This window comes from Collinsella aerofaciens (assembly GCF_015556945.1).
Lineage (GTDB): Bacteria > Actinomycetota > Coriobacteriia > Coriobacteriales > Coriobacteriaceae > Collinsella > Collinsella aerofaciens_AO.
Window position 1 is genome coordinate 1 of the sequence record NZ_JADNNH010000014.1, and the last position, 57,671, is coordinate 57,671.

45 protein-coding genes and 2 tRNA genes are annotated in these 57,671 nt (G+C 61.0%); 39 read left to right on the forward strand and 8 right to left on the reverse strand.

Features of this window, described 5'->3' with window-relative positions; genetic code table 11:
* From I2F59_RS09900 to I2F59_RS05390, 16 genes are all read left to right on the forward strand, one after another.
* Window positions 1–183, forward strand: a 183-nt coding sequence (locus I2F59_RS09900) for a hypothetical protein (protein WP_229065355.1), incomplete at its 5' end; no start/stop codon positions are given.
* A gap of 69 nt (window positions 184–252) precedes the next feature.
* Window positions 253–3,060, forward strand: coding sequence for a preprotein translocase subunit SecA (gene secA / locus I2F59_RS05320; protein ID WP_195503489.1), 2,808 nt, complete (start codon window positions 253–255; stop codon window positions 3,058–3,060).
* Window positions 3,060–4,208: a peptide chain release factor 2 gene (gene prfB, locus I2F59_RS05325; RefSeq protein ID WP_195503490.1), complete on the forward strand. Its 1,149-nt coding sequence runs from the start codon at window positions 3,060–3,062 to the stop codon at window positions 4,206–4,208. The genes secA and prfB overlap by 1 nt, the downstream gene beginning before the upstream one ends.
* A 167-nt stretch (window positions 4,209–4,375) precedes the next feature.
* Entirely contained in the window at window positions 4,376–5,266 is an 891-nt protein-coding gene (locus I2F59_RS05330) for a YitT family protein (protein ID WP_006235307.1), read from the forward strand.
* A 207-nt stretch (window positions 5,267–5,473) separates the two neighbouring features.
* Complete coding sequence (locus I2F59_RS05335; protein ID WP_117769458.1) at window positions 5,474–6,304, forward strand: transketolase; 831 nt, start codon at window positions 5,474–5,476, stop codon at window positions 6,302–6,304.
* Window position 6,305: 1 nt separating this feature from the next.
* Window positions 6,306–7,247: a transketolase family protein gene (locus I2F59_RS05340; RefSeq protein WP_148332032.1), complete on the forward strand. Its 942-nt coding sequence runs from the start codon at window positions 6,306–6,308 to the stop codon at window positions 7,245–7,247.
* Window positions 7,248–7,772: 525 nt separating this feature from the next.
* Complete coding sequence (gene ftsE / locus I2F59_RS05345; protein ID WP_148332033.1) at window positions 7,773–8,993, forward strand: cell division ATP-binding protein FtsE; 1,221 nt, start codon at window positions 7,773–7,775, stop codon at window positions 8,991–8,993.
* The gene (gene ftsX / locus I2F59_RS05350) at window positions 8,980–9,900 is read left to right on the forward strand and encodes a permease-like cell division protein FtsX (RefSeq protein WP_117769462.1); all 921 of its coding nucleotides are present in this window, start codon (window positions 8,980–8,982) and stop codon (window positions 9,898–9,900) included. Before ftsE ends, ftsX begins: the two co-directional genes overlap by 14 nt.
* A gap of 135 nt (window positions 9,901–10,035) precedes the next feature.
* Window positions 10,036–12,171: a ribonuclease R family protein gene (locus I2F59_RS05355; RefSeq protein WP_148332034.1), complete on the forward strand. Its 2,136-nt coding sequence runs from the start codon at window positions 10,036–10,038 to the stop codon at window positions 12,169–12,171.
* Between the two features lie 176 nt (window positions 12,172–12,347).
* Window positions 12,348–12,953: a recombinase family protein gene (locus tag I2F59_RS05360; RefSeq protein ID WP_055310347.1), complete on the forward strand. Its 606-nt coding sequence runs from the start codon at window positions 12,348–12,350 to the stop codon at window positions 12,951–12,953.
* 104 nt (window positions 12,954–13,057) lie between these two features.
* Window positions 13,058–13,639: a VanZ family protein gene (locus I2F59_RS05365; RefSeq protein ID WP_195503491.1), complete on the forward strand. Its 582-nt coding sequence runs from the start codon at window positions 13,058–13,060 to the stop codon at window positions 13,637–13,639.
* A gap of 204 nt (window positions 13,640–13,843) precedes the next feature.
* A complete protein-coding gene (locus I2F59_RS05370; RefSeq protein ID WP_055310345.1) occupies window positions 13,844–14,695 on the forward strand; it encodes a MurR/RpiR family transcriptional regulator in 852 nt (283 codons plus the stop codon).
* A 10-nt stretch (window positions 14,696–14,705) separates the two neighbouring features.
* Entirely contained in the window at window positions 14,706–15,629 is a 924-nt protein-coding gene (gene murQ, locus I2F59_RS05375) for an N-acetylmuramic acid 6-phosphate etherase (protein WP_195503492.1), read from the forward strand.
* Window positions 15,630–15,686: 57 nt separating this feature from the next.
* The gene (locus I2F59_RS05380; RefSeq protein WP_035137407.1) at window positions 15,687–17,117 is read left to right on the forward strand and encodes a PTS transporter subunit EIIC; all 1,431 of its coding nucleotides are present in this window, start codon (window positions 15,687–15,689) and stop codon (window positions 17,115–17,117) included.
* Between the two features lie 117 nt (window positions 17,118–17,234).
* Window positions 17,235–18,287, forward strand: coding sequence for a MupG family TIM beta-alpha barrel fold protein (locus I2F59_RS10045; RefSeq protein WP_148332037.1), 1,053 nt, complete (start codon window positions 17,235–17,237; stop codon window positions 18,285–18,287).
* A 92-nt stretch (window positions 18,288–18,379) separates the two neighbouring features.
* Window positions 18,380–18,739, forward strand: coding sequence for an arsenate reductase family protein (locus I2F59_RS05390; protein ID WP_148332038.1), 360 nt, complete (start codon window positions 18,380–18,382; stop codon window positions 18,737–18,739).
* Window positions 18,740–18,935: 196 nt separating this feature from the next.
* Here I2F59_RS05390 and I2F59_RS05395 read toward each other — a convergent pair whose 3' ends face one another.
* A complete protein-coding gene (locus I2F59_RS05395; RefSeq protein ID WP_195503493.1) occupies window positions 18,936–19,346 on the reverse strand; it encodes a hypothetical protein in 411 nt (136 codons plus the stop codon).
* A gap of 265 nt (window positions 19,347–19,611) precedes the next feature.
* Between I2F59_RS05395 and I2F59_RS05400 the strand changes: the two genes are divergently transcribed.
* The 6 genes from I2F59_RS05400 (at window position 19,612) to I2F59_RS05425 (ending at window position 22,138) form a co-directional block, all read left to right on the forward strand.
* Window positions 19,612–19,685 (forward strand) — tRNA-Gln (locus I2F59_RS05400).
* Between the two features lie 17 nt (window positions 19,686–19,702).
* Window positions 19,703–19,779: transfer RNA gene (locus I2F59_RS05405), tRNA-Glu, on the forward strand.
* Between the two features lie 95 nt (window positions 19,780–19,874).
* On the forward strand, window positions 19,875–20,792 hold the full coding sequence (locus tag I2F59_RS05410; protein WP_195503494.1) for a tetratricopeptide repeat protein: 918 nt from the start codon (window positions 19,875–19,877) through the stop codon (window positions 20,790–20,792).
* A complete protein-coding gene (gene smpB / locus I2F59_RS05415; RefSeq protein ID WP_006235325.1) occupies window positions 20,782–21,252 on the forward strand; it encodes an SsrA-binding protein SmpB in 471 nt (156 codons plus the stop codon). The genes I2F59_RS05410 and smpB overlap by 11 nt, the downstream gene beginning before the upstream one ends.
* 149 nt (window positions 21,253–21,401) lie before the next feature.
* Entirely contained in the window at window positions 21,402–21,905 is a 504-nt protein-coding gene (locus tag I2F59_RS05420; protein ID WP_195361102.1) for a flavin reductase family protein, read from the forward strand.
* A gap of 89 nt (window positions 21,906–21,994) precedes the next feature.
* Entirely contained in the window at window positions 21,995–22,138 is a 144-nt protein-coding gene (locus I2F59_RS05425; RefSeq protein ID WP_006235327.1) for a rubredoxin-like domain-containing protein, read from the forward strand.
* A gap of 152 nt (window positions 22,139–22,290) precedes the next feature.
* On the opposite strand, the gene I2F59_RS05430 is transcribed toward I2F59_RS05425, so the two are convergent.
* A complete protein-coding gene (locus I2F59_RS05430) occupies window positions 22,291–23,547 on the reverse strand; it encodes an Nramp family divalent metal transporter (RefSeq protein WP_195503495.1) in 1,257 nt (418 codons plus the stop codon).
* Between the two features lie 521 nt (window positions 23,548–24,068).
* On the opposite strand from I2F59_RS05430, the gene gltB reads away from it, so the two are divergent.
* The 6 genes from gltB to I2F59_RS05460 all read left to right on the forward strand — a co-directional run bounded on the left by gltB (window position 24,069) and on the right by I2F59_RS05460 (window position 34,416).
* Window positions 24,069–28,766 carry a glutamate synthase large subunit gene (gltB, locus tag I2F59_RS05435; protein WP_195503496.1) on the forward strand — a complete coding sequence of 1,566 codons (4,698 nt, stop codon included), beginning with the start codon at window positions 24,069–24,071 and terminating at the stop codon, window positions 28,764–28,766.
* Window positions 28,767–28,771: 5 nt separating this feature from the next.
* Window positions 28,772–30,253, forward strand: coding sequence for a glutamate synthase subunit beta (locus I2F59_RS05440; RefSeq protein WP_195503497.1), 1,482 nt, complete (start codon window positions 28,772–28,774; stop codon window positions 30,251–30,253).
* A gap of 353 nt (window positions 30,254–30,606) precedes the next feature.
* Window positions 30,607–31,314: a hypothetical protein gene (locus I2F59_RS05445; protein WP_195503498.1), complete on the forward strand. Its 708-nt coding sequence runs from the start codon at window positions 30,607–30,609 to the stop codon at window positions 31,312–31,314.
* A gap of 359 nt (window positions 31,315–31,673) precedes the next feature.
* Window positions 31,674–32,138: a hypothetical protein gene (locus I2F59_RS05450; protein WP_195503499.1), complete on the forward strand. Its 465-nt coding sequence runs from the start codon at window positions 31,674–31,676 to the stop codon at window positions 32,136–32,138.
* Window positions 32,139–32,189: 51 nt separating this feature from the next.
* Window positions 32,190–32,750 (forward strand): hypothetical protein, encoded by a 561-nt coding sequence (locus I2F59_RS05455; protein ID WP_195503500.1) that lies wholly within the window; start codon window positions 32,190–32,192, stop codon window positions 32,748–32,750.
* 295 nt (window positions 32,751–33,045) lie between these two features.
* Entirely contained in the window at window positions 33,046–34,416 is a 1,371-nt protein-coding gene (locus I2F59_RS05460) for an amidohydrolase family protein (RefSeq protein ID WP_229065356.1), read from the forward strand.
* A 152-nt stretch (window positions 34,417–34,568) separates the two neighbouring features.
* Here I2F59_RS05460 and I2F59_RS05465 read toward each other — a convergent pair whose 3' ends face one another.
* From I2F59_RS05465 to I2F59_RS05490, 6 genes are all read right to left on the reverse strand, one after another.
* Window positions 34,569–35,042 carry a hypothetical protein gene (locus tag I2F59_RS05465; RefSeq protein WP_195503502.1) on the reverse strand — a complete coding sequence of 158 codons (474 nt, stop codon included), beginning with the start codon at window positions 35,040–35,042 and terminating at the stop codon, window positions 34,569–34,571.
* A gap of 112 nt (window positions 35,043–35,154) precedes the next feature.
* The gene (locus I2F59_RS05470; protein WP_229065357.1) at window positions 35,155–35,424 is read right to left on the reverse strand and encodes a metal-sensing transcriptional repressor; all 270 of its coding nucleotides are present in this window, start codon (window positions 35,422–35,424) and stop codon (window positions 35,155–35,157) included.
* Window positions 35,425–35,611: 187 nt separating this feature from the next.
* On the reverse strand, window positions 35,612–35,833 hold the full coding sequence (locus tag I2F59_RS05475; RefSeq protein ID WP_195503504.1) for a heavy-metal-associated domain-containing protein: 222 nt from the start codon (window positions 35,831–35,833) through the stop codon (window positions 35,612–35,614).
* A gap of 147 nt (window positions 35,834–35,980) precedes the next feature.
* Window positions 35,981–38,320, reverse strand: coding sequence for a heavy metal translocating P-type ATPase (locus I2F59_RS05480; RefSeq protein ID WP_195503505.1), 2,340 nt, complete (start codon window positions 38,318–38,320; stop codon window positions 35,981–35,983).
* Window positions 38,321–38,657: 337 nt separating this feature from the next.
* The gene (locus I2F59_RS05485) at window positions 38,658–40,742 is read right to left on the reverse strand and encodes a protein kinase domain-containing protein (protein ID WP_195503506.1); all 2,085 of its coding nucleotides are present in this window, start codon (window positions 40,740–40,742) and stop codon (window positions 38,658–38,660) included.
* A gap of 109 nt (window positions 40,743–40,851) precedes the next feature.
* Window positions 40,852–41,877, reverse strand: coding sequence for an FHA domain-containing protein (locus tag I2F59_RS05490; RefSeq protein WP_195503507.1), 1,026 nt, complete (start codon window positions 41,875–41,877; stop codon window positions 40,852–40,854).
* A 588-nt stretch (window positions 41,878–42,465) separates the two neighbouring features.
* Here I2F59_RS05490 and I2F59_RS05495 point away from each other — a divergent pair.
* The 11 genes from I2F59_RS05495 (at window position 42,466) to I2F59_RS05545 (ending at window position 57,659) form a co-directional block, all read left to right on the forward strand.
* On the forward strand, window positions 42,466–44,676 hold the full coding sequence (locus tag I2F59_RS05495; protein WP_195503508.1) for a DEAD/DEAH box helicase: 2,211 nt from the start codon (window positions 42,466–42,468) through the stop codon (window positions 44,674–44,676).
* A 621-nt stretch (window positions 44,677–45,297) separates the two neighbouring features.
* Window positions 45,298–46,059 carry an EFR1 family ferrodoxin gene (locus I2F59_RS05500; RefSeq protein ID WP_195503509.1) on the forward strand — a complete coding sequence of 254 codons (762 nt, stop codon included), beginning with the start codon at window positions 45,298–45,300 and terminating at the stop codon, window positions 46,057–46,059.
* A 343-nt stretch (window positions 46,060–46,402) separates the two neighbouring features.
* A complete protein-coding gene (locus I2F59_RS05505; RefSeq protein ID WP_022094316.1) occupies window positions 46,403–46,915 on the forward strand; it encodes a PTS sugar transporter subunit IIA in 513 nt (170 codons plus the stop codon).
* An 18-nt stretch (window positions 46,916–46,933) separates the two neighbouring features.
* Complete coding sequence (locus I2F59_RS10050) at window positions 46,934–47,788, forward strand: PRD domain-containing protein (RefSeq protein WP_271755783.1); 855 nt, start codon at window positions 46,934–46,936, stop codon at window positions 47,786–47,788.
* Between the two features lie 99 nt (window positions 47,789–47,887).
* A complete protein-coding gene (locus I2F59_RS05515; RefSeq protein ID WP_117769497.1) occupies window positions 47,888–49,504 on the forward strand; it encodes a PTS transporter subunit EIIC in 1,617 nt (538 codons plus the stop codon).
* 3 nt (window positions 49,505–49,507) lie between these two features.
* Entirely contained in the window at window positions 49,508–50,890 is a 1,383-nt protein-coding gene (locus tag I2F59_RS05520) for a 6-phospho-alpha-glucosidase (protein ID WP_117769499.1), read from the forward strand.
* Between the two features lie 256 nt (window positions 50,891–51,146).
* Complete coding sequence (locus I2F59_RS05525; RefSeq protein WP_195503510.1) at window positions 51,147–52,979, forward strand: NAD(P)-binding protein; 1,833 nt, start codon at window positions 51,147–51,149, stop codon at window positions 52,977–52,979.
* Window positions 52,973–54,784, forward strand: a complete 1,812-nt coding sequence (locus I2F59_RS05530) for a [FeFe] hydrogenase, group A (RefSeq protein WP_229065358.1) — start codon at window positions 52,973–52,975, stop codon at window positions 54,782–54,784. Before I2F59_RS05525 ends, I2F59_RS05530 begins: the two co-directional genes overlap by 7 nt.
* 2 nt (window positions 54,785–54,786) lie before the next feature.
* Window positions 54,787–55,842 (forward strand): ABC transporter substrate-binding protein, encoded by a 1,056-nt coding sequence (locus I2F59_RS05535; RefSeq protein ID WP_195503511.1) that lies wholly within the window; start codon window positions 54,787–54,789, stop codon window positions 55,840–55,842.
* A gap of 3 nt (window positions 55,843–55,845) precedes the next feature.
* Window positions 55,846–57,222, forward strand: coding sequence for an ATP-binding cassette domain-containing protein (locus I2F59_RS05540; protein ID WP_195503512.1), 1,377 nt, complete (start codon window positions 55,846–55,848; stop codon window positions 57,220–57,222).
* Between the two features lie 215 nt (window positions 57,223–57,437).
* Window positions 57,438–57,659 (forward strand): type II toxin-antitoxin system RelB/DinJ family antitoxin, encoded by a 222-nt coding sequence (locus I2F59_RS05545; protein WP_161144799.1) that lies wholly within the window; start codon window positions 57,438–57,440, stop codon window positions 57,657–57,659.
* Window positions 57,660–57,671 lie beyond the last annotated feature (12 nt).

Below are 57,671 nucleotides of genomic sequence, written 5' to 3' on the forward strand. Positions count from 1 at the left end.
CAACCTGTCCCCATTGCACCAGATTGGTGCGAAGGGGACAGGTTGGTTTGCACCAAATGGCAGAGAGACAGCGTTTTCCCAGATAAAAGCTGCCAAAATAAACCAGTCCCTTTTTGGCAGGTTGGTCGTAGTTATTACGTGGCGGTTGAGGTCGACCGCATAGGCGGTGCCTTGTTTGGCTAAAGTACAATTATCTGTGTTTAACTCGCCCAAGGTTTCACGCCGCGGGCGATGGCCAAAAAGGAAAACCACATGGGATTCATGTCAAAGCTGCTGTCCTTTGGATCCGATAAGGACCTGAAGCGCTACTACAAGATCGTCGACGAGATCAACGGTCTTGAGCCCCAGTTTGAGAAGATGACCGAGGAGGAGCTCCGCGCCCAGACCGATAAGTTCCGCGAGCGATACGCCAACGGCGAGTCGCTCGACGATATGCTCCCCGAGGCTTTTGCCACCGTGCGCGAGGCTTCAAAGCGCATCACGGGCATGCGTCACTTTGATGTACAGCTTATCGGCGCCATGGCGCTTCACGAGGGCCACATTGCCGAGATGAAGACCGGCGAGGGCAAGACGCTCGTCTCTACGCTGGCCGGCTATCTCAATGCCATCTCCGGCAAGGGCGTGCACGTCGTTACCGTCAATGACTACCTGGCCAAGCGCGACTCCGAGTGGATGGGTCGTATCTATAAGTATTTGGGCATGACCGTCGGTCTGCTGCAAAACAACATGCCGCTCGAGCTTAAGCGCCCGGCCTATCAGGCCGATGTCACCTATGGTACCAACTCCGAGTTTGGCTTTGACTACCTGCGCGACAACATGGTCACCCGCCCCGAGCAGCGTGTTCAGCGCGGTCACAACTACGCCATCGTCGACGAGGTCGACTCCATCCTGATCGATGAGGCCAGAACGCCGCTCATCATCTCGGGCGCCGGCACCAAATCGGCCAGCACCTACAAGGATTTTGCGCGTGCCGTGCGCGGCCTGGAGCGCGGCGAGGACGTGTCGCATGACATGCTCACCGCCACCGAGGACGTGGAGCCCACGGGCGACTACGTCATGGATGAGGCCAAGCACACCATTGCCGCCACCGAGCGCGGCCTTAAGAAAATCGAGCGCCGCTTAGGGATCGAGGATATCTACGCCGACCTTTCGGGCCAGCTGGTCAACCATCTGCAGCAGGCGCTGAAGGCCCAGTACATGTTCCATCGCGACAAGCAGTACGTGGTCACCAACGGCGAGGTCAAGATCGTAGACGAGTTCACCGGCCGCATTATGGAAGGCCGCCGCTATTCCGAGGGCCTGCACCAGGCCATCGAGGCAAAAGAGGGCGTGCTCGTGCGCGAGGAGAACCAGACGCTGGCGACCATCACCCTGCAGAACTACTTCCGTCTGTATGACAAGCTCTCCGGTATGACCGGCACGGCACTCACCGAGGACGCTGAGTTCCGCGAGATCTACAAGCTGCCCGTCGAGGTCATCCCCTCCAACAAGCCCGTGCAGCGTGTTGACCACGAGGACCTGGTCTACCGCACCATTCAGGCTAAATACAACGCCGTTGCCGACGACGTTGAGCGTCGTCACGCCAAGGGCCAGCCGGTCCTGGTGGGCACCGTCTCCATCGAGAGCTCCGAGAAGCTGTCTGCCGCCCTCACCAAGCGCGGCATCGCGCACGAGGTCCTCAACGCCAAGCACCACGAGCGCGAGGCCCATATCGTGGCCCAGGCCGGACGCTACGGCGCCGTGACCATTGCTACCAACATGGCCGGCCGTGGTACCGACATCCTGCTGGGCGGCAACCCCGACGAGCTGGTGCGCGAGCGCCTGGAGTACGAGGGCCTGACCATGGAGGATGTCACGCCCGAGCAGCTCGAGCAGTTTAACGCCGAGGCCAAGGAGACCTGCAAGGCCGAGCGCGAGCGCGTGCTTGCCGCCGGCGGCCTGACCGTTATCGGCACCGAGCGCCATGAATCTCGCCGTATCGACAACCAGCTGCGCGGCCGTTCCGGCCGTCAGGGCGATCCGGGCGAGACCCAGTTCTACCTGTCACTCGAGGACGATCTGATGCGCCTGTTTGGCGGCGACAAGATGGACCGCGTCTCCAAGATGATGGTCACGGCCGATATGGGCGACGACATGCCGATCCAGCACAAGATCATCTCCAAGGCCGTCGAGAGCGCGCAGCACAAGGTCGAGAGCATCAACTTCTCCATGCGCAAGAGCGTCCTTGAGTACGATGACGTTATGAACAAGCAGCGCCAGGTCATCTACGCCGAGCGCAACAAGATCCTGGACGGCAAGGACCTGACCGACCACATCACCGAGGTCATGCACGATACCGTGTACCGCTGTGTTCAGGAGTTCTGCACCAAGGACAGCCACGAGGGCGAGCGCGATCTTGAGGGCCTGCGTAAGTGGGTCGTGGAGCTGACCGGGCATATCGATACGCCCAAGTTCCCCGACGAGGACTTTGAGGCCCTGGCTGCCGATGTCCTGGCCTACGTCGAGAAGTGCTACAACATGAAGGCCGAGCGCCTGGGCGAGGACCTGATGCGCGAGCTCAATACCCAGGTCATGCTGCGCGTCATCGATACGCGTTGGATGAACTACCTGCAGGAAATGGACTACCTCAAGACCGGTATCGGCCTGCGCGGCTTTGGCCAGCGCGACCCGCTGGTTGAGTACAAGACCGAGGCCTACGGCGCGTTCCAGATGCTCGTCGATACCATGTACGAGGATTACCTGCGCACTGTTCTGCGCATTGAGCTCAAAGCTGCCCCGCAGGCTGTGGAGCACAAGGAGGACCCCGCCCTTAAGGGCGCGCACTTCTCTGGTCCCGCCGAGGTCGATGGCGACAACAGCGATTCGGTACTGCGCAAGCAGGCTCAGGTGCAGGCCCGCACCGCCGTCCAGGGTGGTCCGGCTGCCGTTAACAACGGTGGCAAGGTGACGACCTACCGCAAGTCCGAGAGCGATGACCCCTATGTCAACGTGGGCCGCAACGACCCGTGCCCTTGCGGTAGCGGTAAGAAGTTTAAGTATTGCCACGGCAGGAATCGTTAATGGCCGAGACTCTAGAGGTAACTCCCGCCGAGTTGGACGCGTTTGCGGACCGACTCGGCGAGGTCGAGTCGTATCTCCATTTGGACGAGAAGCGCACCTGCGTAACGGAGCTCGAGGCCAAAAGCGTCGCCCCGGGCTTTTGGGACGATGCCGATGCAGCTCGCGCCACGATGGAGGAGATTGCGCGCGCCAAGGAGGACATCGCCGCCGTGGATACCGCGCGCGGAGAGCTTTCCGATGCTCGCGCCGCGTTGGAGCTTGCCGAGGAAATGGGCGATGACCCCGATGCCGCTGCGCTGCGTGAGGAGGCTGCCGCCACGGCGGAGCGCCTATCCCGCGCCATCGACGAGCTTGAGCTTGCGAGCTGGTTTACCGGGGAGTTCGACCATGGCGACGCGATTGTGACCATCAAGCCCGGACAGGGTGGCTTGGAGGCCCAGGACTGGACCTTCATGCTCTTTAAGATGTACATGAAGTACTGCCAGCGCCGCGGTTGGAAGGTCACCATCAACGATTGCCCCGCGGCCGAGGTCATCGGCATCGATCGCGCGACCTTTACCGTCGAAGGCAAGGATGCCTTTGGCATGCTTCGCGCCGAGGCCGGAGTTCACCGCCTGGTGCGCATTAGCCCCACCGACGACAAGAAGCGCCGCCAGACCACGTTTGCCGGCGTCGAGGTCATTCCGGTGCTACCCGACGATATCGATATCGAGATTAATCCCGATGACATTCGCGTCGACGTATACCACGCAAGCGGCCCGGGCGGTCAGGGCGTCAACACCACCGACTCCGCCGTGCGCGTGACGCATTTCCCCAGCGGTATCGTGGTCACGTGTCAAAACGAGCGCAGCCAGATTCAAAACAAGGCCGCGTGCATGCAGATCCTCAAGGCGCGTCTGTACGAGATTGAGCTCGAAAAGCGCGCCGAGGCCCTGGATGAGATTCGCGGACCCAAGACCACAATTGGTTTTGGCAACCAGATCCGCAGCTACGTGCTCTACCCGTACCAGATGGTTAAGGACCTGCGCACGGGCGTGGAGACCAGCAACGTCGAGGCCGTTCTTGACGACGGCGATCTGGATCCGTTTGTGATTGGCTATCACCGTTGGGCTACCGGCAACGCTGACGCGGAGACCCCGTCCGCATAGACCGCTCGGTTTATGCGGAAATGGATTAAAGCCCTCCGAGCAGGGTGGTTTTGTATCCAGAACAAACCCTGCGCAGGGGTGGTTTTTGTTCGGCGAATCGGTAGAATCGAATACAGCAAGAAGTTCAAAGCGCATCCGTTTGGGTGCGCTTTTTTGAGGGAGGCAGCATGGCATATCGTCTGGACATCAAGCGCATTCTTTCGATGAACTTCTTTCACGACCTGCCCCAGATCATGTTGGGGTGTGCCTTGGCCGCCATCGCGACCGACTTGTTTTTGATTCCCAACGGTCTTGCCGCCGGTGGCGTTACGGGCCTTGCGACTATTATCCAGGCTGTCGGCGCGGCGCGAGGCGTGTCGCTTCCCGTCGGTATCCAGACCATCGTGATGAACGCCTTGCTGTTGTTGGTCGTTATGCGCGAGGGTGGCATGTTCTACGTGGTGCAGACCGCGACGGGCTTTGTGCTGCTGGGCTTCTTTACCGATCTGTTCGCCCCGTTTGTAGCACCTCTGGCGGATGCGGACCTGATGCTCCCTGCCATGTGGGGCGGCATTATTACGGGCATCGGTTACGGCATGGTGTTGCGCGCCGGCGCCAACACCGGCGGCTCGGACACGATTGGCCAAATCATCTCGCGTAACACCTCGCTGCCGGTGGGCTCGACCGTCATGGCGATCGATGTTGCCGTATGCGCGCTGTCGGCTCCGGTCTTTTCAATCGAAAACGCACTATATGCAGGCCTTTCGATGGTCATTAGCGGCTACGTGATCGATGCCGTGGTCGATGGTGGCAACAAACGCCGTATGGTACTCATCATCTCGGACAAGTTCCCTGATATCGCTGCCGATATCATGTATGGCCTGGGTCGTGGTTGTACCAAGTTTAAGGCGACTGGCATGTATTCGGGTGCCGAGAAGCCGGTGATTATGGTCATCGTGAGCCGTCGAGAGCTCAATACCCTCAAGACGATCGTGCGCGAGCGCGATCCTCACGCCATTGTGACGGTCGCTGACGTTACGGAAGCCTTCGGCGAGGGATTCAAGGACATTAGCGCGTAGGGTCGACTGCGTTCCATCCAAAAGACGTTCACATTGATAAACCGTTTCATCAGCGGTTCTGCCTGCTCAATTGTTCAAATAATGATAAATACTCTGGTAAAGCTTCCAGTTTCCAGCATAATGAATGACGTACGTGCATTGCGGCTGTGTTGGGATTACCTTCGGTGCCGTGCGCATCTTGTCTTAAGAGGATGAAAGGAAGGCACAATGAGCGACGAAGAGCTCAAAAAGGTTGCCAACGAGGTAAGGAAGGGCATCGTCACCGGCGTGCACGCTGCCAAGTCCGGCCATCCGGGCGGTTCGCTCGGCGCCGCCGACATCATGACCTATCTGTACTTTGAGGAAATGAACGTCGACCCAGCTAATCCCCGCAAGGCCGATCGCGACCGCTTTGTGCTCTCCAAGGGCCATTGCGCTCCGGGCCTGTACGCCGTGCTCGCCGAGCGTGGGTTCTTCCCCAAGGAGGACCTCGAGACGCTGCGCCATATCGGCAGCCACCTGCAGGGTCACCCCAACATGAACGACACCCCGGGCGTCGACATGTCCACCGGCTCGCTCGGCCAGGGCATCTCCACCGCTGTGGGCATGGCCGTTGCCGCCAAGCACTGGGGCGATACTTACCGCACGTACGCCCTGCTGGGCGATGGCGAGAGCGAGGAGGGCCAGGTCTGGGAGGCCGCCATGTTTGCCGGCAACCAGCAGCTCGACAACCTCTGCGTGATCGTCGACCACAACGGCCTGCAGATCGACGGCCCCGTCGAGGAGGTCAACGACCCCATGCCGCTGGCAGACAAGTTCCGCGCCTTCAAGTTCCATGTGGTGGAGCTCGCCGACGGCAACGACTTTGACCAGATCCGCGCCGCCTTTGCCGAGGCCCGCGCCACCAAGGGTCAGCCTACCGCCATTATCGCCGAGACCACAAAGGGCAAGGGCGTCTCCTTTATGGAGAACCAGGTGGGTTGGCACGGTAAGGCCCCCAACGATGAACAGTTTGAGCAGGCCATGGCAGAGCTCACGGCCGCCGGAGAGGAGCTCTAGGATGGCAGATGTCAAGAAAATCGCCACGCGCGTAAGCTACGGCGAGGCCCTCGTCGAGCTCGCCAACGAGCACGATGACTTTGTGGTCCTCGACGCCGACCTGGCCGCCGCCACGCAGACCGGCAAGTTTAAGGCTGCCTGCCCCGACCGCTTCTTCGATGTGGGCATTGCCGAGAGCAACCTGATGGGTGTTGCCGCCGGTATCGCAACCACCGGTCGCGTTGCCTTCGCGAGCACCTTTGCCATGTTTGCCGCCGGCCGCGCTTTTGAGCAGGTCCGTAATTCCATCGGTTATCCGCACCTCAACGTCAAGATTGGCGCCACGCACGCCGGTATCTCGGTGGGCGAGGACGGTGCCACGCACCAGTGCTGCGAGGATATCGCCCTTATGCGCGTCATTCCCGGCATGACCGTCATCGTTCCCGCCGATGACGTCGAGGCTCGCGCCGTGACGCGCGCCGCCTACGAGTGCGACGGCCCCGTCTACATGCGCTTTGCCCGTCTGGCCTCGCCGGTCATCAACGACCCCGAGACCTACAAGTTCGAGTTGGGCCGCGGCATCGTCATGCGCGAGGGCGCCGACGTTACCATCATTGCCTGCGGTCTGATGGTCGGCGAGGCCCTTGAGGCCGCCGGGCAGCTCGCTGCCGAGGGCATCGACGCCGAGGTCATCAACATGCACACCATCAAGCCCATCGACGCCGATCTGGTCGTCAAGAGCGCTACCAAGACCGGCCACGTCGTGACCGTCGAGGAGCACTCCGTGATCGGTGGCCTGGGCAGTGCCGTTGCCGACGTCCTGTGCGAGCAGTGCCCGACGCCGCTCAAGAAGATCGGCGTCAACGACACGTTCGGCGAGTCCGGCCCGGGCGCCGAGCTCCTGCACAAGTACGGCCTGGACGCCGCCAATATCGTGGCGACCACCAAGGAGTTCTTGGCATAAGGCAAGGTGGATCTCAAGGACTGCTTCGCCAGAACTATAAAACTGCTTCGCCAGTACTATGGAAACCCGGCAGGGGCGCTCTCTTGGAGGGCGCCCCTGTTTCAGTTGCGGTGAAATAAGGACTATTTTGCCAGCCTAAAGGCTCAACAGTCCCTATTTCACCGCAACTTATGAAGACGCCCCTCAAGCACGGTCCCATCAGGGAAAAGGACATATATCGACAAAGCGCAATTCAGACCCTTCCAGCTTTGTATATGCAGCACCCCAAGATAAACGCAGCGACCCCTTAGTTATCGCAGGCCGGGCACAGGGTTACTCTCCAAATCTTTCCGCAGGACGGAGGAGCCCCCGCCGCGCGAAGCGCGCAGCGGGGGCTCCGACATGTCCGAGGACGATTTGGAGAGTAACCCTGTGTCCGGCCGACGGGATCCCTAAGCACGCCATGCTTCTTATGTGCAGCAAAGCTAATGCTGCTAAAATACAAAGCGCTCATGTAGTTTAAACGCACGACGATAAGGAGCACCAGTGGGTAACCACTTCCGTACCTCCGGTGCGGGCGATGATGCCCCCAAGACGCAGGCAGGCGTCCAGGGCAGTCGTTTCGCCACTCCGGATTCAGAGGGCCAGCCTGTTGCTCAGGCCCCCGCTCAGCCGGCAGATCAGGCACAGCCGGCATCCGATCCCTTTGCCTACAATCCAACCAGCGATGTCGCGCTTTCCGGCGCGGCGGGTTTTGAGCCCGTTCAGGCCGTGACCGCTCGCGTGGAGCAGCCTCAGGCTGGCGCCGCCACGCCGCAGCCTACCATGGCCGCTATTCCCGACCCCATGGCCCCTGCGACGCCGGCTCCTCAGCCTGCGCAGTCCGGTCTCTTTGCCGCTATTCCCGACCCCACGCAGCCTGCTGCCCCGGTGGTCGAGAGCGATCAGGCCGCCGAGGTCGCAAGCCTCGATAACGCGCTCAACAACCCCGATTTTACGTCGGTGTTTGCGCCCATCGATCCGCAGGCCAGCCGCAAGAAGATGGCCAAGCAGGCCGGTGTCGAGCCCGTCATCCTTATGGAGCATGTCACCAAGATCTATCCGGCACAGCCCAACAAGCCTGCACTCGACGACATCAACATCGAGATCTATCCGGGCGAGTTCGTCTTCCTGGTCGGTCACTCCGGCTCGGGTAAGACCACGCTGCTGTCGACGCTCAACCGCGACGTCAAGCCGACGAGCGGCCGCATCCTGGTTGCCGGTCAGGACCTCATGAAGATCAAGAACCGCAAGGTTCCGTTCCTGCGCCGCCAGATTGGCGCCGTGTTCCAGGACTTTAAGCTTCTGCCGCAAAAGACCGCCTACGAAAACGTGGCGTTTGCCCTGCAGTGCATCGGCAAGCCCAAGGGCGTCATTCGCAGCCAGGTGCCCGAGGTGCTGCGCCTGGTCGGTCTGGCCGATCAGATGGACTCGCTGCCCGACCAGCTTTCCGGTGGCGAGCAGCAGCGCGTTGCCGTCGCCCGTGCTATGGTCAACCGTCCGCCGCTGCTGATCTGCGACGAGCCCACGGGCAACCTCGACCCGGCGATCTCGCTGGGCATCATGAAACTGCTTGAGCGTATTAACCGCACCGGCACCACCGTGATCGTCGCCACGCACGACCGCGAGATGGTCGATAGCATGCACCGTCGCGTGATCGCCCTCGAGGGCGGCCACGTCATCCGCGACCAGGAGAGGGGAGGTTACGGCAACTATGGCACCAACTAACGTGGGCTACTCCTTCAAAGAGGCAATCAGCCACTTCTTCCGTAACTGGACTACCTCGCTCGGCGCCGTCATCACGATCTTCCTTTCGCTGTTTATCATCGGCCTGTTCATCATGGGCTCTGCGATGCTGAACTCCGTGATCGGCACCGTCGAGGATCAGGTTGTCATCAACGCGTTCATTAGCGATGACGCCGATCAGGCTGATGTTCAGGCTTTTGAGGCCGAGCTTAAGACGTGGAATAACGTCAAGTCCGTGACCTATAAGGACAAGGACGACGCGCTGGCCGAGTATACGAGCAAGATGTCGGGCAACGCCGACGCCACCATGAGCGCGCTCGATGGCCAGAACCCGCTGCCGGCTTCCTTCGCTATTGAGATGGACGATCCGTCCAAGGTCGAGAGCACGGCAAAGAAGCTCAAGAAGGATGCCGATTTCCAGAAGATCGCGGATGACGGCGACGTCAACGCGAGCGTGCTGTACGGCCAGGAGGAAGTGAGCCGCCTGTTCCAGGTGACCAACTACATCCGCATCGCCGCCGTGGTGCTCGTTGGCCTGCTGACTTTTATCGCGTTCATCTTTATCAACAACACGATTCGCCTGTCCATTACGGCGCGTCGTCGTGAGATTGCGATTATGCGTCTGGTCGGCGCCAGCAACGGCTTCATTCGTGGCCCGTTTATCACCGAGGGCGTACTGCAGGCCATTTTGGGCTCGCTGCTTTCCATCGGCGTTCTGGAGCTGCTGCGCAATCTGATGATTCCGCGTTTGCAGGAGAGCATCGGCTGGATGTCGTTTGCCCTGCCGATGCAGTACTACCTGGTGACCTATGCTGCGCTGATTCTGGTCGGCGTGATTATCGGCCTCTTTGGTTCTGCCATCGCCATGCGTCGCTACCTGCGCGTGTAGGCATGCCTGGAATTCATCCCTTCCAACGGGTCGTCTCTTATGGGGCGGCCCGTTTTTTGATCCCTAGGGGACGGCAGGAAAGCGAATCATTTGGGTAGACTCTTTGGAGTTCGCAATCGATAGTTAGGAGGCGCCATGGGGCGCAATAACAAGCATAAGCGTGGAGCTCGCAATAAGCGCGGGCCGGTGCGCAGCGAACGCCGTCCGAGCCTGACCGGGCGCGTGCAGCTCCATGAGCACAGTGCCTATGTCATAACCGAGAATGGCGACTACAAGGTCATGGGTCGCGGCAAGCGTGAGATCATGGACGGCGATACCGTTGCCGTGAGCATTAAGAATAGCCCGCATGGCGAGCGTCGCGCCGTGATCGAGGGCGTAGTTGAGCGCGCAGCCATAAGCGTGGTGGGTACGTACCAGACCGCCGGTCCGCTCGGTGTGATCGAGCCGCTCGATTCGCGCTTGAAGGCCGACTTCTTCATTTTGCCCGAGGATACCTCGGCGGATCGTCTGAGTGTCCACCCGGGTGATGCCGTTGTCGCGCGCATTTTGACCTACCCGACGCGCCTGGAATCGGGCACTGTGACGATCGAACGCCGCATTGGCGGAGATGACGCGCCCGATTTGGGCGTTCAATATGTGATGGCGCGTTACGGCTATACCGATAGCTATCCCGAGGCCGCGCTGGACGAGGCCGAGGGGCTTTCGCTCGATGTGTCCGCGGCGCTTAAGGACCCGCTCCGCCGCGATCTGCGCGACCGCTTTGTCATCACGATCGACCCGGTCGACGCGCGCGACTTTGACGATGCCATTTCGTTGGAGCGCACGCCCGAGGGTGGCTACAAGCTGGGTGTGCATATCGCCGACGTTTCACACTATGTGGCTTGGGACGGGCATATCGATCTTGAGGCTCGCCATCGTACGACATCGGTGTATCTGGCCGATCGCGTGCTTCCCATGCTGCCCGAACGCCTGTCCTGTGACCTGTGCTCGCTTCGCCCTGACGAGGACCGTCTTGCGTTTACCGTCGATATCGAGCTCGATGCGCAGGGTCGCGTGCGGCATTACGATCCGTATTCCAGCGTGATTCGCTCGCGTGTGCGTATGGACTATGACGGCGCCGAGGCGCTGCTGGTGCGTGCCGGCGCGGTTGAGTATTCGGTGCTGGAGGGTGCAGCCGAGGATGTTGCGGCTGCCGAGACCTCGCGCGAGGAAGCGCTTGAGCGCGGTCTTGCGTGCGAGGAGGCCGCCCGCGGCTACAACATCGACCTCGGCGATTTCCTTGTCGCCGCTAACGAACTCGCCGAACTTCGCCGTCGTATTCGTCGCGCCCGCGGCTCAGTCGATTTTGACACAGCCGAGATTCGCGCTCTATTGGATGAGGACGGAGTGCCCGTGCAGATTGTGGCGCGTGAGCGTTCGTGTGCCACGTCGCTTATCGAGGAAGCCATGCTGCTCGCCAACGAGTGCGTTGCAGAGTGGCTGGCAGACCGTGATATCGAGGCCTGCTATCGTGTGCATGAGGATCCGAGCCCCGATAGCCTGCACGGTGCTGCCGTTGCGCTGGCGCAGCTAGGCATCATCGACGATCGCCGTGCTGCCGGTATTGCCCTGGGGAGCCCCGATGAGCTGCAGGCTGCAGTTGATGCTGCCGCCGGTACGGCCAACGCACCGCTCGTCAACACGCTGCTTCTGCGCAGCATGCAGCGCGCGCTGTACAAGCCGCGCAACGAGGGCCACTTTGCGCTCGCCGCGCCGTGCTACTGTCACTTTACGAGTCCCATCCGTCGCTACCCCGATCTGGTGGTGCACCGCGTGCTCAAACTGCAGTTGGCCTATGAGCAGCTCGGCGGCAAGGACGCCTTGGTCCGTACGCCGCGGCTGATCGGTAAGGGGCGCGAGTCGCTGCCGCGCATTCTGCCGCAGATCTGCCGCGCATGTAGCGATGCCGAGCGCGCGGCAGATGCCGCCAGCCATGCGACGCAAAAGATCAAGATTGCCCAGTACTATGAGGACCGTCTGGGCGAGCGCTATGCCGGAACCGTCTCGTGGGTTAGCAGCATGGGCCTTTTTGTGCGCTTGGACCTAACGCAGGTCGAAGGCTTGGTTTCGATCAAGAGTCTGGGCAACGAGTGGTTCGAGTTCGACGAGGACGCGCTCACGCTCACAGGTGCCGACACGGGCACCCGTTACGAGCTGGGGCAGCGCGTGATTATCGAGGTCTCGCGCGTCAATACCACGCGTGGGCACTTGGACTTTAAGCTTATCCATTAGCCAAATCCCGACTCATGGTGGGGGAGCGGAGGGCGGCCTTTCGGGACCGCCCTTCGCATTTGAATCGTGGCTACCTTGCCGTCTGCTCGGCCGCCCGCTTACCTGCTATTTGAGAGGTAAAACCTACCAAAATAAACCTGTCCCTTTTGGCAGGTTTACAAGAAAGCGGGGATGAGATGGCGACGGTGTACGGTTATGCGCGGGTGAGTTCGCGCGATCAGAATCTTAATCGGCAGCTGGATGCGCTGGGCGCCTATGGCGTGGGCTCGGCGAATATTTATGCCGACCATGCGAGCGGCAAGGACTTCGATCGACCGCGTTATCGCGAGCTGCTGCACGTCCTGGGAGACGGGGACGTGCTGGTGGTGCTTTCTATCGACCGACTTGGCCGTAATTACTCCGAGATTCTTGAGGAATGGCGACGCATTACCAAGGAGCTCGGGGTTGCCATTGTGGTATTGGACATGCCATTGCTTGACACGCGCGCTAGGGCCAGCGGCGCGCCGGATGTGACCAACACCCTGATTGCCGATATTGTGCTGCAACTGCTGAGCTACGTGGCGCAGGTGGAGCGCGAGAATATCCATCGGCGCCAGGCGGAGGGAATTGCAGCGGCGCGGGCGCGAGGGGTTCGTTTCGGTCGACCTCGCAAGCCGTGCCCTCCTCAGTTTGAGCTGGTGCGCGATAGCTATGAGGCAGGCGATATTACCCGCAGCCAGGCAGCAAAGTGCCTGGGCGTGTGCGTGGGGACGTTCGATCGCTGGATGCGCGAGGCGGGGTAGGGGTTTGCGTCGCTTTGTCGCTTCCTGTTGCGATTCAAATTTTGATACGGTGACGATGCCATTTGGGGCTACACTCGCTGATATTCAAAAAAGGAGGTTGGCCCTTGGCGCGCGTAAAACAAATAATCGGATGGACCGCAATTGTTCTGTTCGTTGCAACGCTGGCGGGCATCTGGGTGCTGACGGAGCAAAATGCGGTGGAGACGTCGTTGCTGAGCGAGTCCACCGCGCGTGTGGTGGAGGGTCAGGCTACGGGCGTTCAGGCTGCTGATGCCACAGGTGAAGCCCAGACAGAGAACGGAATGACCGGGGGCGCCGATTCGGCTGCCTCGAATGTCCGGTCTGGCCGACTTGCTTCCATTCGCATGTGGGTGGGCACAAACGTCCGTCGCGTTGCCCATACCGTAGAGTTTTTCTTCGTCGGATTATTCGCCTCCGTGGTCGTGGTTTGCCTTTCCAGGCATCCGTGGAGCGTATGCTCCCGTTGCGTGCCCGCATTGCTCTTTTGCGCCGCCTGCTCCGTTGGCGATCAGGTGCATAAGATCTTTGTTCCCGGCAGGCATTTCGACGTTATCGATTTAGGATTCGATGCTGCGGGCTATGTCACCGCCATGCTGTTGGTATTGCTGGCAGCGGCGTTGGTGCGCCATGCGACTCGGCCGATCGGCGCCCATGCGAGGCGCTAGCCGGTAACAAACCCGTTTCTGATAATGCAACCTCGTTGAATTATTTTGTGTCGCGCGTATTTCCGAGCGGTCGGATTTGAGGGGCGAGCGGTAGAACGCTCGCCCTTTGTGCGCCACGATGCGGCACAATGTACCGCAACAGCTGTTTGTATCCGGTACGAATCGTTCGTTGGTCTTTAATTCTTCTCAACGGAGGTGTTTGAGATGGCAAACGGATTGCTTTTGCGGCTTCGCGAGCGTGAGCTCAGCGCGAGCCCGGCGGAACGCAATGTCATCGCATATGTAAGCGCTCATCCGCACGAGGTGGTCGGGCTGTCCGTCCGCGGTCTTGCCGATGTCACGTTCTCCTCGCCCTCGAGCATTTTGCGCTTTTGCAAGCGTTTGGGTTTTGCGGGCTACAAGGAGTTCCAGCGCGAACTGATTGCCGAGCTGGCGCTCTTAGGCGACAAGAAAGACGTAGCCCTCGAGGACATCTCCATGGATGACAGCGTCGAACGTATCGTGGGGAAGGTGATGAAAAGCAACGTGCGCACGATCGAGGCGACGGCGCGAACGCTCGATTACACCGTCTTGGAGCGATGCGCGGCCCGTCTTAAGCGGGCACGCGCGGTCAATCTGTTCGGTATCGGTGCCTCTCGTTTGGTCGCACACGATCTGGCGCAAAAGCTCATGCGTGTCGACAAAGAGTGCCATCTGTACGACGACTGGCATGATCAGCTCTTGTGTGCCAAGAACATGCATGAGGGCGATATGGCAATCGCCTTTAGCTACTCGGGCTTGACGCAAGAGGTGCTGGACTGCACCGCCGAGGCTCAACGTCACAACTGTCCCGTTGTGGCCGTTACCAAAGTAGATGGATCATCCAAGCTTGCCACCATGGCCGATGCCGTGCTCGGCGTCGCCGCGAGTGAACCCTTGGTCCGCAGCGGTGCCATGGCTTCGCGTATGGCCCAGCTTATGGTTGTCGATGCCCTGTACGCTGCTTACGTTGCCAGCGACTACGAACGGGCGACGCATGTCATAAAGCAAAACTACATCGAGAAACAGGAAAGATGAGGTGAATGAAATGCTCGATTTAACAAAATTCACGACCGAACAGCGTAATCAAAGGTCAATGGACCTCGATACGATGACATCGCTGCAAATCGTCACGACGATGAACGATGAGGATCTTCGTGCCGTCCAGTCGGTCACGAAAGTGTTGCCCCAGGTTGCCACGGCAATCGACTGGGCTGCTGAGACACTCGAGCGCGGCGGGCGCGTCTTTTACATGGGCGCAGGCACCAGCGGTCGTCTGGGCGTACTCGACGCTTCGGAGTGTCCGCCCACGTTTGGCGTGTCACCCGATCTGATTGTCGGGCTCATTGCCGGAGGCGAGACGGCGTTTATCAAGGCTGTCGAAGGTGCCGAAGACAGCGAGGAGCTTGGCGCGAACGACCTGCGAGAGCGTGGACTCTCGGACAAGGATCTTGTCGTTGGCCTGGCGGCAAGCGGTCGTACTCCTTATGTGGTGGGCGGCCTTGTGTACGCCAAGGCAACTGGGTGCAAGACCATTGCAATTGCCTGCAACCAAGGGTCGAAGATCGGGGAGAGCGCAGATCTTGCCATTGAGCCCGTGCCCGGTCCCGAGGTGCTGACCGGCTCAACGAGGCTCAAGGCGGGAACGGTTCAAAAGCTCATTCTCAACATGATTTCGACCGGTGCCATGGTCAAGATCGGCAAGGTATACCAAAACCTGATGGTCGATGTGCAGCAGACGAACGAGAAGTTGGTGGTGCGCGGCCAGAACATCGTGATGGAGGCGACCGGCTGCACGCGCGAGCGCGCCGTTCAGGCGCTTGCAGATGCCGGCGGCCACGTAAAAACCGCTATTGTCTCGGTACTGCTGGACTGCGATGCCGAGCAGGCTACGGTAGCTCTTGAGCGGGCGCGAGGCCATGTCCGTGCTGCGGTGAGTGGCCATGAGAAGAGCAATGCCGATGTCCAATAGGTGCACGGCGTGAGCTGATATGACATCTAGACGAGATACCCAATACAAGGAGGAGTTATGACGAACAAAGAGCTGGCTCAAAAGCTGCTGGACCTTTTGGGCGGTAAAGACAACGTGCTCGCAAACGCGGCGTGCATGACGCGCCTGCGCGTGACCGTCAAAGACACGGGCAACGTCGACACGGAGGGTATTAAGGCGCTCGACGGCGTGATGGGCCTGGTCGAGGACGACACGATGCAGATCGTGCTGGGTCCGGGCAAGGTGAATAAGGTGCTCGAGGAGTTCTCCAAGCTCACCGGCCTTGCGAAAGGCGTTGCCGACGAGAGCGTGGTTGACGCTGCGGCCACAAACAAGGCCGCGCAGAAAGCCAAGTACGAGTCCAAGCCGGTTCAGGCCTTCCTCAAGAAGATTTCCAATGTCTTCGTCGCCCTGCTTCCCGGCATCATTGCGGCTGGCCTCATCAACGGTATCTGCAACGTCATTAACGTCTCGACGGCAGGCGCGCTTGCAGGCGAGTGGTGGTACCAGGGCATTCGTTCCATGGGCTGGGCCCTGTTTGCCTATCTGCCCATCTTGGTGGGCTATAACGCGGCACGTGAGTTTGGTGGCTCCGCTGCGCTGGGCGGCATCGCCGGCATGATGTGTATCGCCAACAGTGCCATGCCCCTGCTTGCGCCTGGCGCGGCTGATCCTGCCACTGCCATTCTGCTGCCGCTCACCAATGCGCAGTACAACCCCGCGGCGGGTGGCATGATCGCGGCTCTCATCGCTGGTGCATTTTTTGCCTGGATGGAGCGTCAGATTCGCAAGGTTATGCCCAACGCACTCGACACGTTCTTGTCCCCGCTGCTGGTGCTCATCATCGGCGCCTTTGCTCTGATGCTCGTCATCCAGCCGGTTGGCGCATGGCTGACGACTGCCATCTTTAGCGTTTTGACCTTTATCTTCGAGAAACTGGGCGTCCTGGGCGGCTATATCCTGTCGGCAGGCTTCTTGCCGCTGGTGTCCGTCGGCCTGCATCAGGCACTCACGCCGATCCACGCTATGCTCAACGATCCCGACGGCGCTACCAAGGGTATCAATTACCTGCTTCCCATCCTTATGATGGCTGGCGGCGGCCAGGTCGGTGCCGGTTTGGCGCTGTACTTTAAGACCAAGAACGCCAAGCTCAAGAAGTACGTCGCAGAGTCCATTCCCGTTGGAATCCTGGGTGTGGGCGAGCCTCTGATGTATGCTGTTACGCTGCCGCTCGTTCGTCCGTTTGTGACGGCCTGCCTGGGTGCCGGATTTGGCGGCGCGCTCGCGGCGCTGCTTCACATCGGCACGGTTTCTCAGGGCGTTTCCGGTCTGTTTGGCCTACTGATCGTTGTTCCTGGCCAGCAGCTCGGCTACGTTGCCGCTATGCTGCTTGCCTATGCCGCCGGCTTTGTCCTGACGTGGTTCTTTGGCGTCGACGAGCAGAAGATCAACGAGTTCTTTGGCGAGTAGTTTGATATCGCGAGCCGTGTTGCTCGGGGCTCGCGGTGCGCGGCAGATTTCTTGATGCTATGGTTGTGCCGGCGGGGCTAACTGCTCCGCCGGCCTTTTTTAAAGGAGCGTTGAAGCGTGAAGACGGGTATTTCGATTTATCTTTCCAGCCCTCTGCAGGATATTGAGCGGACGATTGAGCGCGGTGCCGCGGCGGGTGCGCGCTATGCGTTCACCTCGCTGCATATTCCCGAGGATGGGGGAGCGGCGTATGCAGATAAAGTCCGTCATGTTCTGTCGCTGCTTTCCGCCCACGGCATTGCGCTCATTGCCGATGTGGGGCCTCGCACGTGCGATTTGCTCGGGCTTGAGCGCATCGAGGACCTGCGCGATTTGGGGTTGGAATACCTTCGTTTGGACTATGGTTTTAGCGCCCAGCGGGTCGCGGAGCTGTCCGGTGTATTTCGCATTGTGGTCAATGCATCGACGGTGAGTTCTGATGAAATCGCATCGTGGCGTGAAGCCGGCGCCGATGTGACTCGTTTTGCCGCCTGCCACAATTTTTACCCCAAGCCTTATACCGGTTTAGCTCTTGAAGATGTTGCTCGGACGAATCTTCGTCTTGCGGCGCTTGGATTCGAAATCATGGCTTTTGTGCCGGGTGATGCTAACGTTCGCGGGCCGGTATTCGAGGGACTGCCGACGGTCGAGGCGCAGCGCGGTCGCGCGTCAAAGGTTGCTCTCAATATGCTTGAGCTTGCACATGGCGCCGATTGCGACATTGTGTTGGTCGGCGACCCCGATCTTTCCGATGCGGGCTGGGCGCAGTTTGCTCAAGTTTCCGCCGGATACGTGGACCTGCAATGCGAGCTTGAGCCCGGTTATGCCTATGTGCGCGGGCAGATTCATCACGATCGGCCCGACTCGAGTGTCCTCATCTTTAGGTCTCAGGAGTCACGTACGAAGCTTAAGCCGGATTCCGTGCCGACGGATGCCGGAGCCGGCCTGCCGCGAAAGGCGGGGTCGATCGCTGTGAGCAATAGCGGATATGGGCGCTACGAAGGCGAGCTTGAGATTGCGCGGGTCGATCTTCCCGGTGACGAGCGCATGAACGTTGCGGGCCATATCACGCCCGAGGCAATGGAACTGCTGCCGTTTATCAAGCGCGGATTCGGGGTACGGTTCGTTTAACGTGTGACCCGCGGGCTACAATTGGCCCATCATACGAAGGCGCCTCGTGTGGCGTGTGCCTGCGTTGGCCGATCTATATTCGGAGGATTCCCATGACTGTACTGTTTGTTGGATATCCCAAGTGCTCGACCTGTAAGAAGGCCAAGGCATGGCTGGACGAACATGGGGTAGAGTATATCGATCGCGATATCGTTTTGGACAATCCCACGGCTGATGAGCTTGCGACCTGGATTGCTCGTTCGGGGCTGCCGGTGCGGCGCTTCTTTAATTCGTCGGGCATGAAATATCGAGAGCTGGGCCTGAAGGCGCGTCTGGATGCGGGCATGACGGATCGGGAGTGCTACGAGCTGCTGGCGACCGACGGCATGCTGGTCAAGCGTCCGCTGCTGGTGGGCGACGACTTTGCGATTCCCGGCTTTAGGGAAGCGGCTTGGGCCGAGGCGTTGCTGTAGCGGCTGCGGAAAGTGCATCCCGGAATTCGCTTCCAGAATGGGATGCACTTTCCCAAAGTGGCCGGTTGCGGAAAGCACGTCCCATTCTGAGCTTCGATTGCGGGACACGGTTTCCGGTTGAGGGCTCAACGGGAAAGTGGGGACCAGTTTGAGCTTGAAATCTGGGACGCACTTTCCGCCGGCGGGCCTGCCCCAGTCAGTCCGCCAGCTGTGCCCATTCGTGCGGATCGTAGACCTTTACGTGCTTGTTGGGCTTGCCGCTCCAGTACTCCTCGTCCATAAAGGGCAGATATGCCTGAACGCCGGGACAGATAAAGGGAATCCGCTGCTGTTGCAGTCGCTCGCGCTGGCGCTGCTCCAGGTGCGCCTCGGATATGACGGTCGGCATACCGGACAGCTCGACGAGGCTTGCCTGGATTCGCTTAAGGTCGGGGAGTCCCGCGTGCCATGACACTCGCATGATCAAAAAGGATGCACGGCGGTATTTTGCCTGCATCACCGTGATGGCGGGGCGCAGTGTGGGATGGATTTTGTCCCGTTCGGGCCAAAGGTCAGCAGTGATCTCGAGGCCCAGGGTCTCCCATAGGTAATCAAGCTCTTCGTCCATGGTGCCTCGATATCCGTGCAATGATGACGGTTCGATTGTGCCATCAGCCGTGAGTGCTGCATTGTTGTAATCTACCAGCGGTAGATGTGGGATGTTTTACGGGCTTTGACGCCGTAGGTGTCGCTGGTGCTTCACAGGTCCTTCACGTGTTGGCCGTATTTGACTGAATTTCAAAAAAGTCAAAATTAGGGCTTGCGTCACGACGGGACTTCCCGTATATTTCTTTCTTGCGCAAAGGCACAGCCGAGCGCAGCGATGCAGTCATTGGGATGTCGTCTAATGGCAGGACAGCGGATTCTGGTTCCGTCAATGGGGGTTCGACTCCCTCCATCCCAGCCATTGCATTTGCTACATATGGCCCGTTCGTCTAGCGGTTTAGGACGCCGCCCTCTCAAGGCGGAGATCACCAGTTCGAATCTGGTACGGGCTACCAAAATTGAACGCCCGGGCCTCGTAAGAGACCCGGGTTTTGTGTATTGACCGATGTTTAAGGCGCGTTGAGTCTGCCGCCTGGACCGAGGAGTTGTCATGGACCTGCCCATCAGCTTGCAAGACATCACGTATGCCGAGAACTATCTGGCGCAGGGCGACCTGGCTACGGCGACGCCGCTGCTGGAGCGCCTGGTGGAGCTCGCCGAGGAGTATATCGACGCCGAGTGCAAGACGGAGGAGAAGCGCCAATACTTTAGCTTCGATAGCAAGTTTGAGCGCTTGGCCTATCGCCGCGTGGAGAAGGATCCGCGCGAGCTCGTGCAGGTCGAGGTGCCGTTTGACCGCCTGTACTCTGACATGGCGTTTGCCTACATTCGCCAGCAGGATTATGTGAGCGCTCGCAATGCCCTGATGCAGGCTGTGCGTTGGGACCCCATGAACTGCAACTATCGCTTGGATTTGGCCGAGCTGTTCCGCGCACTCGAAGACAAGCAGGAATGGGCATCGCTCTCGTTTTCGGTGCTGGAGCGTGCAAGCGATGGCAAGTGCGCCGCCCGCGCTTACGCCAATCTGGGACAGTACTTCTTGGAGCCCGAGACCGAGAACATTTCGGCTGCCGTGGGCTGCGCGCGTCTGGCGCTGCGCCTGGCGCCCAACGATGCGCATACGACGCGCCTGCTCAACAAGATCCATACTACCCATCCGGATGCCGCCGAGGAGAGCGACGAGCACGTGATGGGTGAACTGGCCCTGCAAGGCGTTCCGACCTCGCCTTCGGCCGAGATTGCCATCTGCCTGATTATGTGCGCGACCGATGCTGCAAGCGACGGCGACAAGCAGGAGGCGACGCGCCTGACGGTGCGTGCTCGTGACTTGGTGGGCGAGGAAGCCTGCGCGGCGATTATCAAACTGGTGCGCGAGAGCGATGCCGAACTCAATGCCGAGCGCAAGGCAAAGCGCGAAGCTACGGGCAAGGGTTCCGATGGCGCCAAGGAGGCCGGCGATGCCCAGTAAGCGTGAACGCAAGCTCATTTCCAAGAATCGCTCGGCACATCACGAGTACTTTATCGATGAGACGTTTGAGTGCGGTATTGAGCTGAGCGGCACCGAGGTCAAGTCGATTCGCGAGCGCGCGTGCCAGATTACCGATACCTTCGCGCTGATCCGCGGCGGGGAGTGCTGGCTCGTCGGCCTGCATATCCACCCTTATAGCCATGGTGGCGTGTGGAATCGCGATCCCGACCGTCGGCGTCGTCTGCTGCTGCACCGCAAGGAGATCGACTTTCTTGACGGCAAACTTCGCAACCGTGGTTATGCGCTGGTTCCGTTGGAGCTCTACTTTAATACCGACGGCCGCGTAAAGCTGCTGCTGGGTTTGGGTCGCGGCAAGAAGCTCTACGACAAGCGCGAGGACATGGCCAAGCGTGATGTCCAACGTGAGATCGATCGCGCCCTCAAAGAGCGCAATCGCTAGGTTTCTAGCAGGTGGATCGGTGGGACACGTCTCATCTTTCTTACTGTTCTGACACATATGTCTCAAAGGCGGCGTCCGTTATGGGCGTCGCCTTTTTTGTGGGTACATACATCCATGAGGTTCAATCCTGGGTTAGGGGAGTGATCGTTATGGACAAAACTGCGTTCTTTACGATGCCGAGTGGCCTGTACGTGGTGAGCGCCGCGGCGGACGGGCTGCGTGCCGGCTGCGTTATCAACACAGCAGTGCAGGTGACATCCGCCCCGCCGCGCATCTCGATTGCCGTGAACAAGGAAAATGTCACGTCCGGCGTAATCGTATCGGCTAAGGCCTTTGCGCTGACCGTGATCGATCAGACGGCCGATATGCTCTACATTGGCAACTTTGGCTTCCGCACCAGCAGCGATTACGACAAGTTTGCCAAGTACGAGACTCACGAGACCACTCTGGGCATGCCCTATGTGCCCGAGCACGCGGCGGCGCTGTTCAGCTGCCGTCTGATTGATACCGTGGATGTGGGCACGCACCTGCTCTTTATCGGCGAGGTGGAGGACGCCGAGCGCCTGAGCGGCGAGGCCCCGCTGACCTATGACTACTATCACAAGGTCTTGAAGGGCAAGACGCCGCCCAAGGCTTCGTCGTATCAAGGCTAGAAATGTTCTAAAAATACTTGCATTATATTATTGAGAATCTATACTAATAAGTGAAGTACATCACCAGTCGCGTTCGAGAGGAGAACATCATGGCTGAGGAGAAGAAGACGTATAAGTTCGTGTGCACCGTTTGCGGTTACGAGGTTGAGGTCGACACGCCCGAGCTGCCCGAGGATTACGTATGCCCGGTCTGCGGCGTCGGCCCCGATGAGTTTGAGCTCGTCGAGGAGTAACTCGTAGACACACGGCGATTAGCTATACAGAGCTCTGTCCAAGGGCCCCGGTCGAATTCTCGGCCGGGGCCCTTTTGATTTGTCTGACGGTTTAAAACGGCCTTACGTGTTACAGATTGAGACGTTATATCTGGACAGTCACGCCATCCCAATTACATCCCCGTTAGCAGCACGATGTCGAGAACCGTTACGATGACGCCGATTCCTACGAGCAACGCGTTGAGCGGGCGCGAGTTGACGTATTTGCCCATGACGCGGCGTGAGCTGGTGAGCCGTATAAGCACGAAAACCGTGATCGGCAGCTGAAGCGACAGCAGTGCCTGGCTCCAGATGAGACCTTCAAAAGGATTTGGGACGACCAGACACGCCGCCACTGCGCCGACGAAACATGCCGCCACCCCAATCGAGGAATGTCGGTCGTGGATGTCGTATTCCTCGTCGAACATGCCCGCGGTGATGGTGCCTGCCGCCATGCCTGCCGTCACACTACTCGAGAGGCCCGCAAACAGCAGCGCCACCGCAAAGATTGTCGAGCTTGCTGGGCCCAGAATGGGGGAGAGCGTGTCCGCTGCGACGGCGAGGTCGTCTACGACAATGCCGTGCGCAAAGAAGGTCGTTGCGGCCAGGATGACCATGGCCGAGTTGATTGCCCAGCCCACGCCCATCGAAAAGAGCGTGTCGAAGAGCTCATAGCGCAGACGCTCTTCGATAACCTGCCCGCCTTGGCCTTCGAAGTGCATGGATTGGATGACCTCGGAGTGTAGAAAGAGGTTGTGGGGCATAACGACCGCACCCAGGACACTCACGATAATCGCGGCAGAGCCAGTGGGCATACTGGGCGTGATCCAGCTTGCGGCGGCTTGCGGCCAGTCGACCTTGACTAGTGCAAGCTCGGCCAAAAACGAGAGTCCTACCACGCCTACGAAGGCGATGATCCAGCGTTCGGCACGCTTGTAGGAGTTCGTCATGAGCATCGCCATCGATACTGCCGCCACGATGACGCAGCCCGCACGCACGGGCAGCCCAAAGAGCATTTGAAGGGCAATCGCGCCACCCAGGACTTCGGCCATGGCGGTGGCGATGGTCGCGAGATAGGCACTGGCGAGCACCGTGCGCCCAACGAAGCGGGGGAGGTAACATGTCGTGGCCTCGGCAAGACAGGCGCCCGTGGCGATACCCAGGTGCGCCGCATTGTGCTGCAGCACAATGAGCATAATCGTGGACAGTGTGACGATCCACAGCAGCGCGTAGCCAAACTGCGAGCCCGCGGCCATATTGGAGGCCCAGTTGCCCGGGTCGATAAAGCCGACGGTCACGAGCAGCCCGGGGCCGATGTGCCGCGCAATGTCTAGGCCTCCGTGACCACCGGTGCGTCGGGAGCCAAAGTGTTGTTTGAGATGGTTGAGCATGGTGCGCTCCTGCGTGCCGTTTGCTTGACGCCGCAAAGGATACCCGTTTTAGGCTAAAAAGTTAACCAGTACTAACAAAATTGCTGTTTTGATTAGGATGATGAAGGGGGGCTGCGAAATGTTTTGATTTGTAACAACTAGGGATGGAAATTGGGCCTAGGTGTTACAGATCGAGACAGGGAGAAATGGTCCTATGGAAAATCTCGATCTGTAACAGTTGGCTGCAAAAGCCGGCCCTCCGTGTTACAGATTGAGACATTCGGAACCGTCTCTCGAAAACATCTCAATCTGTAACAGTTAGTCGTCGAAATTGGGTCTTACTGTTACAGATTGAGATGTTTGAAGAGGTGAGTTTGCAGGCCGAACTTGGGGCCTATGTTGTCGCCCTTGAGGTCGGCGGTGTCCACTCGTAGGGCGCGCGTTACGCGATTGTTTCGAAACGGGTGGGAAACACAACGGGCCGGCGATGCTCCTAGTATGCCTAGTCAACTGACTGTCTAAATATCTAGGGGAGGATCGCGATGCAGGCAGATTCCGCTCAGCAGCAGGGCCTTTATCGCCCCGAATTCGACCACGATGCATGTGGCATCGGCGCACTTGCCGATATCAACGGCGAGCGCCATCACCAGATTCTGGACGATGCACTGTCCATTCTGGTCAACTTGGAGCACCGCGGCGGCACGGGACTCGAGAAGAACACCGGCGACGGCGCTGGCATCCTGTTCCAGGTTCCGCATCACTTTTTCCGTAAAGAGGCCCAAAAGTGCGGCCAGATTCTGCCGGCAGAGGGCGACTATGGCGTGGCCATGCTGTTCTTCCCGCAGGACGACAAGGGCGTAGAGGATGCCCGCCGCGTGTTTGAGGAGGGCTGTGCCGAGGCCGGCGTGCCGCTGCTCTTTTGGCGCGAGGTGCCGGTCGATCCGCACGACCTGGGCGAGACGGCCCGCGCCTGTATGCCTACCATCCTGCAGGCCTTTCTGGGCCGTCCCGACGACACGCCGGCGGGCGACGCCTTTGAGCGTCGCCTGTACGTGTGCCGCCGCACCATCGAAAAGAAGGCCGACGCCGAGTTTGCCCTGCGCGACAAGATCTTCTATGTGTGCTCCATGAGCTCGCGCACCATCGTGTACAAGGGCATGCTGGTCGCCACGCAGATGCGCCGCTTCTTCATCGACCTCAACGACGCCGCCGTCAAGACGGCCGTGGCGCTCGTCCACTCGCGCTACTCCACCAACACCACGCCCAGCTGGGAGCGCGCGCACCCCAACCGCTTTATCATCCACAACGGCGAGATCAACACCCTCAAGGGCAACGTCAACTGGATCCGCGCCCGCGAGCCCAACCTGTACAGCCCCGTGCTGCAGCACGATCTTGAGCGCGTGATGCCCATCATCAACCGCGAGGGTTCCGACTCCGCGATTCTGGATAACGTGCTCGAGTTCCTGGTCATGAACGGTCGCCCGCTTACGCGTGCCGCATCCATGCTGCTGCCCGAGCCGTGGGACCACAACGACAGCCTGAGTGAGGAGCGCCGCGCCTACGACGCTTACCAGTCCATGCTCATGGAGCCGTGGGACGGTCCGGCCGCCATCGCCTTTACCGACGGTCGCACGCTGGGTGCCGCCCTCGACCGTAACGGCCTGCGTCCCGCCCGCTACTATGTGACGCGCGACGGTCGCTTTATGCTGGCAAGCGAGGTGGGCACCATCGAGGTGAGCCCCGAGAACATCCTGACGAGCGGCTGCCTGGGACCGGGCCAGATGCTCGAGGTCGACTTTGCCCGCGGGCGCGTCATCTACAACGATGAGCTGCGTGCCCGTTACGCCAAGGAAAAGCCCTACCGTGATTGGATTGCCGAGGAGACGCTAACCGTTGACGCGCTCGACAAGCCCGCCGCGCCCGCGCCCGCCGAGGATGCCGAGGTGCCCGCCGCCGTGCGCATGGCCAAGCTCGGCTACCACTGGGATGACGTCGACGAGGTCGTGCGTCCCATGGCCCAGCAGGGCAAGGCACCGCTTGCCTCGATGGGCATCGATGCGCCGCTGGCCTGCCTGTCCAAGAAGACGCGCTCGTTCTTCGATTACTTCTATCAGCTGTTCGCCCAAGTCACGAATCCGCCGATTGATGCCCTGCGCGAGCACATGGTGACTTCGACCACGCTCTACCTGGGCAACCACGGCAACTTGCTCGAGGACTCCCGTACGGCCTGCCAGCTGGTGCGCCTGGAGCGCCCGCTGCTGAGCGAGGAGGAGTTCGACCGCATTTGCGCGATTGACCGTGTTGGCTTTAAGACCCGCCGGTTCCGTGCCGTGTACCGCCGCGACGCGGGTGAGGGCGCGCTGCAGGCTGCGCTCAAGCAGCTTGCCGAAGACGTCGAGGCTGCGGTCCGCGACGGCGTGAACATCGTGGTGCTGAGCGATCATGCCGCTGCGGGCGAGGTGCCCGTGCCGTCGCTGCTCGCCGTGGGCTGCGTGCACAACCACCTGATCCGCGCCGGCGTGCGTACCTTTGCCGACATCGTGGTGGAGTGCGGTGACGCCGTGTCCCCGCACGACTTTGCGGCGCTAGTGGGCTACTCCGCGAGCGGCATCTATCCGTACAACGCGCATGCGTGCATCCGCAATCTGGCGGCACGCGGCGACCTGGACGTGACGGCCGAGCAGGGCATCGCCAATTACAACAAGGCCGCGACGGCGGGCATCGTCTCCATCATGTCCAAGATGGGCATCTCCACGGTGCAGAGCTACCACTCCGCGCAGATCTTCGAGGCCGTTGGCTTTACGCCGGAGTTCGTCAACGCGTACTTCGCCGGCACGGTGAGCCGTGTGGGCGGTATGGGTGTCGAGGAGGTCGAACGCGAGCAAAATGAGCGCTATGACGCCGCTCTCGCTATCCTTAAGAGCCCGGCTCCCGATCAGCTGCCCACGTTGGGCCTGACCAAGTGGCGCCCGCTCGGCGGCGAGGATCACCTCATCGATCCGCAGACTGTCTACTTGCTGCAGACCGCCTGCCGTGAGGACAGCTACGACACCTTTAAGGAGTACAGCGCCCGCCTGCACCGCACCGGCCGTGCCGTGCGCCTGCGCGACTTGCTCGACTTTAATGCCAACGGTCGCACGCCGGTTTCACTCGACGAGGTGGAGCCCGCGCTCAACATCGTCCGCCGCTTTAACACCGGCGCCATGTCGTACGGCTCCATCAGCAAAGAGGCGCACGAGTGCATGGCCATCGCTATGAACCGTCTGCACGGCCGTTCCAACTCCGGCGAGGGCGGTGAGGATCCGCGTCGCGAGACCCCGCTGGCTAACGGTGACTCCAAGAACTCCGCCATCAAGCAGGTGGCAAGCGCGCGCTTTGGCGTGACGAGCCGCTACCTGTGCAGCGCCTTCGAGATTCAGATCAAGATGGCCCAGGGCGCCAAGCCCGGCGAGGGCGGCCACCTGCCCGGCAAGAAGGTCTATCCCTGGATTGCCGAGGTCCGTCAGTCCACGCCCGGCATCGGCCTGATCTCGCCTCCGCCTCACCACGATATTTACTCCATCGAGGACCTGGCAGAGCTGATCTTCGATCTTAAGAACGCCAATCCCGGCGCACGCGTGTCGGTCAAGCTGGTCAGCGAGGCCGGCGTCGGCACCATCGCCACCGGCGTGGCCAAGGGCGCTGCCGACAAGATCTTGATCAGCGGCCACAATGGCGGCTCGGGTGCCGCTGCGCGCGACTCTATCTGGCACGCGGGTCTGCCGCTGGAGCTTGGCCTTGCCGAGGCCCAGCAGACGCTGCTGCAAAACGGCCTGCGCTCGCGCGTAGTGCTCGAGGCCGACGGCAAGCTCATGGACGGCACCGACGTCGCTGTCGCCTGCCTGTTGGGCGCCGAGGAGTTTGGCTTTGCGACCATGCCGCTCATCTCCATGGGCTGCCTCATGCAGCGCGACTGCCAGCAGGATACCTGCCCGGCCGGCATCGCTACGCAAAACTGCCGCCTGCGTCGCGGCTTCCGCGGCAAGCCAGAGCACGTCGAGCACTTTATGCTCTTTGTTGCCGAGCAGCTGCGCGAGGTCATGGCGAGCCTGGGCTTCCGCACGGTCGACGAGATGGTCGGCCATCCCGAGTGCTTGCGCCAGATCGAGGTCCCGGGCAACCGCAAGGCTAACCTGCTGGATCTGTCGCCCGTGCTGGCGAGCGCGACCTGTGAGTTTGGTGCCCACATCCCGGGTGCCGACGGCCGTCACTTCCTGCCCCAGATGGCTGCGGACAGCGAGCTCGACAAGACGCTCGACTCCACGTTGTTTGTGCCCTACACGGCCGATGCCCGTGCGCACCTGCGTCCGATTCGCTTCCGCGCCGATATCGCCAACGTCAACCGCTGCGTGGGCACCATCTTGGGCAACGCGGTGACCAAGGCGCATCCCGAGGGCCTGCCCGCCGGCTCCATCACTATCGATTGCGACGGTTCGGCCGGTCAGAGCTTTGGCGCCTTCCTGCCGCGCGGCATTACGCTCAACGTGTGCGGCGACGCCAACGACTACTTTGGCAAGGGCCTTTCGGGCGGCGAGGTGTCGGTGCGCCCCAACCCGCATGCGACCTACAAGTTCGATGAGAACATCATCGTGGGCAACGTTGCGTTCTTTGGCGCCACGAGCGGCCGCGGCTTCATTAACGGCCTGGCAGGCCAGCGCTTTGGCGTACGCAACTCCGGTGCCACGGTGGTGGTCGAGGGCTGCGGCAACCATGGCTGCGAGTACATGACGGGTGGTCTGGCGCTCATCCTGGGCGAGGTCGGGCAGAACTTCGCCGCCGGCATGACGGGTGGCGTGGCCTATGTCTTTGACCAGTACGGCACGCTCGATGCCCGTGTGAACCACGAGAGCGTTGAGCTTAAAGCCCCGACGGCCGGCGAGCTGGCGCAGATTCGCGAGCTCATCCAGGAGCACGTGGACGTGACGCAGAGCCCGCGCGGCATTAAGCTGCTCTACAGCTTTGAGACGATGAGCAAACACTTTGTGAAGGTCATTCCGACCGAGTACGAGCGCGTGCTGGCGATTGTCGCCGCCGCCGAGGACGTCGGCAAGACGCATGCGCAGGCCGAGGAGCTGGCGTTTGACATTGTGACCGGTCGCGCGAGTGACGCGGATGTTGCTCGCTTCGATGTTGCGGGCGGTGCTGCGGGTGCTGCGTCCGTGGCTGCCAGCTCTGTTGCTTCGACCAAGAAGGAGGCGTAAGTGCCATGGGTAAGCCCGGTGCTTTTCTTGATATCGATCGCGTGACCCATGAGCTGCGCCCCGTGGAGGAGCGCAGCCGCGATTTCGATCCGCTGTACGTGGAGCTCGACGACGACGCGCGCCGTGCCCAGGCGAGTCGCTGCATGATGTGCGGTGTGGCGTTTTGTCAGATGGGCGCGAGCTTTGGCAAGGCACGTCCGAGCGGCTGTCCGCTGCACAACCTGATTCCCGAGTGGAACGAGCTGGTGTACCGCGGCCGTTGGGACGAGGCTGCCGAGCGCCTGTCACTCACCTCGCCCATGCCCGAGTTCACGAGTCGCGTGTGCCCGGCGCTGTGCGAGGCCGCATGCAACCTGGGCTCGGTCGATGGCCAGCCCACGACGATTCACGACAATGAGCGCGCGATCAGCGACCATGAGTGGGCCAACGGCGGTCCGCGCCGCTTTGAGCCGGCAGGGGAGGGCGCACCCACGGTTGCCGTGGTGGGCTCCGGTCCTGCTGGTCTGGTGGCAGCATGGGAGCTTGCGCGTCGCGGTGCCCGCGTGACGGTGTTTGAGCGTGACGACCGCCCGGGCGGCCTGCTCATGTACGGCATTCCCAACATGAAGCTCGAGAAGTCCGTGGTCGAGCGTCGCGTGGCGCTCATGCGCGAGCTGGGCATTGTGTTCGAGCTGAGTGCCGACGTGAGCGATCCCAAGGTTACCGCCAAGCTCGACGACTTTGACGCCGTCGTGGTGGCTGCCGGCGCCCGTGCTCCGCGTGGGCTTTCGGCTGCGAACATTGATGCCCCGGGCGTGGTGTATGCCGTGGACTACCTGACGGCTTCGACCGTCTCGGTGCTCGATGGCGGCGACCCCGCGGTGAACGCGCGCGGCCTGGACGTTGTGGTCATTGGCGGCGGCGATACCGGTAACGACTGCGTGGGCACCGCGGTACGTCAGGGTGCGCGCAGCGTGCGCCAGTTTGAGTTCTTGCCGGCGGCGCCTGATGCGCGCGCGGCGAGCAACCCCTGGCCGCAGTGGCCCAACGTGAAGAAGACCGATTACGGCCAGCAGGAGGCCATCGCTACCATGGGCGGCGAGATGCGCGCTTGGGGTGTGGATACGATCGAGGTACTGTTGGACAAGAAGGGCGCGGCCGCGGGCCTGCGCGTGGTCGATCTGGATTGGTCGGCTGGCAAGCCCGAGCGCATCGCGGGCTCCGAGCACGAGGTGCCGGCCCAGCTGGTGCTCATCGCCTGCGGTTTTACGGGCCCGGAGCACGGTGTGTTCGATGCAGTGAGCGTGCCTGTTGCCACCGCTGGTCGTCCGCTGCCGGTGATGGCTGCCGAGGGCTCGCACCTTGCGGCCCGTGTCGACGGCGCCGCCGCGGATGCCGCGCCGGTGTATGTGGCGGGTGATGCTCGCAACGGCAGCTCGCTCGTGGTGAACGCCATGGCCGATGCCCTGGCCTGCGCAGCCGAAGTCGCCGATGCGCTGGAGCTGTAAAGTAGTCATTTAAGAACGTCCCCAATGACTAGTCATTTTTTTGTCTAGTCGTTGGGGACACTCTTTGCGAGCGATTTGCTCGTTTGTCGACGTACGGGTGTTCATTTGTCGACTTCTTGGGCTGTGGTCACCTGTTGTTTCTGTGGTGGCTGTGGGTATCTGGCTCAAAAGGGCGGGTTGGCCGTCTATGTTTACCTCGGTTTTGTTGCGGTGCGCATTTTCGGTCAAGCTTTTCGTCAAGTGTTTGGTCAGCATCTGGTTTGCAGCCGGAGGCCTATTTTGCCCGCGCTGGTCGTGGCCGACCACCCTCCTCGTAAGCTCAAATTGAGGTCTATCAGTTTGAGGAGGATGCCATGACTGACCAAGTTTTTGACCGAGCGCAGCTGGCCGAAGCCGTCGGCAACGATATTGCCGACATGGCTCACTTTTGGATGCTGCGGAAGTTTCAATTCCTGGAGCCGGCGCGCGAGCAGTTCGAGATCATCGTCGACCCGTGGCTCGGCTATTGCGAGGAACCTTCGCAAAACGAAATCATGGCTTACAACATGGCATTTACCGATTGGCTGCTCTTTGAGCGCCCCTATCGCCATGACAAGACGCTGCTCGAGCTGTATGTTGACGAGCCGCCGGCATCGCTTTCGCCTGCCTCGCTCAAGCGGCTCGAGCAGGTACGCGACACGCAGTATTTCTCGCGCTTTGGCATTTTGGACAAGGATCCTGCGACTGGTATGGTCGCGCTGAAGGACACGCGCACCGGCTGTCGCTTTGATGTCTACGACCCGCATATCGTGCAAAAGGAGCATTGGAGCGACGGAGCGATTGCGGTGCGCCTCGCCTGCGTCGACGATGTCTGGCTGACGGCGGGACAGCTCTACCTGTATGACATCGCGCGGCTGAGCGATACGGCGGTCGACGGGCCGGGCGCGGTGCATCCGGAGGACCTGCAGGACGGCTTTGACACCTCGTGCATCAGCTTCTTCTTGCGTCTGGTCCGCGACATCATGGGCGCCCAGGGGCGGTACGTGAAGTCGCTTAACATCTACGAGCAGGAGTGGGAGTAGGGGATGGGCAGCTGTCGCCTGTCTTGCCTTCTGCCTTTTATGTCTCGATCTGTAACGTTTAGGGACAAAAAAACCGGTCTACCTGTTACAGATCGAGACGAATGCTTGGGCGCCGCTGGTTTGTCTAAATCTGTAACGTTTGGGGGCCTGGAGAACGTCTAACTGTTACAGACCGAGACGTTTGGCACCTGGTTGGGGGAATGTCTCAATCTGTAACATCTACAGGCCCAAATTCGACCTACCTGTTACAGATTGAGACGGAAGGTTGGCGGCTGCCGAAAGATCTTGTTCTGTAACAACTAGAGGCTCAAAGACTGTCTTCCTGTTACAGATCAAGACATTTGTCAGCGGAGGCAACGGTGACGATGGTCCATTTGTCTGACGTGGTGGTGATGAAAGTGTCTAATACCGTTCTCAAACACAAACATGCGACTCGCAACACGTTGGCGCGGAATAGGATGCTCGCGCGGCTCACGGAGACGGCCAAGCAAGGTGCGCTGCTCGCAACGCATGACAATACCGAGCTCATGTGGCTGCGACGCCATGTTGGAACCGACGATATCGCGGAGCCCGAGCCGTACCTGTTCTGTTTTCAGCATGATTGGGATGCATTGACGCCGGCGGAGCGAGCGCTGAGGACTATCAAAGGGCTTGCGGAATTTCATCCCGATTGGGCGTTTTGGGGCTATGACGCGGCGCTTTTGTGGGGTTTGGAGGTGCCGAATGATCTGCTCGGGCCGCGTTTTCTTGTTAAGACGGGTTGTTCGGTGACGTTGAGCAGCGGGCGCAGGTTGTTGCGTCCGCAGATGGCGGGCGCGCTCTAGCGTGTTGATGGCGTGCAGGTGACGTCATTTTGGCGCACGGTGGAGGATTGCTTGCTGCGTGCACCGTTCTCCTACGGGTTGGCGATTGCCGATTCTGCACTGCGGGCGAAAGACGTATCACGTGGGGATTTGTGCGAGCGCCTCCGCGTCGATTGCGAGGGCAGGCGAGGGTATCGCAGGGCACAAGTGATTGCGTCGTATGCGGACGGGCTGTCCGAAAACGGTGGCGAGTCTCGGTTCCGAGCGTTCTTTATTGCGTACGGCTTTCCGGTTCCGGAGCTGCAGGTGGAGTTTCGCGACCCGCTCGATCCGAGCCAGGTGTTTCGCGTCGATTATTTCTGGAGGCTCGAGGACGAGACATGTGTCATCGGCGAGCTCGACGGAAAGGGGAAGTATGCCTTGCAGAACGGCGAAGGTCGGGAGTCGGTCGACCCGTTCGTGGCAGAGCGTCAACGGGAGTCCCATCTGACAATGCTCGGGCATAAGGTGCTTCGGTTTACGTTTGATGAGCTCAAGAATCCGGGGAAGCTGGTTGAGAAGATGAGGCTGGCGGGTATTCCGCGACGGCCCGATTTGGCTGAGGAGTGGAGACGTCAGTGGTATGGGCGCTGAGAGGTTTTGTCTCAATCTGTAACGTTTAGAGGTTATTTGAGCTCGTAATTGTTACAGATCGAGACAAGCCGGTGAAACGTCGACCGAATGTCTCGATCTGTAACATCAAGGGGCTCAATAACCCTGTACCTGTTACAGATCGAGACATTTCCCTGTTGTCGCTAGGGTGGGACTGCAACGTATTCCGTCCCCCACATCCCCTCTTCCCTCCGTTAACCGATGCGTCTGCAGTAATCCAACGGGACTAGGTGATAATGGACAAATGTTCAAGTTAATCGTGAGGGAGGAGCTCGATATGGCGTCTGCCGATCGTTCCACGTTGTTTATCAATGCGACCATCCTAGATGGTTCGGAACATATGGAGCCGCAGCCCGACATGGCCGTGGCCGTTGAGCGCGGTGTCATCACGTGGATGGGGCCGAGTGCTGTGGCGCAGGCGCCTGCAGGTGCCGAGGTCATCGACCTGGCAGGTGCGTATCTCATGCCAGGCCTCATCAATATGCATGTGCATCTGTGCGGTTCGGGCAAGCCGGTTTCGGCGGGCGATGCAGGCGCGCTGATGAAGAAGCTCGATAATCCCGTGGGGCGCGCCATCGTGCGCCATATTCTTAAGGGCAGCGCCCAACAACAACTGGCAAGCGGCGTGACCACGGTGCGCGGCGCGGGCGACCCACTGTTTGCCGACATCGCCGTTCGTAATGCCATCGACGCCGGCAAGTATCAAGGTCCTCGCCTGGTGGCGCCGGGAACGGGCGTCACGGTGCCGGGCGGCCATGGTGCGGGCTTGTTCGCCCAGGTGGCAAACAGTCCCGCCGAGGCAGCCGAACAGGTGCGCGACCTGTATGCGCGCGGTGCCGACGTCATTAAGCTGTTCGTAACGGGCGGTGTGTTCGATGCGACCGAGGTGGGCGAGCCGGGCGTGCTGCGTATGCCGGTGGAGGTTGCCGCGGCGGCGTGCAAGGCGGCGCACGATATGGGCCTTCCGGTCATGGCCCATGTCGAGAGCACCGAAGGTGTGAAGGCCGCGCTTCAGGCCGGCGTCGACACAATCGAGCACGGCGCTCCGATGACCCCCGAGATCCTGGAGCTGTACCGCGGCGCCGCGGGAACACAGCTCGAGGGACGCGCGCCGAGCGTGACCTGCACAATCAGCCCCGCACTGCCGTTTGTACTGCTCGATCCGGAAAAGACCCATTCGACCGACACGCAAAAGAAGAACGGTGACATCGTGTGCTCGGGCATTATCGAGAGCGCTCGCGCGGCGCTGGAAGCCGGCGTTAAGGTGGGCCTGGGCACGGACTCGAGCTGCCCGTTCGTGACGCAGTACGACATGTGGCGCGAGGTGGCTTACTTTGCCAAGTACGTGGGCGTGAGCAACGCCTTCGCACTGCATACGGCTACGCAGGTCAATGCCGAGTTACTGGGCCTGGGTGGTGAGACCGGCACAATCGAGTGTGGCAAGGCAGCCGATATCCTGGTGACGCGTAAGAATCCTCTGGATGATCTGTGTGCCCTGCGTGAGCCGGTACACGTAATGTGCCGTGGCGATCTGGTACGCAAGCTCAAGGTGAAGCGCATTCCCGAGGTGGATGCCGAGCTCGATGCGATTATGGCCATGCCCGCTGAGGCGCTGGCCGAGGAGCTTGCCCGCGATGGCGTAGCGTAAGCGCTGGTGTGACGGAAACGACAGCTTCACCGTCGCATGCTGTCGCCCCATGCAAAAAGCCGAGGTCTCAACATGAGGCCTCGGCTTTTTTATCGACAAATATGTAAGATGCAGGACAAACACTTCTGATGCATTTGTCCCATGTGCGGGCGCTAGGAGCGGGTTTCCATCTTGGCGTGGCACTTGGGGCAGGTGACGCGGATCTTGCCCTTGCCCTTGGGGACGGACAGCATCTGACCGCAGTTGGGGCACTTGAGGTACGCCGTGGTCTTGCGACCCTTCCACATCTTCTTGGCCGTTCGCTTGGCGCGCTCAAAGTCTTCCTTGCTGGTGCCGGCCGCACGCGAGGCGTTGGCAGCCGCGGTCCCGCCGCCCAGGCTGGCGACGAACTTGCCCAGACAGGGAACGTTGGCAGTCGCGGCAACGAAGTCATCATTTTCCTTGCGGCGGGCGTCGATGTTTTTGGACAGGCCACGCAGCACGCCGAGTACGATTACGGCGATGGCGATCCAGCTGAGCCACTGGTGGTGGGCCATCGATCCGACCATCGCGAAAATAATTCCTATGAAGCCCAGCACGATGGTGAGCTCATCGGCGCCGTTGCGACCCTTCATAAAGTCATTCATGCGAATTGCCTTTCATTCGATATGCTGCACGCCTTTATACCCCTTTTGGTGCATTGGGGACAGGTTAATCTGCACCAAGGTGGTGCAAACGTACCTGTCCCCAATGCACCAATTACTTGGCGAGCTTGTCGACGACGCGCTCTATCTCGGCGAGCTTGGCGGCTTTGAGCTCCTCGTCGCCCGATTCGATGGCCGAGGCGACGCAGCCCTCGATGTGCGCCTTCAACACATCGGCGTTGATGCGCGCGATGAGCGCCTGCGTGGCCATGAGCTGCGTGGAAATATCGACGCAGTAGCGGTCCTCATCGACCATCCGCAGGATGCCGTCGATCTGGCCGCGCGCTGTCTTGAGCATACGGGTCACCGATTTATGGTCTGCCATCATGTCGGGTCCTCGTTTCTGGTCGATCTTCCGGATGCCCCCGTCAGTTGCGGTGAAATAGTTCTTGTTTGCAGGCTTGAAGCGCTAAAACAGGAACTATTTCACCGCAACTTCTGAAGGGTTGGTTGAGTGGCGGTTGCTGAGCGGCTATGTCAGCCGGCAGTGGTGCCTGTTGGTGCGGCAGCTGCTACGCGGCGGTCACGGACAGGGCGTGGAACTTCTCGCCCGCTCCCTCGACGGCGGCGGCGAGCTGCTCGGCGGTCATGGTGTCGGTGCACTCCACCTGGACAGTCTGGGTCTCGTGATCGGCGTCGGCATCGGTCACGCCGACCACGTTGAGCAGCGCGGTCTCGACGGTGGCATCGCAATGGCCGCACATGAGGCCGGAAGTCTTGATCGTGTAACGCATGGGTATTCCTCTCTGTTGTGTCGGCTTTCCCAGGCACCCGACCTTGACCTTCAAACCGTCGCTCGCGTACCAAAGTACGCGTCGCTCCTCTTTCAGGTCAATCTCAGGTACCTGGAAAACCCGTTCTAAATGAACGTAATAGTGATCCTATTTTGCCACTTTAGGCATAAAGGATTTTAAGCGCAGGGCATTGGACACGACGCAGACGCTCGACAGGCTCATCGCTGCGGCGCCAAACATCGGCGAGAGCTGCCATCCGGTGAGCGGGAAAAATACGCCCGCCGCCAGCGGAATGCCGATGCCGTTGTAGAACAGCGCCCAGAACAGGTCTTGCTTGATGTTGCGAATCGTGGCGCGCGAAAGTTCGATGGCGCGGGCGACGTCCATGAGATCGCTGCGCATGAGCACCACATCTGCCCCCTCCTTGGCGATGTCGGCGCCGGTGCCGATAGCAAGGCCCACGTCGGCGCGCGCCAGGGCGGGGGAGTCATTGATACCGTCGCCCACCATGGCGACCTTGCTGCCCGCATCCTGCAGCTCGCGTACGTGGTGCTCCTTGTCGGCGGGGAGGACGTCGGCGATGACCTGTTCGCTGCTCAGCCCCACGCGGCGGGCGATTGCTTCGGCGGTGACTCGGTTGTCGCCGGTGAGCATGCGCACGTCGACGCCAAGCGAGCGCAGTGCGGCGATGGCTCCGGCACTCGTTTCCTTGACCTCGTCAGCCACGGCAATGGTGCCGGCGAGCTCGCCGTTCTTGGCAAAGAACAGCGGCGTCTTGCCCTCGGCGGCGAACTGTTCGGCAAGACCCGCGGGCACCTTCGCGCCCAGCTCGTTCATCAGGCGCATATTGCCGGCGGCAATGGCGTTTTGCCCCTCGCGCGCCGTAACGCCTCGCCCGGGCACGGCGGCAAAGTCCTCGACGGCGCGCGCGACAATCCCTCGCGTCTCGCACTCGGCCATAATCGCCTCGGCCAGCGGGTGTTCGCTTGAGCGCTCCAGCGCGGCGGCCAGCTTGAGTAGCGCCTTTTCGCTCATGGCGGGCGATCCGTCGGCGCGCGTGGCTACCACGATATCGGTCACGGCAGGCTTGCCGCGAGTGACCGTTCCCGTCTTATCGAACACCACGGTGCCCACGCTGCGCAGATTCTCCAGCGCCTCGGCGCTCTTGAACAGAATGCCCATCTCGGCGCCCTTGCCGGTGCCGACCATAATAGCGACGGGCGTGGCCAGACCCAATGCGCACGGACAGCTGATCACCAGCACAGCGACGGCGGAGGTGAGCGCTTCGTTCACGCTACCGGTCAGTGCCATCCACGCCACGAAGGTCATGGCCGAGATCACGAATACCACGGGCACGAACACGCCGGCGACCTTGTCGGCCATGCGGGCGATGGGCGCCTTGGTGGCGTTGGCGTCCTCGACGAGCTGGATAATCTTGGCGAGCGACGTGTCGGCGCCCACGCGTGTGGCACGGAAGGCAAACGAGCCGGTGCGGTTGACAGTGGCGGCGTTGACGGTGTCGCCGGCGGTCTTTTCCACGGGGATGGACTCGCCGGTGAGCGCGCTCTCGTCCACGGCCGAGCTGCCCTCGAGCACCACGCCATCGACAGGGATGGACTCGCCGGGGCGCACACGCAGCACCTGGCCGGGCAGAATGGCATCGACGTCGACGGTGGCCTCGCTGCCGTCCTCTGCCACGACGGTCGCGGTCTTGGGTGCTAAGTCGATGAGCGCCTCGATAGCGCCGCCGGTCTTGGACTTGCTGCGCGTCTCGAGGTATTTGCCCACGGTGACGAGCGACAGGATGGTGCCAGCGCTCTCAAAATACAGGTTGTCCATGCTCGTCATCATGGCCTCGTGCACCTGACCTGCGGCTAGCTGGTCGGCCATGATGAACATGGCGTAGAGCGACCAGGCGATGGAGGCGGTGGCGCCCACGGCAATAAGGGCGTCCATGGTGGGCGCGCCGTGCGCGAGCGATTTAAACCCGTTGATAAAGTACGCGTCGTTGACGTAGACGATGGGAATGAGCAGGACGAGCTCGGTGAGCGCGAGCGTCATGCTGTGGGTGTGGTCGGTGAAGATGCCGGGCAGCGGCCAGCCGAGCATGTGCCCCATGCCTATGTAGAACAGTGGGATGAGGAATACGATCGAGACGATGAGGCGGGTGCGCATGGCAGAGGCGGCGGCCTCCAACTTTTTGGTGGGCGACTCCATATGGGCGGCGCCGGACCTGGCTTGCGCACTTCCGCTTTGGACAGCGTCGGTGCCCGTGCTGACGGGCGAGGCCGAGTAGCCCGCGCGGTCGACAGCGGTGCAGATGTCGTCGGGGGAGACCTGCGCGGGGTCGTAGTCGACCATCATGGAACTGGCGAGCAGATTGACCGCGACGCTCTCGACGCCGTCGAGCTTGCTCACGGCGCGGTCCACGTGCGCCTGGCAGGCGGCGCATGTCATGCCACCCACGTCGAACTTATCTTGAGCCATGGCTTCTCCTTTCTGTGACGTAGTGTCGGAAATGTTAACCATCCGATACTATACACCCATACCCCCTGGGGGTGTCCAGTGGAGATTGAAATGTATGACATTCTGGTATTGGTCGAGGTGATAGCCAGGTCGGCGGACCGTCCGCGGTCAACTCAAATGTCTTGATCTGTAACATCTAGAGAGGTTTTTGACCCCTTACTGTTACAGATTGAGATGTTGTCTCGCGGGGTTGGGGTTTGTCTCGTTCTGTAACATCTAGACCTGTATCTGCCGAGCTGGTGTTACAGATCGAGACATTTGCCGGGGAGGGGTCCCGTCACGGCAAGACGCCCGCCGCCTAGATACAGAACCCGGGGATCACACAGGTTAGCTTGTTTGGCTTTTCCGCAGGCGTTGCGTACGTAAAGACGTCGCCGTCGTGCCCCACGCGGTTCATATAGAGCGTGCCTTCGCTCTCCGATGTGTCGGGGCTCACCGTGCGCTCCCACCAACAGGTGTCCTTGCCCTTCCACTGGCGGACCATCGTCTCGTTCGTGGAATACGGGCTCACCTTGAGCTCGCGGAAGAGCTGATACTCCTTGCCCTCGCCGTTGTAGATGTCTGCCAGGTAGTGATAGTCCTCGGCAAACGAATCGGGCGGTTGCGTACCGCACAGCTCGACCATGGCGGGCAGCCAAAGGGTTGCGGGCAACTCGCTCAGGCACGATGCGCTGTTGGCGGCGCCCACATTGTTCGAGACCTTCTTGACCCCTTTAATGAGTGCGCGCAACTCGTTGGGCAGCAGCTTAAGGCCGTCGCCGTTGAGCCATTCCCGCAGCTCGCAATCTGCCCAGCCGGCGCTCGGCGGTTCAGCCGCAGCGTTGCGCTCGGCAATACCCGCGTCGAACATAAACGTCAGTCCGGCCTTGCCCGTCCCGTCCAGAAGCTCATCGTGGCGAATGCCCACAAGCTGCGCGCCAACCTGCAGCCCGTTGGTGAGCGTGACGCGCTTGGTACACGGATAGGGGATATGCCCATCGGCATCGAGCAGATGATAGCGCCTGGCAATCTCGCGTGCCTCGCTACGGGTCTCGGTGGCCTTAATCTTGAGCGAAATCTCCTGCAGCTGATCCCAAGTGTAGTCGTCAAGTGAGCTGCGGATGCCGTCCAGGTAGTCGGGGATGCCAAAGCCATGGGTTGCCGCCCCGATAACGCCGAGCCCCGCAACGGCTGCGACAACGCCACCGATAATAAAGCGGCGGCGGGTCATGGCATCGTGCCGGGCCTGCTCCAGGATCTCTCGCGCGCGCTCGCCGGCGACGTCGACCTTAAGGTGTGTACCGGAGTCGATGTCGATTGCGGCGTCACTGCCCGCGCCTTCGCGGCCCTCGGATTCGGCATCGGTGAGGTATGCCGAGAGCACCTCGAGCATCTGCTGCTCGGTGGGACGATCGCACTGCTCGACTGAGAGACCCTTCATGATGATTTTGACGAGCGCTTCATCGCCCTCGCAGCGCGGCTCGAGCGGTGCCGGCTTGGTCTTGGTCTTTACGAGATAGAACGAGCCGGTTGCAGCGGCGTCCGTCGACTCAAAGTCAAACGGTTTGCGACCGCTGTAGAGCTGGTACAGAATGCTCGAAAGCGCATAGACGTCGATTGCCGGCGAACGGCGAAGGGCCGCGATGCCTTCGATATCCTGCGTGAGCATCTCGGGCGCGGCGTATGCGGGCGTGGCAAAGCGCCAGATGTCGGCGCGCCGGGTGATCGTGTCGTCGCCGAGAGCCATGGTCGCGGAGCCCATGTCGATGAGGCAGGGGTCAAAGGAGCAATCGGCAATCTGCTGCTCGAGCGTTCGGCTGGTGGTGCGGAACATGATATTGGCAGGCGAAAGGTCGCGATGGATGACCGGATTCACGAGGCCTTGGGTCATCAAGAGCGCACGAAGCACGGCGTTTCCGACGGCGGCGACCATCTGGGTGGTCAGCCCGCCCGAGGCGTCGTGAGGAAGCAGGGGCAGCGCCTGCTTGAGTGAGGTGCCCTCGACCCACTCCATGAGGATGAGCGGGTCGTCCTCGCACGATCCGTAGCCATAGACGCGCGGAAATCCGCGCAGGTGCGAGACGGTACACAGATGACGGTACTCCTCGAACAGCGCAGCGGTGTTGGCCAGGTGCGCTGCCGATTGCTCGGCGGAGCGGTCGGGGGCTTGGCCAGAGAGAAAGGCGTTGTCCTTGAGTAGCTTGACGGCAAAGACCTCGCCGCTTGTGTTGGTCGCGCGAAGCACGTGCCCGATGTTGCCGTTGTTGCGGTGGGCCGTCTGGAGAATAAGCGTCATAAACCGACGCTTGGCGTCGTCCTCGGCACTGGGGTCGACCGCCACGGCGGTGTCGAACGTATCGAGACGGATGAGTTTGTCGCCATAGGCGCTATCGGTAGTATCCATGGCGTTCCTTTGTCTGGCATGGGTTGCCGCGCGTACACGTGAGCAGTGCGGATATCGGTAAAGTACCATGATAGCCGCACTGCTCACGTGTACCGCTGAGTATTGTCGTTTACGACGCAGAAGGTAGAAGACGAAAGACGGACGGCGACCGTCTTCCGATCGCTGTCCGTGCTAGTCCACAATGACAAGGAATGTCGTGTAGAGACCCAGATGGAGCCTGTCGCTGTTGGCGATTTCCACGGGGGGGATAGACTTTGCCGGGTTCGCGTTGGTCGCGCGGCGGCTCAATCACAATATCGCCGTCACCCGCGCCCGATTCGAGCACTGTGCCGTTGGTCGACCCAAGGCCCTGGGCGTACCAGTGCTCACCCTCAAGCCAAATGCGAAGATGCTCGCGCGATGCGTCGGCGCCCACATCGGTGATGCTGGGCGAGGTTTTGGGCAAAGAACCAATCACGGTGCCGCGCGGATCGCGTGTGAGGGGATGGATTTGCATGCCGGCGCAGTTGTCGGCATGGGTTCTGAGCAGACCGAGGTTGGGGGCGACGGTGCGCGGCTGCTCCAGGCTGCTCATAAAGCCACGTCCGACGGTAGTTTCGGTGGTGCCAAAGTGCTCGCCCGTCTTGCTGTCGCAAAAGCGCTCGACGGTGGCCACGCCCTGAACGGGATCGGCGAGCGCCCCCGTTGCCACAAAGAGCATAAGGTAAAGCGTGCTTTTCTCGCGCACGGCATTGCCGTCAAAGTTGTCGATGCGATTGAGGGCATTTGCATATAGGCGGCTGTCCAGCTTGTAGCTGGCGAGAGCCGACATCATTTCGTTGGCGGCCGGACCGCGATAGTGCTCGGCGATTGCCCGATAGGCGGACTCGCCGCCGCCGAGCTTGCTGCAGATTGCCGAGGAAAGGTTGAGCGTGGTGACGGTAAAGTCGCTGTAGATGGAGGGCGCGCACTGGTCAGGCTTGCGATGGACGATGTAACGGGTGAGATACGAGCGGTTGGAAGAGCATTTCTCGAGCAGGGTACTGCCGAGATAAGAGTTTCCATTGATGAGCATTCGGGCGATCTCGAGATGTTTAAGACCGCCGAACGAGCGAATATCGTTATAGAGGACCGAGCAAGGCGTCTCTGCTGCCACGGATACCTCCTTTGATTGCTTCCTAGCCAATATGGCGATAGGAATTAATGGCCCCCGGTGGGCGACGTATTAAATGGCTGCGCAATATATAGCGTAACCAAAGCAACATTATAGGCCACATGTTCGAAATTGCAGGAAGACTGAGAGATTTGGTTTGGACTGGACGGAAATCCCCCTCTGTCTTGATCTATAACAATTAGGGCCGATTTTACTCGTTAACTGTTACAGATTGAGACGTTTGTGAGCCGTGTCGACCGTTTGTCTCGATCTGTAACACGTAGAGGAAGATTCGCCCTGTAGATGTTACAGATTGAGACAATCAGCCGGGCCCACCTCGTCCGCCTCGTCATCTGTGGTTTACGTGGGGGCATGTGAAGCACGGGTATACTAACCGGCGGCGAATCTGCTCCATCGCTTAGGGCTGCTGCGTCTGGACGGCGCGTGATAGGGCTGCCAAAGCGATCGCCAGCGTGCTGAGCAACGTCCTCTCTGTGCGCACCCGTTTTTGTATGTATTAGCGCACTACCAAGCACGCCCGCGCGGCCGCATGCCGTGCCCATTGCGCGTGCAGATAAGGAACAACAACATATGCGTAATTCTGTATCCGACGTCACCGACGCCGAGATCCTGGACGAGACCTGCGAGGCCATGACCCAGGCTGCCTTCGATGCCGCCGATGAGGCCAATGCCGCCCAGGCCGTCGAGTCCGCTACTCAGAGCCTGCCCGCCTTTGACGAGTTGGGCCTTTCCGACGAGATGCTTCGTGCTATCGAGAACCTGGGCTACACGGCGCCGACGCCCGTTCAGGCCGGTTCAATCCCCGTGGTGCTCGAGGGCCGCGACCTGCTTGCCGCCGCTCAGACCGGCACCGGCAAGACGGCCGCCTTTTTGCTGCCGACCATGAACAATCTGGAGCACATTGCTCCTCCCAAACCCGTGCGCGAGCGTGGCGGCCGCAACCGTCGTCGCGGTGCTAAAAAGCCCGAGGGCAACGGCCGCGGCCCGGTGATGCTCGTCATCACCCCTACGCGCGAGCTTGCCCAGCAAATCGACGAGGTCGCGAGCAAGATCGCCGACGTCACCGGCCATGTCGCCGTGACCGTTGTGGGCGGCGTGAGCTACAAGCCCCAGACCGCTGCCCTCAAGTACGGCTGCGACATCCTGGTCGCCACGCCGGGCCGTCTGGTCGATCTGATCGAGCAGGGCGCCTGCCACCTGGATGAGGTTAAGGTCCTGGTGCTCGACGAGGCCGACCGCATGCTCGACATGGGCTTTTTGCCCGCCGTCCGCCGCATTGTGCGCGAGACGCCGGCCGAGCGTCAGACGCTGCTGTTCTCGGCGACTCTCGACGAGGAGGCCGTGGGCGAGATTACCGACCTGGTGAGCGACCCGGCTCGCGTGGAAATCGCGCCCGCCACGTCGACCGCCGACACCGTCGACCAGTTTGTGTTCCCGGTGTCCATCGAGGCCAAGAACAACCTGCTGCCCGAGTTCCTCAAGAAGGAGGGCCCGGAGCGCACTATCGTCTTCATGCGCACCAAGCACCGTGCCGACAGCTGCTGCCGTCGTCTGGAGCGCAAGGGCATCAAGGCCGCCGCGATCCACGGCAACCGCAGTCAGGCCCAGCGCGAGCGTGCGCTTTCGGCCTTCCGCGACGGTACCGTCGACGTGTTGGTGGCGACCGACGTGCTTGCCCGCGGCATCGACATTAGCGACGTGCGCTACGTCGTGAACTTTGACGTGCCGGCCGAGCCGACCGACTACATCCACCGTATTGGCCGTACGGGCCGCGCCGGCGAGCTGGGCTGGGCCATCACGTTTGTGACCGAGCAGGACGTGGACGAGTTCTACGAGATCGAGAAGCTCATGGACAAGACCGCCGACATCTACGAGGCCGGCGACCTGCACGTGGGTCCTAACCCGCCCGCGGTTGACCCCGAGCGCGACCCTGCGGCCTTTAAGGTCAAGAAGAAGACCAAGCGCGGCAAGTCCAAGAGCAAGAAGAAGCTTGAGCAGGCGCGTCGCGACGGCAAGCGCAACGGCGACGATTACGGCGATGTGGCTGGTCGTTCCAACCGCGGTCGCGACGAGCGTCGCGGCGATGGCGAGCGTCCGAGCCGTCCCAAGCGCGGCGGCAAGACCCGCGTGCGCGAGGGCGTTCAGGCTCGCGTGGACGAGGCCGTGGAGAGCGTGGCCCGCGAGGTTGCTGCTGAGGAGCGCGGCGGCGCTGCTGCCGTCGAGCAGGCCCCGCGCGGCAACCGTGCCGAGCGCCGTGCCAAGCAGTTCCAGGGCGAGGCGCATCGCCGTCGCCGCGAGGACGAGGACCGCGGCGGTCGTCGCCGTGTTGAGCGCGAGGGCGACCGCCGGCGTTCCGGTCGTGATGACGAGCGCGGCGGCCGTGATGAGCGTCGCGGCGGCGAGGGTCGCGGTGAGCGTACTGCCCGTGGCGGTGAGTCCCGTGGCGGCAAGCGCTTTGAAGAGCGCGGTAGCCGCGGCGGCGAGCGTCGCGAGGGTGCTCGCGGCAATGGCGGCCGCGGCGGCGCTGGTCGTTCTAACGAGTCGCGTGATCGTCGTGACCCGCGTGCCAGCCGCGATCGTCGCGATGACTGGCGCAACTACGACGATACCCGCGAAGAGCGTCGCGGCGGCTATCGTGGTGGTCGTGGCGGCAACCAGGCCGGCTCCCGTGGCGGCCGTGCCGGCGGTCGCGATAACCGTGGCAGCTACGGCAACAGCCGTGGCGGCAAGCGCGGTGGCAGCTCCCGTCGCCCCGGCGACGGCGGCGGCAAGCGCAAGTAACATACGCATCGCCCGCTAGAGCGAGGTGAACCAAGGGCCCCGAGCAACTACGCTCGGGGCCCTTTTTGTTTGCCGTATCCGATCGCTAGTTCAAATGTGATTTCCTCGGGAATGCATCTAGAGGATGCCGTGGGCCTGTTTCCTACCATGCGGCAATGGGTCCCATGGGGTGCGCCGTGCATTTTTTGGAGTATTCTGCAGTTCGAGTTGTCTGCATATGATTTGACGTCGCCAACGGTGGCTTTCGGATATCCCTAGCGAGCGTTCTGAGTCAGATTTCGTCGTTTTCCGGAGCAGGGGCGCGTCATTCTCGCCATGTCGGAACCCAAAATGACGCAGCGCCCTAAAGGTTTGCCCGCTCGGGGTATTGCTGGCGCGGTCACGTTGCAGAATACTCCGTTTTTTGCACGGGCCAGGATGGGGTACCTCGGGAGAACACGGCGGTATCCCGTAAATATATACAATCTGTACCGTAATTTATACAAAACGAAGAGGCAGACAGCGTAGGGTTGGTGCATTGGGGTGCTTGATGCACCAAAATGGGGATCCCACGTGCCGTATACTCTGGCTGGATGTGAAAACGGCTTGACGCGTTGCCAGACGTAGGGGGAGGGTGTCTCGATGAGCGTATTCGAAATTGTGTTTAGTCCGACGGGTGGAACGCAGAAGGTGTCTGGCCTTGTGGCCGGGGCACTGGACAAGAATACCGTTACCGTCGATCTGACCGATAGCGGGCTAGATTTCAGCGCTGTCTCGATGACTGAGGACGACGTGGCCGTAATCTCTGTGCCGGCGTATGCCGGTAGAATCCCGGCTGTGGTGGCTGACCGGTTGGGCATGGTTCACGGCAACGGAGCGCGGGCCGTTCTGGTGTGCGTCTACGGAAACCGCGCGTTTGAGGACACGCTCGTAGAGCTGGAGGACGTTGCGAAGCATGCGGGATTCCGGGTGATCGCGGCAGTTGCGGCCATTGCAGAACATTCCATTGCGCGACAGTTTGCTGCCGGTCGTCCGGATGCGCAGGATGCGGCGCAGCTTGCTGAGTTTGCTCAGCAAATTCAGCAAAAGCTGTTGGCTGAGGATGCGTCCGAGCCCTCTATTCCCGGCAATCGTCCTTATAAGCAAGCTGGAGGCCACAGTATGGTGCCCCATGCAACGGAGGATTGCGTCTCCTGCGGTGCTTGCGCTGCGTTGTGCCCTGTTCGAGCTATCGACAAGGACGATCCAAGGCAGGTGGATGGCGAGGCGTGCATCTCCTGCATGCGTTGCGTCTCCGTATGCCCGCAGAATGCCCGCAAACTTGACCCTAACAAACTTGCCGCCGTTACCCAGATGCTGAGCAAGGCTTGCGTCGAGCGCAGGGAATGTGAGATCTTCATCTAACGCAAGCGAGATTGGTGCATTGGGGTCAGGTTAATCTGCACCAAGTTGGTGCAAAGTAACCTGACCCCAATGCACCAGAGCGAGGAGTGTCCCTGGGTGCCGGCAGAAAAGGAACGTCCCTAAGTGCCGCATAAATACCGTTTATCGGAGAAAAAATACCGTTCGCCGGTCATAATGATTGTTCCGGCTTTGGGCTTGTCTACAAAAACCTCAGTGAAAAGAAATGCGGAAGGTTACCGAGTCCCTTGGACGTGGGCCTAACCAAAGTCTTTGATCGCGTGCGTCTCAAGGGGCGCATTCGATTGATTTTGGTTGGGCTATATTTATGAAGGGACATGCCACCATGGGTTTCTTTTCTCGCCTGATGGGCGGTTCGGATGAGCAGACGACTGCGGCTTCCGAGTTCGAAATCCTCGCTCCCGTTTCCGGCGAGCTTGTTCATCTGGAAAATACCAATGACCCTGCTTTTAGCAGCCGTGCCGTGGGCGATGGCGTTGCCGTGGTTCCCCAAGAGGGAACGGTGTGCGCTCCTGTTTCCGGCACCGTCGCGGCGCTGTTTCCGACTGAGCACGCGCTGGGCATCATGTCCGACGACAGCTCTGCTCAGGTGATGCTGCATATCGGAATCGATACTGTTAAGCTTGAGGGCAAGGGCTTCCACGCGCTTGTTGCCCAGGGTGACCATGTCGACGCGGGCCAGCCCCTCGTCGAGGTCGATTTCGACGCGGTCCGCGCCGCCGGCTTCGATCCCACGGTCTTCGTTATCGTGTGCGAGCGCTCGGAGAACTCGACTCTTCGTGAGCATGCTTCCGGCCCTGTTGCTGCTAAAGAGCCTGTCATCTGGCTTTCCGAGTAAATTTTTGTGGTGGGTACCGTGGTTATCAAGCGAGTTTTTAACAACAACGTCGCAATGGTCACTTCGGACGATGGCTCCGAGCTCATCGTCATCGGTCGAGGCCTCTGCTTTGGCCGTCATGCCGGCGATGCCATCGACGAGGCGTCGATCGAAAAGACCTACGCGTTGCAGGAGGGAACTTCTCAGGACTCGCGTACGATTGACCGCTTGGCACATCTTTTGGAGTCCATCCCCACCGTCAACCTCGTGATTGCCGAGGACATTGTTCAGATGCTCCGTCGAGAGCTCAATGTTGATATCAACGACAAGATTCTCATTGCTCTCGCAGACCATATCAGCCTTGCTTTGGAGCGCGAGCGCAAGGGCGTCTCCTGTGAGAATCCGTTGCTGCTCGAGATCCAGCAGTTCTATCGCAAGGAGTATGCACTTGCGGGCCGTGCGCTGCAGATTATCAAGGAGTATATGGGCATCCAGATGAGCGAAGAAGAGCAGGGTTTCATTACCTTGCATATCGTCAACGCCACCATGCCGCAACGCTCCGACCGTTTGATTGTTTCGGTCCAGCTTGTTCGCGACGTGCTCGCGATTGTTTCCGAGCGCTATGCTACGACCCTCGATGACACCTCGCTGCCTTACGAACGTTTCGTTCGTCACCTGCAGTTTTTCGCACAGCGAGCGCTCGATCCTACGGCAGGGCAAATCAACGGAGACGCGCTGTTCCGAATCGATGAAACGGCGTATCCCTGCGCATTCTCGTGCGCGGACGCCATAGCCGCCCACTTGTCGTCTACCTATAACGTTGTCGTTACCGATGCTGAGAAGAGTTATCTCGCATATCACATTGTTAACCTGCTTGGAGAACCTGGTCTCTAGGCATAACGTGCCCACACATCGATTGATATAAGGCAAGGCTCACGGTCTTGTCCAGGGCACATCTGTCTTAATTTGCGGAAAAGGAAGGGGAGTACCGCTATGACCGCAAAAAAGAAGTTCAATTTCAAAGCGCCGTTGGAGGTGTTCGCGAAGTCGATCGTTCAGCCGATGATGTATCTCTCGGTTGCCGGCATCCTGCTCATCGTGGGCATCATTCTGACCAACAAGACCATCTGCGCTTTGGTCCCCGTACTGGGCTCCGGTCCGTTCCAGCTTGTGGGCGCCGTTGTCTATCAGTCGCTGATGTTTATCATCAACAACCTCTCGATTCTGTTCTGCGTGGGCATCGCCGGCGCCATGGCAAAGAAGAACAAGGGCCATGCTTCGCTGATTGCCCTGATGTCGTTCTTCCTGTTCCTGCAGGCTAACAACATCGTGCTCAACGCCACCGGCTCTCTTGCCGATGCGAGCGGCATGCTCGGTCTTACCGGAACCGGCCAGGCCACCGTTATGGGCATTCAGGTGCTCGATACCGGCGTGTTCGGCGGCATTATTCTCGGTTGCATCACCGGTGCCGTGTTCAACAAGTACTCGAACAAGCAGTTCCCCATTGCCCTTTCGATGTTCTCGGGCGTTCGCTTCCCGTTCCTGATCATGATCATCATCTCCTGGATCATGGGCGCTGGCTTCTGCATCGTTTGGCCTCCGGTTCAGGGTGCCATCTCCTCAGTTGCCGGCATCATTAAGGAGTCGGGCAACATCGGCCTCTTTATCTACGGCATGCTCAACAAGCTGCTCGTTCCCACCGGTCTGCACCACCTCATCTACACCCCGTTCCAGTTCTCCGATGTGGGTGGCACCCTGACGCTGGGCGATCAGGTTATCGCCGGTGCCTACCCCATCCGTGTCGCCGAGATGGCAATGACGGGCCAGCCCTTCTCCGATAGCACCTACTTCAACAGCTACACCTTCAACAACCTGTGGCCCTACATCGGTATCGGTCTCGCCTTTATCGTCACCGCTTACAAGGGGAACAAGGATAAGACCAAGGCCGTTATCATCCCGCTGATCATCACCGCCGTGCTCTCCTGTGTCACCGAGCCCATGGACTTCCTCTTTGTCTTTGCCGCTCCCGTGCTCTTTGTCGTTCACTCGGTTCTTTCCGGCATCTTCCTGGTCCTGCTCAAGGTCCTCTCCGTGCCCGCTTCGACTGCAGGCGGCATCATCAACATCGTGGTTTCCAACCTGGTCCTCGGTGTCGACAAGACCAACTGGCCGGTTATGCTGGTGCTTGGAGTCGTTAACGCCGCTCTGTACTTCTTCCTCTTCACCTTCCTCATCAAGAAGCTCAACCTCCACACGCCTGGTCGCGAGGAGGAGTCCGAGCTCGCCGAGTCCGTTGCCGAGGGCGAGGCCGCCGCGTCTGTCGCGGTGAAGCAGGGCGCTGTTGCCGCGGCTCCCGCAGAGGGCGTCGATGCGGGCATTGCCGACCTGGTTGCAGGTCTTGGTGGCAAGGACAACATCGAGGAGCTCGAGAACTGCTTTACGCGTCTCCGCGTGAACGTTAAGAACCCGGACCTCATCAATGAGGACCTCATCAACCACGTGCCCAACAGCGGCATTAACCGCAACGGCAATAATATCCAGATCATCTTTGGCATGAAGGTCGCCGAGATGCGCGACAAGGTCGAAAACGCAATTGAGAAGGAGCAGTAAACAATGATCATTACTCTGTGTGGTGGCGGATCCACCTTTACCCCCGGCATCGTCAAGTCCATCGCCCTGCGCAAGGACGAGCTCGACGTTGACGAGATTCGTCTGTACGACATCAACGAGGAGCGCCAGCGCAAGATCGGCGTGCTCGTGGACTGGATTTTGCACGAGGACCTCGGCCTGGACATCAAGCTCACGGTGACCACCGACAAAAAGACGGCTTTTACCGACGCGAGCTTCGTGTTTGCCCAGATGCGCGTGGGCGGCTACGCCATGCGCGAGCAGGACGAGAAGATTCCGCTGCGTCACGGCTGCGTGGGTCAGGAGACTTGCGGTTGCGGCGGCCTTGCCTACGGCATGCGCACCATCTTCCCCATGGTCGAGCTGATCGATGACGTTGAGAAGTACGCCAAGAAGGACTACTGGATTCTCAACTACTCCAACCCTGCCGCCATCGTCTCCGAGGGCTGCCGCGTGCTGCGTCCCAACGCTCGCATCATCAACATCTGCGACATGCCGATCGCGATCATCGACGTGGTTTGCGCCGCGCTCGATATCGACAAGAAGGATGTCGAGTACGATTACTTTGGCCTCAACCACTTTGGTTGGTTCACCTCGATCCGCCACAAGGGCGAGGAGGTGCTCCCGCAGCTGCGCGAGTACATCAAGGAGCATGAGATTCTGCTGCCCGACTCTTACCTCAAGGGCATGGGCTCGCTCATGGCAAAGAAGCCCGAGGAGGCCGTCGACGAGCACCCCGAGCAGAACCGCCACACCAAGGGCAGCTGGTACTACGTCTGGAAGGGCGAGTACGAGATCATGGAGTGCTTCCCGGAGTACCTGCCCAACACGTATCTGAACTACTACCTGCAGCAGAAGGAGTTCGTCGAGCACTCCAACCCCGAGCGCACCCGTGCTAACGAGGTTGAGGAGACGCGTGAGAAGAACCTCTTTGATGGTATCGACCATTACGAGAAGACGGGCGAGATCGACGAGAGCACGTTCTATGCGGGCAGCCACGGCGACTGGATTGCCGATCTGGCTATCGCTCTGAAGAACGACACCAAGCAGCGCTTCCTGGTCATTTGCGAGAACAAGGGCGCCATCCCCAACATGCCCTACGACGCTATGGTCGAGCTGCCTGCCTACATTGGCAAGAACGGCCCCGAGGTCATCAGCCGCGACAACATTCCGCTGTTCCAGCAGGGCCTCATGATGCAGCAGCTGAACTCCGAGAAGCTCATTGTCGAGGCTACGATCGAGGGTTCGTACGAGAAGGCGCTCAAGGCCTTTACGCTCAACAAGACCGTGCCGTCGATGAAGGTCGCCAAGGAGGTTCTCGACGACATGATCGAGGCCAACAAGGGTTACTGGCCCGAGCTTAAGTAAAAGCAACAGGGTCGCTGGCCGCATGCCTGAAGCAATGCCCCGCCCACGTGATTGCGTGGGCGGGGCATTGTCGTTTGGTAACGCGTTTTATCAAATATGGCATTTATCTGCGGTAATGTTCTATTTCACCGCTGAGGGTGACATTTTATACCGCCTGCCGAACCGTATGGAGACCTCAAAACTTTTTAGGTCAGTGTTGTGCGTGTAGCAATTTCGCCCGGCCTCGCCTCCGGGCTGCCATGTGAGAGGGGATCTTATGGCTCGACTGCACGTAATGGAACGCAGCCACGCTCAGGCCGTCATGGACGACCTGCACGATGCACTCGGACGTCGTCTGGCGGTGAGTTCGCTCGCCCCGTGCCCCGTCGAGTTTACGGCGGCGCTCGTCAACCTGTGCTCCACCCAGAGCTGCGGCAAGTGCACGCCCTGCCGCGTGGGCCTGAGCGCGCTGAGCGACCTGCTCGCCGATGTGCTCGAGGGCCGCGCCGACGAGTCCACGCTCAACTTGATTGAGCGCACTGCCCGCACCATCTATCTTTCGAGCGACTGCGCCATCGGTTACGAGGCCGGTGCCATGGCGCTTACGGCTATCCGCGGTTTTCGCGACGATTTTGAACACCACATCCGCGAGCACTCCTGTGGCTTTGACCGCGAGGCCCGCGTCCCGTGCGTCTCGGGCTGCCCGGCGCACGTCGACATTCCCGGTTACATTTCGCTCGTCGAGGCCGGCCGCTATGCCGATGCCGTCAAGGTCATCCGCAAGAACAACCCGCTGCCGCTCGTCTGCGGTTTGGTGTGCGAGCATCCCTGCGAGATGCACTGCCGTCGCGGCATGGTCGACGATCCCATGAACATCCTCGCCCTCAAGCGTTTTGCCGTTGAGCACAGCGACCTCAATGATTACAAGCCCAGCGTGGCTGACAACACCGGCAAGCGCATCGCCGTGATTGGCGGCGGCCCGGCCGGCCTTTCCTGCGCCTACTACCTGGCCGTGATGGGCCATAAGGTGACGATCTTTGAGCAGCGTCACCACCTGGGCGGCATGCTGCGCTATGGCATTCCCAGCTACCGTCTGCCGCGCGAGCGCCTGCAGGCCGAGATCGACTGGATTTTGAGCGCCGGCATCGACGTGGAACTCGACCACTCCGTCAATGGCGAGGAACTTGCCCGCCTGCGCGACGAGTTCGATGCCGTCTACCTGGCCATTGGTGCCCACAGTGATAAGAAGCTCGGCCTTCCGGGCGAAGAGGCGCTCGGTGTGGAGTCGGCCGTCAAGATGCTGCGCGCCATCGGCGACGACGAGCTGCCCGACCTGAGCGGCCAGCGCGTGTGCGTCATCGGCGGCGGCAACGTGGCCATGGACGTGGCTCGCTCTGCCGTGCGTTGCGGCGCCGAAAAAGTAAGCATCGTCTACCGCCGTCGCATCTGCGACATGACGGCGCAGGATGCCGAGATTGCCGGCGCCCAGGCCGAGGGCTGCGAGGTTCTTGAGCTCACCGCACCGCTCGCTATCGAGATGGGCGAGGAAGGTCGCGTGAGCGGTCTGCGCGTGCAGCCGCAGATTATCGGCGAGCCCCGTCGTGGGCGTCCGGCCCCGCGTGCCGCCGCTACGTCCGAGCGCGTCATTCCCTGCGAGCGCGTGTTTGTGGCCATTGGCCAGGACATCGATTCCAAGCCGTTTGAGGAGATGGGCGTTGCCTGCAAGTGGGGCTGCGTCGTCACCGATTCGGATGGCGCCGTGCCTAACTTCGATGGCCTCTTTAGTGGCGGCGACTGCCAGACTGGTCCCGCCACCGTCATCCGGGCCATCAACGCCGGCCGCGTTGCTTCGGCAAATATCGACCGCTATCTGGGTTTTGACAACAAGATCAAGCTCGACGTTGAGCTGCCGACCGTGCAGTTTAAGGGCAAGCACGAGTGCGGCCGCTGCGAGCTGGGCGAGCGCGAGGCCGGCGAGCGCATCCACGATTGGAATCTGGTCGAGCAGGGCCTTACCGAGGAGGAGGCACGCCAGGAGGCAAGCCGCTGCCTGCGTTGCGACCACTTTGGCTTTGGCGCGTTCCGCGGAGGGAGGAACCTGGAATGGTAGAGCCCAACAACCCCACTGTCAGCGACAACACCGAAAGCGGAGCACTCAACATGGTCAAGCTCACTATCGATAATTGCGAGGTCATGGTACCCGAGCACACCACGATCCTGGACGCGGCCAAGTCCGCCGGCATCCAGATTCCCACCCTGTGCTACCTGCGCGATCTAAACGAGATCGGCGGTTGCCGCGTGTGCGTGGTCGAGGTTGAGGGCTGCGACCAGCTGGTTGCCGCCTGCAACAACTACGTGCTCGACGGCATGGTGGTCCACACTAACAGCCCCAAGGCCCGCGAGGCGCGTCGCACCAACGTGCAGCTGCTGCTGTCCCAGCACGACTCGCGCTGTACGAGCTGCGTGCGCAGTGGTAACTGCAACCTGCAGACCATCGCCAACGACCTGGGCATCTTCTATCTGCCGTACGAGCAGCACCTGGCGCGCGAGGGCTGGGATTTCGATTTCCCCATCATCCGCGATAACGACAAGTGCATCAAATGCATGCGCTGCATCAAGGTGTGCGAGAGCGTGCAGGGTTTAGGGATTTGGGATCTGACCAACCGCGCCACGCATACCGCCGTGGGCACCCGTGGGCGTGCGCCGATCGGCAAGACCGATTGCGTCGCGTGCGGTCAGTGCATCACGCATTGCCCGACGGGCGCCCTGCGCGAGCGCGACGATACCGAGACCGTGTTCGACGCTCTCGCCGATCCTGACGAGATCGTGCTGGTGCAGATTGCGCCGGCCGTGCGTAGCGCCTGGGGCGAGGAGCTCGGCATTCCGCGCGAGGAGGCTACCGTCGAGCGCCTGGCGTGCGCGCTGCGCCGCGTTGGCTTTGAGTACGTGTTCGATACTGATTTCTCGGCCGACCTCACCATTATGGAGGAGGGCTCTGAGCTGCTCGAGCGCCTGGGCGCCGCCGCTAAGGGCGAAGGCGACAGCCACGGCTGGCCCATGTTTACGAGCTGCTGCCCGAGTTGGGTGCGCTTTGTGAAGGCGCGCTATCCGGAGTTTGTCGACAGGCTCTCCACGTCAAAGTCGCCGCAGCAGATGTTCGGCGCCATCGCCAAGACCTACTACGCCAAGGTGCTGGGCGTGGAGCCCGAGCGCCTGTTTGTGGTGTCCGTTATGCCGTGCACGGCCAAGAAGGCCGAGTGCGCGCTGCCGAGCATGGTGGGCGAGGACGGCACGCCCGACGTGGACGTTGCGCTGACGGTGCGCGAGATGGTGCGCATGATCCGCGCGAGCCACGTGAGCGTGGATACGCTGGTTGAGGAGCCGCTCGATACGCCGCTGGGCTTTGGCACGGGTGCGGGTGTGATCTTTGGCGCCACGGGCGGTGTGATGGAGGCCGCCGTGCGCTCGGCCTATTACCTGGTGACGGGCAAGAACCCCGACGCGGAATTCTTTACCGATGTGCGCGGCCTGGACGGCTGGAAGGAGGCCGTGGCCGATATCGATGGCACCAAGGTGCGCGTCGCCGTGGCACACGGGCTGGGCAACGCCGCCCGCCTGCTCGACGCGATTCGCGACGGCCGCGTGAACTATGACTTCGTTGAGGTCATGGCGTGCCCGGGCGGCTGCGTCGGCGGCGGCGGTCAGCCCATCCACGACGGCTGCGAGCTGGCAGCCGAGCGCGGTCAGGTGCTGTGGGGCCTGGATGCCGCTGCGGACATTCGCTTCTCGCACGAGAATCCCGATGTCCAGGCGTGCTACCGCGAGTTCTTGGGCGAGCCGCTCTCGCCGCTGGCCGAGGAGTTGCTGCATACCGACCATCACGCTTGGACGATGCCTAACGAGGGGACGTGCTAGCGATGCGCGCGTTTGATTTTGAGCTGTCGCGCCGGGGGTTTGCCTCGGCGCTTGCCGCGGGTGCGCTGTCGCTTGCACTCGCGGGCTGTGGCGGCGGGGCTGCCGGTGCCGGGTCCGCCGCGGGCTCGGCTGCCACGGACGGCGCCGGTGCTGCTGCAGAGCCGGTCGAGGTGCGCGTCGCCTCGCTCAAGGGGCCGACCTCGATTGGTCTGGTGCAGTTTATGGACCGGGCAGCCGATGGCGAGACGGACAATGAGTTCGACTTTGCGATCAATACTGCCGCCGATGAGATTGTGCCCAAGGTCATTCAGGACGATATCGATATCGCCCTGGTGCCCGCCAACGTGGCGAGCGTACTCTACAACAAGACTGAGGGTGCGGTGCAGGTCATCGACATCAACACGCTGGGCGTGCTGAACGTGGTGACGGGTAACGCGGACGTTACTTTGTTTGGCGATCTGGCGGGCCATACTGTCTATATGACGGGCAAGGGCACCACGCCGGAGTACGTCATGAACTACCTGTTGGAGCGCGCGGGCCTGACCGGCCAGGTGGCGCTTGAGTTTAAGAGCGAGCCCACCGAGGTGCTCTCGGTGCTGCTTGCCGATCCGTCTGCCGTGGGCGTGCTGCCCGAGCCGTTCAAGACCGCTGCCATCGCAAAGAGCGAAGGCAAGCTGTCGGCGCCGGTGAGTCTGACCGATGTGTGGGATGAGCTGGCGGGCGACACGGGCTCCCGTTTGCTGACGGGCGTGACCGTGGTGCGTCGGGCCTTTGCCGAGGAGCATCCCGAGGCCGTGGCGGAATTCCTGAGCTGCCATGCTGCGAGCGTTGAGGACGTGAACGCGGCGCCGTCGGACTGGGCTCAGGCCGTGGTCGATGCGGGTATCGTGGATAACGCCGCGATTGCCGAAAAAGCGATTCCCGGGTGCATGCTCGTGTGCCAGACGGGGAGGGATATGAAGGCGGCGCTCGGTGGGTACCTGCAGGTGCTGGCCGATGCGGACGCGAGCGCCGTGGGCGGCAAGCTCCCGGCTGACGATTTCTACTACATGGAGTAGCCCGTGCGTGCGTTTGCTCGACAAATGGCAGAGCGTATGAAGGCGGTGGCGGCAGCAGGTGCCGTTGCCGCCTTTTGGCTTGCCGTGTGGGTGCTGGTGGCGGGTCTCGTGGCGCAGCCGTTGATTTTGCCGGGGCCGGGCGCTGTCGTGGTGGCGTTGCTACGACTGGTATGCGATGCCGGCACATGGGCGATTCTGGCAGGCTCGGGTGCGCGTATCTTGGGCGGGCTGGCGCTTGCCGCGGTGTGCGGCGTCGTGATGGCGGGAGCCTCGGTGCGGTCGCTGACGTTTGCCCGCTTGGTGGCGCCTGCGCTTTCGTTTGTTAAGGCGACACCGGTTGCCTGCGTGGTGGTCCTGCTGCTCATTTGGTTGGGGTCGGCGCGCGTGAGCATCGCCGCGGTCTTTTTGATGGCGCTGCCGGGCGTGTATTTTTCGCTGGCCGAGGGCTTGGCACAAGTGGATAAACCGCTGGAGCAGATGTTCCGTCTGCATGGCGTGCGCGGCTGGCGCCTGTTTTGCGTCCATACCTGGCGCGAGGTGCTGCCGTTTGTGCTTTCGTGCGCCCGCGCCGTGATCGGCATGAGCTGGAAGGCCGGCGTGGCAGCCGAGCTGATCGGCATGGCGGTGGGCACCGTGGGTGAGCGCATCTATCAGGCAAAGCTTTTGATTGAGACGGCTGATCTGCTGGCGTGGACCGTGTTGGTCGTTGCCGCCTCGTGGGCGTGTGAGCGCGTGCTGGTGTGGCTTCTGCGGGTTTCGGGGCCCGTGGCGTGGCGCGCGGCCGTGCGGGCGCATGGGCATGGACTGCGCGGGCGTGCGGGGGCTGCGAGCGATGGCGCTGCGGCGGAGCTTGCGCTTGCCGTGGGCGATCGCGCGCCGTGGGCTCCGGCACTGGACGGTCTGGCGCTCAACGTGCCCGCGGGCGGGCGTATCTGTGTGATGGGTACTTCGGGTGCGGGCAAGTCGACGCTGCTTGCGCTAGCGGCGGGGGAGTCCGCGCCGTGCTCGATGGTGTTTCAGGATGCACGCTTGGTCGAATCCGCCTCGGCGCTGGATAACGTGTTGGTGTGCGCCGATGCGCGCGTGGATGCTTCGAGCGCCGCGGCATTGCTGCGCCTGCTGGTGCCAGGGATCGACGTGCATGCTCGCGTGGCCGAGCTTTCGGGCGGGCAGCGCCGTCGCGTCGAGATCGCTCGAGTCCTGCTGTGCCCGGGCGGCGCCGTTATTCTGGACGAGCCCTTTACCGGTCTAGATACCGCCGCACGCGACGCATGCGCCGAGGTCGTGCTCGACCTGCTCGACGGCCGCATGCTCTTGCTCGCCACGCACGATGTCGCCGACGCTCAGGCCCTCGATATCTCGGACATCATCACGCTCTAAATACTAACTCAGCTACAAAATGATTCGTTTTCCTCCGTTCCCATGGGGTCGGGTGTGGTATTCTATCTGCGGGGTAATACTTAGGAATACCAAGTAATACCAACGCCGCAGAAACAAACTCCGGATGCGGGCCAATCGGGTTGCCTTCACAGCCCGTCGCCCAGCCGCGTGGCCCGCATCTATCCGCACTACCGTCGTTTCAAAAAGGAAGCGCCATGGCAGAACACATGACCCCCGTAGTCGCGAAGGTCTTGCCCGAGGAGAAGGCAGCCTTCGCGGCGGCAACTCAGCTCGTGGGCACCACGCCGTCCAACGCCATCCGCATGTTTATCGCCGCGTTCAATCGCTGCGGCACCTTTCCGTTTGACATCTCGCCCAACGGGGCCTTTGGCAAAGAGTGTCCTCAACAGCTAGTCGTTGAAGAACGTCCCCAATGACTAGTCGTCGGG

Coding starts and splice junctions, on each gene's coding strand:
- secA (WP_195503489.1), top strand. CDS start 253: ATGGGATTCATGTCAAAGCTGCTGTCCTTTGGATCCGATAAGGACCTG.
- prfB (WP_195503490.1), top strand. CDS start 3,060: ATGGCCGAGACTCTAGAGGTAACTCCCGCCGAGTTGGACGCGTTTGCG.
- I2F59_RS05330 (WP_006235307.1), top strand. CDS start 4,376: ATGGCATATCGTCTGGACATCAAGCGCATTCTTTCGATGAACTTCTTT.
- I2F59_RS05335 (WP_117769458.1), top strand. CDS start 5,474: ATGAGCGACGAAGAGCTCAAAAAGGTTGCCAACGAGGTAAGGAAGGGC.
- I2F59_RS05340 (WP_148332032.1), top strand. CDS start 6,306: ATGGCAGATGTCAAGAAAATCGCCACGCGCGTAAGCTACGGCGAGGCC.
- ftsX (WP_117769462.1), top strand. CDS start 8,980: ATGGCACCAACTAACGTGGGCTACTCCTTCAAAGAGGCAATCAGCCAC.
- I2F59_RS05355 (WP_148332034.1), top strand. CDS start 10,036: ATGGGGCGCAATAACAAGCATAAGCGTGGAGCTCGCAATAAGCGCGGG.
- I2F59_RS05360 (WP_055310347.1), top strand. CDS start 12,348: ATGGCGACGGTGTACGGTTATGCGCGGGTGAGTTCGCGCGATCAGAAT.
- I2F59_RS05370 (WP_055310345.1), top strand. CDS start 13,844: ATGGCAAACGGATTGCTTTTGCGGCTTCGCGAGCGTGAGCTCAGCGCG.
- murQ (WP_195503492.1), top strand. CDS start 14,706: ATGCTCGATTTAACAAAATTCACGACCGAACAGCGTAATCAAAGGTCA.
- I2F59_RS05380 (WP_035137407.1), top strand. CDS start 15,687: ATGACGAACAAAGAGCTGGCTCAAAAGCTGCTGGACCTTTTGGGCGGT.
- I2F59_RS05390 (WP_148332038.1), top strand. CDS start 18,380: ATGACTGTACTGTTTGTTGGATATCCCAAGTGCTCGACCTGTAAGAAG.
- I2F59_RS05395 (WP_195503493.1), bottom strand. CDS start 19,346: ATGGACGAAGAGCTTGATTACCTATGGGAGACCCTGGGCCTCGAGATC.
- I2F59_RS05410 (WP_195503494.1), top strand. CDS start 19,875: ATGGACCTGCCCATCAGCTTGCAAGACATCACGTATGCCGAGAACTAT.
- smpB (WP_006235325.1), top strand. CDS start 20,782: ATGCCCAGTAAGCGTGAACGCAAGCTCATTTCCAAGAATCGCTCGGCA.
- I2F59_RS05420 (WP_195361102.1), top strand. CDS start 21,402: ATGGACAAAACTGCGTTCTTTACGATGCCGAGTGGCCTGTACGTGGTG.
- I2F59_RS05425 (WP_006235327.1), top strand. CDS start 21,995: ATGGCTGAGGAGAAGAAGACGTATAAGTTCGTGTGCACCGTTTGCGGT.
- I2F59_RS05430 (WP_195503495.1), bottom strand. CDS start 23,547: ATGCTCAACCATCTCAAACAACACTTTGGCTCCCGACGCACCGGTGGT.
- gltB (WP_195503496.1), top strand. CDS start 24,069: ATGCAGGCAGATTCCGCTCAGCAGCAGGGCCTTTATCGCCCCGAATTC.
- I2F59_RS05440 (WP_195503497.1), top strand. CDS start 28,772: ATGGGTAAGCCCGGTGCTTTTCTTGATATCGATCGCGTGACCCATGAG.
- I2F59_RS05445 (WP_195503498.1), top strand. CDS start 30,607: ATGACTGACCAAGTTTTTGACCGAGCGCAGCTGGCCGAAGCCGTCGGC.
- I2F59_RS05460 (WP_229065356.1), top strand. CDS start 33,046: ATGGCGTCTGCCGATCGTTCCACGTTGTTTATCAATGCGACCATCCTA.
- I2F59_RS05465 (WP_195503502.1), bottom strand. CDS start 35,042: ATGAATGACTTTATGAAGGGTCGCAACGGCGCCGATGAGCTCACCATC.
- I2F59_RS05470 (WP_229065357.1), bottom strand. CDS start 35,424: ATGGCAGACCATAAATCGGTGACCCGTATGCTCAAGACAGCGCGCGGC.
- I2F59_RS05475 (WP_195503504.1), bottom strand. CDS start 35,833: ATGCGTTACACGATCAAGACTTCCGGCCTCATGTGCGGCCATTGCGAT.
- I2F59_RS05480 (WP_195503505.1), bottom strand. CDS start 38,320: ATGGCTCAAGATAAGTTCGACGTGGGTGGCATGACATGCGCCGCCTGC.
- I2F59_RS05485 (WP_195503506.1), bottom strand. CDS start 40,742: ATGGATACTACCGATAGCGCCTATGGCGACAAACTCATCCGTCTCGAT.
- I2F59_RS05495 (WP_195503508.1), top strand. CDS start 42,466: ATGCGTAATTCTGTATCCGACGTCACCGACGCCGAGATCCTGGACGAG.
- I2F59_RS05500 (WP_195503509.1), top strand. CDS start 45,298: ATGAGCGTATTCGAAATTGTGTTTAGTCCGACGGGTGGAACGCAGAAG.
- I2F59_RS05505 (WP_022094316.1), top strand. CDS start 46,403: ATGGGTTTCTTTTCTCGCCTGATGGGCGGTTCGGATGAGCAGACGACT.
- I2F59_RS05515 (WP_117769497.1), top strand. CDS start 47,888: ATGACCGCAAAAAAGAAGTTCAATTTCAAAGCGCCGTTGGAGGTGTTC.
- I2F59_RS05520 (WP_117769499.1), top strand. CDS start 49,508: ATGATCATTACTCTGTGTGGTGGCGGATCCACCTTTACCCCCGGCATC.
- I2F59_RS05525 (WP_195503510.1), top strand. CDS start 51,147: ATGGCTCGACTGCACGTAATGGAACGCAGCCACGCTCAGGCCGTCATG.
- I2F59_RS05530 (WP_229065358.1), top strand. CDS start 52,973: ATGGTAGAGCCCAACAACCCCACTGTCAGCGACAACACCGAAAGCGGA.
- I2F59_RS05535 (WP_195503511.1), top strand. CDS start 54,787: ATGCGCGCGTTTGATTTTGAGCTGTCGCGCCGGGGGTTTGCCTCGGCG.
- I2F59_RS05545 (WP_161144799.1), top strand. CDS start 57,438: ATGGCAGAACACATGACCCCCGTAGTCGCGAAGGTCTTGCCCGAGGAG.